The sequence below is a fragment of the Cellulosimicrobium cellulans genome (genome assembly GCF_016921195.1).
Lineage (GTDB): Bacteria > Actinomycetota > Actinomycetes > Actinomycetales > Cellulomonadaceae > Cellulosimicrobium > Cellulosimicrobium cellulans_F.
Genome location: NZ_JAFGYF010000005.1, coordinates 1 through 56783 on the forward strand (window position 1 = coordinate 1; position 56783 = coordinate 56783).

The window sequence follows — 56783 nt, forward strand, 5'->3', positions numbered from 1 at the left end:
GTCCTTGGGCTGGGGCGGCTTGTTCGGTTGGGTCCGGTCCGCGATGAACTGGTCCACCTGCTCCGGGTTCGTCAGCTCCGCGTCGGACTCCTCGCCCTCGGCCTCCTCCGGCATCTGCACGTCCCAGTCGTCGACCTTCTGGTACTCGTCCGCCGCCATCCACAACGTCCCCGCCGACAGGTCGTTCAGCACGATCACCTGCCGGTTCACCCGGTACTCGAGCCGGGTCTGGGGGTCCAGGCCCTCGAGCCGCTCATCGACGTCCCGTCCCGTCCCGTCGCAGTCACGGATCACCTGGCCGGTCGAGGCCCACGCCCCGTACGTGCACGCACCGAGCTGCACGGGCGCCGCCGGGACCCCCTGGGCGGCACGGCGCTGCGCGTCGCCGCCCTTGAGCGGCTGGGACACGAGGGCGTCCGTGGTGGCGACCGCGACGACGTCCGAGGGCTGCGACGGCTGCTGGAGACGGGCGTCGCCACCACCCTCGATCGCGACGCTCTTCCCGCCGGGCAGGATCAGGTGCGAGGCAGAACGGTCGAGCACCACGGGCTCGTCGCCCACCGCGGTCACCTCGACCTCGGCACCCTTGCTCACCGGGAGCGCGGTGGACGACGCCTCGCCGTCCGCCGTGCCCTTCGACGTGGTCGCGACCGTCCACAACGTCCCCGTCGACGGGATCGCCGCGAACACCGTGCCGTCCTGCGACACGGTCAACGCGCCCTCGCCGCCGACCTCGACCACCGGGTCCAGCTTCTCCGCGTCGAACGACGTCGCGCCGTCGAACGGCAGCACCCACAGCAGGCCCTCCTCACCGTCGAGGATCGCCGTCGTCGCACCACCGGTCACCACCTGCGCCCCTGCCGGAAGACGGATCTGCCCGTCCAGCTTCAGGTGCGCCACGCTCACCGGCGACGCGGTGCTCGTCCCGGCGTCGTCCAGCAGCACCCGGCCCGCGTCCTGCTGCACGTCGAACGACCCGCTGCCCGCGTTCAACGTCCCGTCCAACGCCTGCGACTCGTAGTTGAACCGACCCAGCAACCCGGCCGACGACTTCGTCACCCACACGCCCGAGTCGTTCAGGTCCACGTCCGCCGTGGCCTCGCCCTCGTAGAGGAACGCCATGCCCACCAACGCCGTCGAGAACACCGCCACGGTGCTCACCGACGCGACGGTCCGACGATGCTCGCGGATGCTCGAGAGAAGGCCCACCGATGCTCCCTAGATTCCTGGTCGGGGCACACCGGACCACGTCATCCTGTCGAGCCGGGATGGCGAGAGAGGGGGAGACGCGCGTCTGTGCCCACAGAACGCCCCGTCGAGGGTAACCGAGCAGCCCCGGACCTCGACATGGGGAGGAGTCCCCACGCGGGTGGAATCTCCGGGTGATCAGGGCAGAAGGGACGCGCGCGACACCGCGACACGGTCGCGGGTGAGCTCCGTGGCCGTGTGGAGCGGGTCGGCCGAGGGCGCCGACGCCGTCCCGGGGGCCACGGCGGTCCGGTCGCGCCGCGGCTGCCCGCGCGCCGCGGCACGACGGCGGCCGAGGTCGCTCAGCGCCGAGCCCACGACGACGAGCAGGCGGTCGGCGCCGCGCGGCTCGACGGCGCGGGGGAGGGTGGGGGAGTACGCGCTCATGAGGGGTTCTCCTTGCCGTCGATCGTGGGGAAGATGTTGAAGTGGATCTGCACGGGCCGCGCCCCGGGCGTCTGCTCCTGGCCCTGGAACCGGTGCAGCGTCGCGTCGAGCGCGTCCCAGGCCTCAGCGACCTCGACCATCTGCTCGGCCGTGAGCCACATGCTGGCGGTGGTGAGCCGCGCGCCGTCGAGCCACCGCTTCGGGAGCTCGCCGGAGCGCTCCAGGAACGCCTGGATCTTGCGGGCGCGGGCGGTCTCGAACTCCCGGCTCACCATCGCGCCGGCGAGCGAGGCCGCGGTGTCCTCGGTCTCGTCGTCGGGCATGCTCACGGTGAACCCGCCCGGTGGCCGCTCCCACCACCGCTCCCGGGCCGTGCCGCGGCCGGCGACCTCGCGGACGAAGCCGTGCCGGGCGAGCTGGCGCAGGTGGTAGCTCGTCGAGCCGCTGGACTCGCCGACGAGGTCCGCGAGGCGGCTCGCCGTGAGCGCGCCGTGGGTGGAGAGCAGGTCGAGGATCCGTACCCGCAACGGGTGCGCGAGCGCCTTGAGCTGGGCCGGGCCGAGTGCCGGGTGGCGCTCGGCGCTCGGGGGTGGGGTGTCGCTGTCGGTGCTCACAGGACGAGGCTACCGATGCAAAGAGGAATTTGCAACAGGTTCTTTGCAGCAGGTTCTTTGGACCGATGCCGACGCTCCGTCGAGGGCGCGCGAGGTGACGGACGGGGTGCGAGCATCGACGCCATGACGCACGTGGTGGAGCGGGCACGCGGCGCTGCGGAGCATGCGATCTTCCTCCGGGTCGCCGGCCCGGACGCGACCGCCACGAGGGCGCGCATCCATGAGACACCGGGGCCGCGCTGGTTCGAGCGCGGATCTCCGGTCCAGCGGGTGCACGGCGACGCGTCGATGTTCGTCGGTGGGCTCCGCGCCCTGCTCCTCCAGAGCCTGCACCCGCTGGCCATGGCCGGCGTCGCCGCGCACTCGGGCTACCGGGGTGACCCCTGGGGCCGGCTCCAGCGCACCTCGACCTTCATCGCCGTCACGACCTTCGGCACGGCCGACGACGCGGAGCGGGCGGTGGCGGCAGTCCGCGCGGTCCACGAGCGCGTCCGAGGCCGGGCTGCGGACGGCCGCCCCTACCGCGCGAGCGACCCGGAGCTGCTGCGCTGGGTGCACGTCGCCGAGACCCAGAGCTTCCTCGTCGCGCACCAGTCGTTCGGCCGGGACCCGCTCGACGCGCAGGGGTGCGACGAGTACGTCGCCCAGGCCGCCGTCGTCGGACGCGCGCTGGGGGCGGTGGACGTGCCCCTGACCCTCCGTGAGCTGGACGCGGCGGTCGAGGAGTACCGGCCGGCGCTCGCGCTCACGCCGGCCGCGCTCGACGCCGCGCGGTTCCTGCTGGTCGAGCCCCTGCTCCCGTGGCCTGCGCGCCCGGCCTATGCCGGTCTGGCAGTGGCCGCGCGCGAGTCGCTGCCCGCGTGGGCCCGTGCCGGGATGCCTCGCGTGCGCGGCCTGCCGGCGCGGTGGGCGCGGCCCGCGGGAGCCACGGTCACGCGGCTGATCCGGTGGGCGCTCCCCGCGCCGTGAGCTCGCGCTCCGCGCGAGCCTCGCAGGCGTTGGTCACGGCGCGTCGCGTCGCCGTCGGTAGGCGTCGAGGTCGCCGTTGAGGCGGCCCAGCAGCTCGGCGAGCAGCGCGCGGTCGAGGCGGGACCAGTCGCCGAGCACGTCGGCGTAGAGCTCGGTCCGTGCGATGCGGTGGGCGGCGAGCTCGTCGAGGCCCGTGCTCGTCGGCTCGACGACGACCGCCCGGCCGTCGCGGGGGTCGCGCGCCCGGCGGACGTGCCCGGCCCGTTCCAGCGCGACGACCTGGCGCGTGACCGTCGACGCGTCGAGGCCGAGCCGCTCCGCGAGCGCGTTCACGTGCAGGGGGCCGTGCGTCCCGAGCGTGTGGAGCAGGAGGTAGCCGGAGCGGTCGAGCGTCCCGCCGCGGCGCGAGGTGCCCGGTGTGCCCGAGGCCCGGGTGCGCTCGGCGCGACGCAGGAGCTGCGCGACCTCCAGCTCGATCGCCCCGAGCACCTCGTGCGCGGCGGCGTCGTCGCGGGCGTTCGCTCCGTCGGGTGTCGGCCGGAGCGCGCGATCGTTTCCCTCGGCAACCGTCATAGGTGTATTCTACAGATACTTACCTGTCAGATACAGATAAATGCGCTCGGCCGTGCAGGCCGACGACCTCTCCCCCGACCAGGAAGTGCGACGCAGTGGCATCCCCGCGCAACGAACCCAACCGCACCGCCATCTACGCGACCGCCCTCACGGCGTTCTTCGCGATCGCCGGCATCGCCGTCGTCGACCCGATCCTGCCGGTCATCGGCGAGGAGATCGGGGCCTCGACGTGGCAGATCGAGCTCCTCTTCACGGCGTACATCGCCGTGATGGCGCTCGGCATGATCCCCGCCGTCATGGCCACCGGGCGCTTCGGCTACAAGAAGATCCTCGCGACGGGCGTGAGCCTCGTCGCCGTCGCCGCGGTGCTCGCGGCCCTGAGCACGAGCATCGGCCAGCTCGCCGCGCTGCGCGGCCTGTGGGGGCTCGGCAACGCGATGTTCTTCGCGACCGCGATGGTCCTGCTCGTCTCGCTCGCGAACGACCGCGAGTGGGTCGTCGAGCTCTTCGAGACGTGCGTCGGTCTCGGGTTCGCCGTCGGGCCGCTGCTGGGCGGTCTGCTGGGCGGCATCTCGTGGCGCGTCCCGTTCTTCGTGTGCGGCGTGTTCATGCTCGTCGCGCTGCTCGTGTCCGTGACCCGCCTCAAGGACCCGGCCGAGAAGCCCGCGCCGCTGCGGCTCGGTCAGGTGTTCCGCCTGTTCCGCAAGCCCGGCTTCCTCGCGCTCGCCGCGGTCACCGCCGCGTACAACTTCTGCTTCTTCGTCGTGCTGGGGTACACGCCCGTGTTCCTCGGGCTCGACGTCGTGCCGCTCGGCCTCGTCTTCACCGCGTGGGGCGTGGGGCTCGCGGTCGGGATCCTCGTCGTCGGGCACCGCCTCGCCCACCGCGTGGGCGCGGTCCAGACGCTCGGCATCGCGATCGTGGGCGTGCTGGTCGCGCTGGTCCTGCTGGCGCTGGACCTTGGGACCGCGTGGTCCGTCGTCGTGCTCGTGGGTGCCGGCGTCTTCATGGGCATCGCGAACGCGAACCTCACCGACCTGTCGCTCGCGCTCGGCGACCCGGACCGGCGTGTGACGACCGGCGCCTTCAACCTCGTGCGCTGGGGCTTCGCCGCTCCCGCGCCCGTCATCGCCGGCCTCTTGCACCCGGTCTCCGCGACGGCCCCGTTCTGGCTGGGGGCGGGGATCCTCGTGCTCGGCGTCGTCGTCTTCGTGGCGTCCGGGCACCGTATGGCGGGCGAGCTCGGCGAGCGCGTGCTGTGGTCGCGCTGGAACCGCCGGGCGCGCGCCGTGGAGGGGACGCCCGAGGAGGCGCTCGGCGAGGTCTGAGCCGACGGCGCCGCCGAGGGTGGAGAAGGTCCCGGGCCGCGTGGCTCGGGACCCTCAGCCCTCCGGGGCCGAGGCGTCGGTCCCGGTGTCGGTCGCGGACGCCTCCGCGGCCCGGGTGAGGGCCTCGATCCCGACGGTGAGGGCACGCAGGTCCGCGACGTCGAGCCGGCCGAGCAGGTCGGTGAGCGGCTCGTCCTCCTGCGCGGCGATCCGGCGTACCGCCGCGGCGCCGCGCGGCGTCGCGGCCACGAGGCGCACGCGGCCGTCCTGCGGGTCCGGGCGCCGCGTCGCCATCCCCGCCGCCTCGAGCCGGTCCACGATCCCCGAGAGCGTCGCGGGGGAGATCCCGAGCACCTCGGCGAGCCGGTGCGAGCTCGTCTCGCCGTCGAGCTGGAGGACGGCGAGCGCGCGGAGCTGGGGAACCGTGAGGGTCGTGCGCAGCAAGGGTTCGAGCCGCTGGGCGAGGAGCACGTCGGCGAGGCGCCGCTGCGCGTCCTCGAGGCGCCGCGCGAGCGCCGCACGCTCGTCGTCGGCGGGGTGGGTCACGGCGCAGACTCTATCGGGGGGAGCGGGAACCATCCCCAGATGCTTCGCGTTACGCTAACGAAATCGCGACGCCGACGTCGTTCCCACCCGACCTGGAACCCCTGGAGGCTCCGTGTCCCGTCTCGCCCGGCTGTCGCTGGCCAACCGCGCTCTCGTCGCGCTCGCCACGGTCGCGATCGCGATCTTCGGCGTCATCAGCATGGGGTCGCTCAAGCAGGAGCTCATCCCGAGCCTGCAGATCCCGACCGCCGCCGTCGTCGGCGTCTACCCGGGCTCCGCCCCGGCGATCGTCGAGCAGCAGGTGACCGTGCCCGTCGAGACGGCCGCGCGCGCCGTCAAGGGCGTCGAGGACGTCACGTCGACGTCGTCGACCGGCATGTCCGTGACGACCGTGCAGTTCGCGTACGGCACCGACATGGACGCCGCGTCCTCCCAGCTCCAGACGGCGATCACACGGCTGCAGTCCCAGCTCCCCGAGGACGTCGAGCCCCAGGTCGTCACGGGGTCGGTCGACGACCTGCCCGTGATCCAGCTCGCCGTGTCCGGAGGGTCGGACGACGCGGCGCTCGCCGACACGGTCGAGTCGAGCGTCGTGCCCGCGCTCGAGGACGTCGAGGGGGTGCGCAGCGTCGCGGTGAGCGGCATCGCCGACCAGCAGGTCACGATCGACCTCGACCCGGCCGCGCTCGCCGCTGCCGGGCTCAGCCCGCAGCAGGTCTCCTCGGTCCTCCAGGACAACGGCGTCGTGATGCCGGCAGGCACGGTCTCGGACGGCGACCGGACCCTCAGCGTGCAGGTGGGCACCGCGGTCACGACCGTCGACGAGCTCGCCGCCCTGCCGCTCGTGCCCCCGACCGCTGCGCCCGGCACCGCGCCCGTCGCGCTCGACGACGTCGCGACCGTGACCGCGGGCCCCGAGCCCGCGACGTCGTTCTCGCGCCTCGACGGCGAGCCCGCGCTCGCCGTCGCCATCACCAAGACGCCCGCCGGCAACACGGTCGAGGTCTCGCACGCGGTCCAGGACGCCGTCGACGACCTCGCCGGCGTGCTGGAGGCCCAGGACGTGCGGGTCGAGGTCGTCTTCGACCAGGCGCCCTTCATCGAGGAGTCCATCGAGGGCCTCGCGACCGAGGGGCTCCTCGGCCTCCTCTTCGCGGTCGTCGTGATCCTGCTCTTCCTCGCGTCGCTGCGCTCGACGCTCGTCTCGGCCGTGTCGATCCCGCTGTCGCTGCTCGTGACGTTCATCGTCATGAACGCCACGGGCTACACGCTCAACATCCTCACGCTCGGCGCCATGACGGTCGCGATCGGCCGCGTGGTCGACGACTCGATCGTCGTCATCGAGAACATCAAGCGGCACCTGTCGTACGGCGAGGAGAAGGTGGGCGCCATCATCGGCGCCGTCAAGGAGGTCGCCGGCGCGATCACCGCCTCGACCGTGGCGACCGTCGCCGTCTTCCTGCCGATCGCCCTCGTGGGCGGCATGGTCGGCGAGCTCTTCCGGCCCTTCGCGCTCACCGTCGCCATCGCGATGCTCGCGTCGCTCTTCGTCGCGCTGACGATCGTCCCGGTCCTCGCGTACTGGTTCATCACGTCCCCGCCGGTCCCCGCCGACCCGGAGGCGGCGCGCCTCGCGGGCGAGCGGGCGCGCGCCGCGGCGGAGGCGAAGGAGCGCCGCGGGCTGTGGCAGCGCGGGTACGTCCCGACCCTCCGCGCGGCGCTGCGCCACCCGGCCATCACGCTCGGCGTGTCCGTCGCGATCCTCGCCGGGACGCTCGCGCTCGTGCCGCGCCTGGAGACCAACTTCCTCGGGGACACGGGGCAGGACACGCTCACCGTCACCGAGTCGTTCGCGCCCGGCACGTCGCTCGAGACGCAGGACGCCGCCGCGCGCGACGTCGAGCAGGCCCTCCTCGACGTCGACGGCGTCGCGACCGTGCAGACGACGGTCGGGACCGCGGGCGGCCCCGAGGCCGCGTTCTTCGGCGGCGGCGGGTCCCCGACGGCAACGTTCGCCGTCACGCTCGACGCGGACGCCGACGCCGTCGCTGCCCAGGAGGACGTGCGCGACGCCGTCTCCGGCCTGGGCGGTGAGGCGAGCGAGGGCATCGAGGTCGCCGGCGCGGACGCCGCGTTCGGCAGCTCGACGGTCGACCTCGTCGTCCGGGCCCCCGACACCGACACGCTCGCCGCGGCGGCGGCCGACGTCCAGGAGCTCGCCGAGGGCACGGACGGCGCGGCGCAGGTCACCAACAACCTCGCCTCGGCGCAGTCGACGGTCCAGGTGACGGTCGACCGCGACGCCGCGGCCGCCGTCGGGCTCACCGAGACGCAGGTGGCCGGGACCGTCGCGGGGACGATGTCGCCCGCGCCGATCGGCACGGTGAACCTCGGCGACGGCCCGGTCCAGGTCCGCGTCCTCGCGGGCGAAGCCCCGGCGACGGTGGCGGAGCTCGAACAGGTCGTGCTGCCCACAGCGGCCGGTCCTGTCCCGCTCACGCAGGTCGCCGAGGTCACCGAGGTCGAGGTCCCCACCTCGATCACGCGCGTGGACGGCGAGCGCAGCGCGACCATCTCCGTCACGCCCGCGGGCCAGGACCTGGGCGCGCTCACCGCCGAGCTCACGACCGCGATCGACGGTCTCGAGCTCGAGGGCGGGGCGACGGTCGAGATCGGCGGCGTCGCGTCCGACCAGGCCGACGCGTTCGCCGACCTCGGGCTCGCGCTGCTCGTCGCGATCCTCATCGTCTACCTCGTCATGGTCGCCACGTTCCGCAGCCTCCTGCAGCCGTTCATCCTGCTCGTGTCGATCCCGTTCGCCGCGACGGGTGCGCTGCTCCTGCTGCTCGCCACCGCGACGCCGCTCGGCGTGCCGGCCCTCATCGGCCTGCTCATGCTCGTCGGGATCGTGGTGTCGAACGCGATCGTGCTCATCGACCTCATCAACCAGTACCGCGAGCGCGGCCGGTCGCTCGACGACGCCGTGCTGGAGGGGTCGCGCAAGCGCCTGCGCCCCATCGTCATGACGGCCGCGGCGACGATCTTCGCGCTCACCCCGATGGCGATCGGCATTACCGGCGGCGGGGCGTTCATCTCCCAGCCGCTCGCGCTCGTCGTCATCGGCGGCCTGCTCAGCTCGACGCTGCTGACCCTGGTCGTCGTGCCGGTGCTGTACACGCTCGCGGAGCGCCGGGGCGAGAAGCGCGCGGCGAGGAAGGCCGCCAAGGAGGAGGCCGCCGCCCAGGCCGAGGCCGACAAGGCCGCCGCCGCGGAGGCCGCCACGGCGAAGGGGTAAGCCTGAGGGCGAATCGCCCCTGGTGAGGTAGAACCGTGGTCTGCCGAGGCAGAACCCTGGTCACGCGAGGTAGAACGGTGGTTGCGCGAGGTAGAACCGTGGTTGCGCGAGGTAGAACCGTGGTTGTGCTCGACGGCGTCCGGACCGTGCGTGCGCGGTCGGTCGCCCACCGTCGGCTGGGTCGGGCGCCCATGGCGGGGCGGTCGCCCTCCGCGAGCCGTGGTCGTCCGTCGGAGCGGGAGTGCCCGACGTCGGTGGGTCGCCGGTGTTCTCGGGTCGGGTGCCACGGTCGAGTCCGGGCCGCGATCGTGTCGCCCGGGGCACGTACGCCGCCAGGCCGGCCAGCGGCCCAGACAGGTCGGCCACGCGATGTGGGCGCGTGCGACGACCACGACGCGCCATGACCACCTGCTCGATCGACCGACCCGTCGCCCCACGCGGGAAGCGGCACCGGGAAGCGACGACGCGACCGAGCGGGACAGCGCGGTATGGGCGGACGCACCCGCAGGCTGTTGCCCGGGTGAGCGCAGACCGGGGTAGGACGACGCCGGGCGGGGTGGGTGGTGGTGCCGCGTCGTGGATGGGCCTGGCGGGAGCCGCGAGGAACGAGCGGCGGATGGTAGACGCGGCACCACCCACCCCGACCACCCAGGCCGACCACGCGCCGTCGAGCACAAGAACCACGGTTCTACCTCGCGGGACCAGGGTTCTACCTCGCGGGACCAGGGTTCTATCTCGGCTGACCAGGGTTCTATCTCGCGTGACCACGGTTCTATCTCGCGCCACCACGGTTCTCCCTCGGCAGGCGCAGGGGCTCGGCCGGTGGAGAAGGGGTCAGGAGGGGCGGGCGACGCCCGTCTCGTAGGCCAGGACGACGGCCTGGACGCGGTCGCGCAGGCCGAGCTTGCCGAGGACGCGGCCGACGTGGGTCTTGACCGTCGCCTCCGAGAGCACGAAGCGCTCGGCGATCTCGGCGTTCGTCAGCCCCTCGCCGAGGGCCTCGAACACCTCGAGCTCGCGCGCCGTGAGCTCGGCGAGGCGGGGGTCGTCCCGGCCGGTCTGCGCCTGTGCGGGGGCCGCGGCGCCGTCCTGCGGAAGCTGGCCCGCGAACATCTCGAGCATGCGGCGCGTGATGCGCGGGGAGACCGCGGCGTCCCCGCTCGCGACGGCGCGGATCGCCCCGACGAGCTCGCCGGGCTTGGCGTCCTTGAGCAGGAACCCGCTGGCGCCGGCGCGCAGCGCGGCGAACGCGTACTCGTCGAGGTCGAACGTCGTGAGGATGATGACGCGCGACTCCGGCTGCGCGGCCACGATGCGCTCGGTGGCCTCGATGCCGTTCGTCCCGGGCATGCGGACGTCCATGAGCACGACGTCGGGCCGCAGCGCGGCGGCCTGCGCGATCCCGGTCTCTCCGTCCCCGGCCTCCCCGACCACCTCGATGTCGTCCTCGGCGGCGAGGATCATGCGGAAGCCCATGCGCAGCAGGGCCTGGTCGTCGACGAGCAGCACCCGGGTCGGTGCGCCGCTGTCCGTCATGTGCGTTCCCGTCGGTCGTCGCGTCCGCCGGTCTCCCGGCCGGGGTCGAGGTCGAGGCGCAGGCTCGCCCGCACCTCCCAGCCGGTCCCGCTCGGCCCCGCGGACACCGTACCGCCGTACACGGCCGCCCTCTCGCGCATCCCGATGATGCCGCGGCCCGTCCCGACCGGGACGCCGGGCGGGTGCTGCTCCGCGACCGACGGCGGCAGGCTCCGCTCGTCGGCGCTCGCGCCCTCGCCCGGGCGGCGCCCTGCCTGGTTGACGACCCGCAGCTCGAGCCAGTCGGCGCCGGGCTCGGCGCGGCGCGAGACCTCGACCAGGACCATCGGGGACAGGGGTGCGTAGCGCAGCACGTTCGTCAGGGACTCCTGGACGATGCGGTGCGCGGTCTGGCGCAGCGCCGGCCCGGGCGTCGGCTGCGGGCCCGAGCGCACGAGCCGGACGGGCAGCCCGGCGGTCCGGAAGCGCTCGACGATCTCCTCGAGCTCGGGCGCCTCGTGCGCCGGGGCGAGCGGCACGGTCTGCTCGCCGCCGGGCTCGCGCAGGACGCCGAGCACGCGCCGCATGTCGGCGAGAGCCGCGCGGCCGGTCGCGGTGAGCTCGTCGAGCGCATGGCCCGCCAGCTCGGGGTTCTTGGCGCCCGACGCCTTGGCGCCGTCCGCGAGCGCGACCATGACCGTGAGGGAGTGCGCGACGACGTCGTGCATCTCGCGGGCGATGCGGGTGCGCTCGGCGGCGGCGGCGAGCTGCGCCTGCTGGTCGCGGTCGCGCGCGATGGAGTTGGCCCGCTCGACGAGGTCGGACACGTGCTGGCGCCGGGCGCGCACGTTGGTGCCGATCGCGAGGGCGACCAGGCAGAGGATGGTCGTGACGAGGATGCCGACGACGCGGTCGACGGTCGCGCGGCCGGGCTCGACGCTCTGGCGCAGGATCTCGCCGTCGGCGGTCGTGACGACGTCGTACCAGAGGAGCGTCGCGCCGGACAGGGCCAGGACGACGATGGCGAGGATCGGCCAGGCGATCCGCGACGGACGCGCCGCCGCGACGGCGTAGACCGCGAACATCGCCGCGACCTCGAACCCGGCCGTGTCGCCCGTGGCGGCGATCGCCAGGACACCGAGGGCCGTCAGCCCCAGCGCGACGGTCACGGGCCGGCGGCGGCGCCAGTACAGGAGCGCGCCGCCGAGGAGGAAGAAGACGAGCGAGAGCGGGGTGGATCCACGGGGCTGCTCCACGAGGAGCGCGTAGAGCACGCCCGGCACCGCGAACACCGCGACGACGACCCAGTCCATGACCACCGGGTGGCGGGCGAAGTAGCGACGCACGGGCCCGAGGCGCCGGGCGTCGAGCTCGGTGAACGGCTCGGGCGCGGCCCGCATCGGCAGCGGGCCGTTCGCCGGTGCGCCCGTCTCCGGGCGCGTCACGGCCGACGCCGGACGAGCGGGCTGCTCGTCCGGCGTCGACGGGGTGGTGGGCCGGGAGGTCACGCGTCCCGGCGCTTGAGCACGACGGCGGCCGCGGCCGTGAGCGCGGCGGTCCACCCGACGAGCACGGCGTAGCCGGGCCACGGTTCGATCGCGTCCGGGGACGACATGCCGCCGCCGAGCACGACCTGCTCGCCCGCGGACGCGGGGAGCGAGTTCATGACCGTCTGGACCCAGTCGGCACCCGTGACGCCCTGGACGATGCCCAGGACCATGGACAGGACGAAGAACACCGCGACGAGCGTGAAGATGGCGCCGGCCGAGCTGCGCAGGAGCACGCCGATCGCGACGGAGAAGAGCGCGACGGTCGTGAGGTACAGCACGACGCCGATGAGCGCGCGCTGGTCGTCCGCGGACGAGAAGTCGGCCGTCATGTCCTTGCCGGACAGGATGGGGTAGGTCACGAGGTAGGACAGGCCGACCGCGACGGCGGTCGTGATCGCGGTGACGACCCCGACGACGATCATCTTCGCCGCGAGCGCCGGCAGCCGGCGCGGGACGGCGGAGAGCGTCGAGCGGATCATGCCGGTCGAGTACTCGCCCGTGACGGTGAGCGCGCCGAGCACGGCGACCGCGAGCTGCGCGAACGAGTAGCCCACGGTGATGACCATGACGCCGATGCCGTCGGTCGTGCCCATCCCCATGTCCTCGGGCGCGCCGCCCGCCGAGTCCACGGTCGACACGACGGCCGCGAACATGAGCGAGAAGCCCACCATGACGGCGACCGTGATGCCGAGAGTCCACCACGTGGAGCGCAGCGAGCGGAACTTGATCCACTCCGAGCGGAGCACGTGGCCGAAGCTGAGGCGGTAGGGGGACGTACGGGACGCCGTCGGGCTGGTGGCGCCCGAGGCGAGGGTCGTGGCGCTCATCGCTGCGCTCCTTCGAGGGAGTCGGTGGGGGCCGGCGCGTCCGCGGGCGAGCCCGCGGCGCCGTGGCCGACGTGGATCTGCGCGGACTCGGTCTGGTACTCGACGGAGTCCGCCGTGAGGGCCATGTAGGCGTCCTCGAGCGTCGAGGTGACGGGCGTGAGCTCGTGCAGCACGAAGCCCTTCGCGGCGGCGAGCTCGCCGATCCCGGGCGCGTCCGCTCCCGTGACGACGAGCAGGCTCGGCTCGTCGCTCGTGACCGTCGCGCCGTCGCTCGTGAGGAGCTCGGCGAGCTGCGTCGCGTGCGGGGTCCGCACGCGGACGGTGCGCTGCTGGGCCCCGTTGACGATGTCGCTCACCGGCGCGTCCGCGATGATGCGGCCCTTGCCGATGACGATGATGTGGTCGGCCGTGAGGGCGACCTCGCTCATGAGGTGGCTCGAGAGGAAGACCGTGCGGCCCTCGGACGCGAGGTAGCGGGCGAGGTTGCGCACCCACAGGACGCCCTCGGGGTCGAGGCCGTTGACGGGCTCGTCGAGGATGAGGGTCCTGGGGTCGCCCAGGAGCGCGGACGCGATGCCCAGGCGCTGGCCCATGCCGAGCGAGAAGCCGCCGACGCGCTTCTTCGCGACCGACTGGAGGCCGGTCATCTCGATGACCTCGTCGACGCGCTTGGTCGGGATGCCGTGCGTCGCGGCCATCGCGAGGAGGTGGTTGTAGGCGGTGCGCCCGGTGTGGACGGCCTTCGCGTCGAGCAGCGCGCCCACCTCGGTGAGCGGAGAGCGGTGCTGCGCGTACGGGCGCCCGTTGACGGTGACGGTCCCCGCGGTCGGGCGGTCCAGACCCATGATCATGCGCATGGTCGTGGACTTGCCGGCGCCGTTGGGGCCGAGGAATCCGGTGACGGTCCCGGGACGCACGGTGAACGAGACGCCGTCCACCGCGGTCTTGGGCCCGTACCGCTTGGTCAGGCCGCGTGCTTCGATCATGACTTCGCCCCTCCGAGGGTCGTTCGTCCGGGATGGTTCGGGTGCTCGCGGGCGGGGGCCGCACCGGCCGGGCCGGGGGCCTCACCGCGAGGTACGGCTCGAGCCTAGGGACGTGCACGACGCCGGGCAGCCACCGTGCGACGTATCTTGCCGCGGCCGTGGGCCGGGCGGCGTACGCCGCGCGGCGTACGCCGCGCGAGCCCGGATGGTCCGCTGGTCGGCACTTCGGCCCCCGAGAGGCGAAAAACCCGCGGGAACAGTGGCCAGGACTCGCACGTTCCCTAGGATGAACACAGGCCAGCGACACCCGACTCGAGGCGAGACGCCGATGACGAGGCCCGCTGAGAGGTAGTGGACGCCGCGACCAGGAGGAGCTCATGAGCAACCCCGTCTTCAACAACAGCGCGGTCTTCGGTGAGCCGAAGAACCAGCGCGGTGGGGCGGCCACGCAGGCCGGACCCGCCTACGGGAGCCCGCCGCCGCAGGGGCAGGGCCCCGCGTACGGGACCCCGCCCCAGCAGGGCGCGCAGTGGGGTGCCTACGGCGCCCAGACCGCCGACGCTGCCCAGCTGGACGCGATGTACAACGCGCCGTCGGCGACGACGGCGGACACCAAGCGGCTGACCTACGACGACGTCATCATGAAGACGGGCGGGCTGCTCGCCCTGCTCGTGGTCGTCGGGGCGGCGTCGTGGTACCTGACGCCGCAGATGCCGTTCCTGTACCTGTTCGGCGCGATCGCCGGCCTCGTGCTGGGCCTGGTCAACGCGTTCAAGCGCAACCCGAGCCCGGCGCTCATCGTCGCCTACACCGTCGCCCAGGGTCTGTTCCTCGGCGGTATCAGCCTCGCGTTCGGCTCGATGACCGTCGGCAACGGCGGCAGCGTGACCGACATCGTCTTCCAGGCGGTCCTCGCGACCGTCGCGACGTTCGCTGCGGCGCTGTTCCTCTTCCGGTCCGGCAAGGTCCGCGTCACGCCGAAGTTCACGCGCTGGCTGCTCATCGCGATGGTCGGCTACCTCGCGTTCTCGCTCGTCAACGTCGTGCTCGTGCTGTTCGGTGTGCTCGACGGCTGGGGCATGCGCGGCGGCACGATCGGCATCATCGTCGGGCTCGTCGCGGTCGGCCTCGCCGCCGCGTCGCTCATCGTCGACTTCGACTCGATCAAGCGCGGCGTCGAGGCGGGCGTCCCCGCCAAGTTCGCGTGGTCGGCGGCGTTCGGCCTCATGGTCACGCTGATCTGGCTCTACCTCGAGTTCCTGCGCCTCTTCGCGATCCTGCAGAGCAGCGACTGACGGTGGCGCGCAGCACCCGTGAACCGGCACCCGCGGCGGACCTTCCGCCGCGGGTGCCGGTCTTTCTCGCCGGTCTCGTCGTCGCCGCGGCCGCCATGCTGGGCGTCCAGGTCCTCTACATGGTCGTCTCCGGCGCGCCGCCCGCGTGGCTCGCGTTCGCGGCCCTCCTCATCGTGCTCAGCGTGCCGACCGCCGGCTCCGCGGTGGCCTGGCTGGGCACGCGCATCACGCGCGACGCGTCCGAGCGTCGCGCCGCGCTCGTCTTCGCCGGGCTCGGGCTCGTGGCCGGCGCGCTGTGGGGCTCTCTGCTCGCCGGCGGGATCGCGCGGCAGCTCGCCGACGCGGGCGCGAGCGGCGGGGGAGCGCTGGTCGCGGGCGCGGCCGTCGTCGTCGGGGTCACCGCCGCGGTCGGTGCCGGGCTGGGGCGCCTCACCGCGCGCGAGGCGTCCGACCGGCCGCTCCTCGTCGTCGTGCTCGGCGTCGTCGTGGTCCTCGTCGCGCTCCTGGGCTTCTTCGGCTGACCGCCTCGCCCGGCATCCCGTGGGTGCATGAGGCGGTCGCGGTCGGACGTCCTTGCCGCGACCGTCTCGTGCACGCAGCGGCGGGTCAGGCGGGGAGGCGGCCCGTCGTCGAGGCGAAGCCGAGCCACGTGTGGCGGTTGCCCGCCCAGCACCAGCCGACCTTCGGCGCACCGCGGCGCTCGCGTCCGTCGCGGCCCGTGCCGTTCGAGATCCACAGCGCCGGGGTGCGGGCGTCGAGGCGACCGTCGGGCTTGCGCAGGCGGGACCCGATGGTCATGTAGCAGAGGTTGCGCGTGAGGACGCTCGGCGCCTGGAGCGCCCAGTGGATGCCCTCGTGGAGCAGCATCGGCGTCCGGCCTCGGGCAGTGAGCTCGGGCAGCGCCTCGTCCGGCGACCAGTTCGCCAGGTCGTCGCCGCGGTCCGGGCCCGCGACGAGGTAGAGCGGTCCGTCGGGGACCTCGACGCCCTGGATCGGCGCGAAGCGGTCGACGTCCGTCATGTCGACGACGACGAAGCCCTCCTTCTCGCCGTCGCGCGCCGGGAGCCGGAGCAGGGGAGCGAGGGCCGACGGCGGCGCGAGCCGGGGGTCGACGACGAGCAGCGCGCCGGCGGGGGCGGTCGCGGCGAGCCCGGTCGCGGCGGCTCGGAGCGCGTCGGGCGTCAGGCCCGCGAGCTCGTGGACGCCGAGCGCGACGAGGCGCTCGGCCTGGGCCGTGACGTCGGGCAGGTCGGGGAGGGTCGGGGCGGTCGGACGCGGGGCGGCGGTGGTCGTCTCGGGCACGGGTCACCTCTCGGTCGGGGCGGTCGCGAGGCTCAACGTTCTACACCGTACGGAAATTCCCGCCGTCGCCTCGTGGGTCACCGCAGGGCGCACGCGCACCGCGCGCATCGGGGATGATCGGGGCATGAGATACGCAGAGCACGTCTCGGAGCTCGTCGGCGGTACCCCGCTCGTCCGGCTGTCCCGTGTCACCGAAGGCCTCAGCGCGACGATCCTCGCCAAGGTCGAGTACGTGAACCCCGGCGGCTCGGTCAAGGACCGCATCGCGCTGAAGATGGTCGAGGCCGCGGAGGCGTCGGGCGAGCTGGCGCCGGGCGGCACGATCGTCGAGCCGACGTCCGGCAACACGGGCGTCGGCCTCGCGCTCGTGGCGCAGCGCAAGGGGTACGACTGCGTGTTCGTGTGCCCCGACAAGGTGAGCCAGGACAAGCGCGACGTGCTGCGCGCGTACGGCGCGCGCGTCGTCGTGACGCCGACCGCCGTCGCGCCGGACCACCCGGACTCCTACTACTCCGTCTCGGACCGCCTCGTGCGCGAGATCCCGGGGGCGTGGAAGCCGAACCAGTACGCGAACCCGAACGGCCCGGCGTCGCACTACGAGTCCACGGGCCCGGAGGTCTGGGCGGACACCGACGGCCGCGTGACGCACTTCGTCGCCGGCGTCGGGACGGGCGGCACGATCACCGGCACCGGGCGCTACCTCAAGGAGGTCTCGGCGGACCGCGCCGAGTCCGAGGGCGGGCGCGTGCGCGTCGTCGGCGCCGACCCGGCGGGCTCGGTGTACTCCGGGGGCGACGGGCGCCCGTACCTCGTGGAGGGCGTGGGCGAGGACTTCTGGCCGGCCGCGTACGACCCGTCGGTCCCCGACGAGGTCATCCCCGTCAGCGACGCCGACTCGTTCGCGATGACGCGGCGCCTCGCGCGCGAGGAGGGTCTGCTCGTCGGCGGGTCGTGCGGCATGGCGGTCGAGGCGACCCTGCGGCTCGCGCGTCGGCTCGAGGAGGAGGACCCCCAGGCCGCTGCACGGGCCGTGATCGTCGTCCTGCTGCCCGACAGCGGGCGCGGCTACCTCTCGAAGATCTTCAACGACGCGTGGATGCGGTCCTACGGGTTCCTGCCCGACGAGGAGGGCGTGACCGCGGGCGACGTGCTGCGCGCCAAGGACGGGCGCCTGCCCGACCTCGTGCACACGCACCCGAGCGAGACGGTGCGCGACGCCATCGAGATCCTGCGCGAGTACGGCGTCTCTCAGATGCCCGTCGTGGGTGCCGAGCCGCCGGTCAAGAGCGGGGAGGTCGCGGGGTCGGTGAGCGAGCGTGCGCTGCTCGACGCCGTGTTCTCCGGCCGCGCGTCCCTCGCGGACCGCGTGGACCAGCACATGGAGCCCCGCTTCCCGCTCATCGGCGCGGGCGAGGGCGTGGAGGCGGTGCGGGCCGCGCTGCACGACGCCGACGCGCTGCTCGTCGTCGAGGACGGCGACCCGGTCGGCGTCCTCACCCGCCACGACCTCCTCGGCTTCGTCGCCGCCCGCTGACGCTCCCCGCACCCCGCCGAGCACGACATGGGTGCCGTTGTCCGCCGGACGACGGCACCCAGGTCGTGCTGGGGGCGATCAGGGTCGTGGTCGGCGGAGGGTGAGCGACTCTCCGGACCGGCGAGCAGTGCGCGTTCGGGGGAGACGTCACGGTCCGGCCGGGACGACACGCGTAGGGTGGGGAGACCCGCGTCCGCGCGGGTTTCCTGCACCCGACGAGAGGCAACCTCGTGACCGACCAGCCCACCCTTCCCACCGCCTCGGGATCCTTCGGCGACAAGCCGACGCTCACCTTCCCGGAGACGGACGCGCCCAGCGGTCTGCAGGTCGTCGTGCTCAGCGAGGGCGACGGCCCGGCCGTCACGTCGGGGCGCAACATCGTGGTGCACTACCTCGGGCAGACGTGGAACGGCCACGTCTTCGACAACTCGTATGACCGCGGCGACACCATCGCGTTCCCCATCGGCGTCGGCGCCGTCATCGGTGGCTGGGACAAGGGCCTCGTCGGCCAGAACGTCGGCTCGCGCGTGCTGCTCTCGATCCCGCCGGAGCACGGCTACGGCCAGCGCGGAGTGCCGCAGGCCGGCATCGCGGGCACGGACACGCTCGTCTTCGTGGTGGACGTCGTCGACGTCCAGTGACACCTCCCCCTTGAGTGCTGGGTGTTCGTCGCCGCGGAGCCGTCCTGACGACGGACACCCAGCACTCAGCGGCGCGTCGAGCGGGTCACCGTGAAGCGCGGGCCGCGGGCCACCTGCGTCGTCGGCCCGACGGCGCGCTCCAGCGCCGGCCGGTAGCGCAGGTGCGAGTTCCAGACGCACCACAGCTCCCCGCCCGGGCGCAGCACCCGCCCCGCCGTCGCGAACATGCGGTGCGCCGCGTCGGTGCGCAGGGCGGCGCCGTCGTGGAACGGCGGGTTGAGCAGCACGACGTCGGCGCTCGCGTCGGCCAGCGTCGCGCCCGCGTCGTCGCGCACCGTGCGCACGCGCTCGCCGACCCCGTTCTCCCGCGCCGTGAGCGCGGCCGACCGCACCGCCGCGTCGGAGCGGTCCACCGCGACGACGTGCGCCTCCGGCCAGCGCCTGGCCGCCCACGCCGCGAGCAGGCCCGTCCCGCAGCCGAGGTCGACCACGTCGCGCGGCCCCGGGCCCGTCCCGCCGGTGGTCCGCCCGTCCGGGCCCGCGGCATCGAGCCGCTCGATGAGGAACCGCGTCCCGAGGTCGAGGCCCGCCCCCGCGAAGGCCGACCCGAACGCCGCGACCCGCAGCCCGACGTCGGGCAGGTTAGCCGTGACGGGGTAGGTGAACCCGCCGCGTGCGCGGCGCGGCGACGACGCGACGAGCACGCGCGACTTCCCGCGCGCGAGGCTCGCGCGCACGTCCGCGAACGACTCGCCGAGGACGTCGTTCATGGCGCGGGTCATGTGCTTGACGCGCCCGCCCGCGAGGAGCACCACGTCCGGGTCGGCCTCGCGCGCGACGTGCTCCGCGACGTCGCGCAGCGCTGCCAGGCCGCGGGGGAGGCGCAGGAGCACCACGCTCGTCCCCGCGAGCAGCCCGGCCCCGAGGGCGTGGTGCGCGTACGCGCCGGTCAGGCCGAGCGCGGCCGCGTTCGCGTCGAGGGCCGCTGCCGCCGTGCACGCGTCCTGGTGGACGCGCACCCTCGCGTCGCCCGACGACGGTCCCTCCCCGGGCGTCGACGCGGCGGTGAGCAGCGCCGCGCCCAGAGTGAGGGCCCCGTACCGGTCGTCGACGACCGCCACGGACCCCGGGCCCGCGCCCGCGAGCCACGGCGCGGCCTCGTCGAGCAGCAGCCGGTCGGCCGGGTCCACCGCGACCGGGGCGTCCTCGCGGCCCGGGCCCGTGTCGTCGGTGCGCAGGCGCGCGAGCAGAGCGGCGAGGTCGGGCGGCGAGGTCGTCACGGGTCCAGTCTCCCCGACGGCGCGCGGCTCCCCGCCCCGCAGCACGTGCCGTCGTGCCGCCGAAGCCCCCGGCGTCGCCGTGCCGTGGGCCGCCCCGAGCGCTACTGTGCGGTTCCCGGACAGCGAGGAGGCACCCGTGGAGGTCCCGCGAACCCTGGCCGAGTCCCGCGCGGCGGGGCGCGCCCTGCGCGACCGGGTGCCGCGCCGCACCCAGGGGGTGCTGCTCCTGCCGGAGCGCGACCCGGTCGCGATCATCGAGGAGCAGAACCGGGACCGGCTCCAGGACCTCGTCCCGCTGCGGATCGGCCGGATGCTCGAGTCGCCGTTCGCGTTCTACCGCGGCACCGCGGCCACGATGGCCCACGACCTGCGCGACGGCCCGCGGACCGGGGTGCACGTCGTGGCGTGCGGGGACGCGCACGTCTCGAACTTCGGGCTGTTCGCGTCGCCCGAGCGGCGCGTCCTTTTCGACCTCAACGACTTCGACGAGGCGTCCGACGCGCCGTGGGAGTGGGACGTCAAGCGCCTCGCCGCGAGCATGTACGTCGGCGGTCGGGACAAGGGTCTGTCCGAGCCGGACTGCGCCGACGCGGCGCGCAGCGCCGTCCGGGGCTACCGCGAGACGCTGGCCGAGGCGTTCGAGCGCAGCGCGCTCGACCGGTACTCGTCCCAGATCGACACGGACGTCATCGAGCCGCTCCTGCGCAAGGAGGGGCGCCAGGAGCTCCGGCGGACCCTCGAGAAGGCCCGTCGACGCACCTCGGAGCAGGTGGTCCGGAAGATCACGGCGCGGACCGACGACGGGCGCACGCGCATCGTCGACCAGCCTCCGGTCACCCAGCACGTCGACACCGTGAACCTCGACGAGCTGACGGCGCTCTACGAGGCCTACCGCGAGCCGCTGCGCGCCGACACCCGCCTGCTCCTGAGCCAGTTCACGGTCGTGGACTTCGTGCTCCGCGTGGTCGGGGTGGGGAGCGTCGGGACCCGCTGCTACATCGTGCTGCTCGAGGGGCCCGCGGGGGAGCCGCTCGTGCTCCAGGTGAAGGAGGCGACGACGTCGGTCCTCGCCACGTACGGAGGGATGGTCGACGCGCTGCCCTCGGGCCTGGTGCCGGCGGGCAGGGTGCCGGCCCAGGGGCGGCGCGTCGTCGCCGCCCAGCGGATCCTCCAGGCGCAGTCCGACCCGTTCCTCGGGTGGATCACGGTCGTGGCGCCGGAGCGCACGGGGCGACCCCGCGTCGACTTCTTCTGGCGGCAGTTCCGCGACATGAAGGGCTCGGTCGAGCTCGAGCGGCTCTCCGCGCACCAGTTCGTCCGGTACGGAGAGCTGTGCGGGCGCGTGCTCGCCCGCGCGCACAGCCAGTCGCCGGGGACGCGCGTGGCCTCCGGGTACCTCGGCCGCTCCGACTCGTTCGACGAGGCCGTCGCGCGCTGGTCGCGCGCGTACGCGGACGTCGTCGAGCGCGACTACGCGGCCCTCGAGGCGGCCGTCGCGAACGGCCGCCTGCCCGCCGAGCGGGAGGCCTGAGCCGGCCGCGCGCCCGTAGGCTGGGCGCCATGACGGACGACGCCGGGACGCCCGGACCGGAGGCCCCCGCGCCCGCGGACCCGCCGCGCGGGACGGCGCGCGTCGCGGTCGAGTACTGCACGCAGTGCCGATGGCTCCTGCGCGCCGCGTGGGTCGCCCAGGAGCTCCTGCAGACGTTCCGCACGCGCCTGGGCGAGGTCGCCCTGGTGCCCGGGACGGGCGGGGTCTTCCGCGTCACGCTCGACGTCGGCGCGGGCCCCGTGCTCCTGTGGGACCGCGCGACCGACGGCGGGTTCCCCGAGATCCCGGACCTCAAGCGGCGCGTGCGGGACGCGGTCGCGCCGGACCTGTCGCTGGGCCACACCGACCGGGCCGCCGCGCGGTCCGCGGGGGGCGGCGCTGGGGCGCCGGAGGACTGAGCGCTCAGCGCTTCTTGGCGCGCGCGGCGGCGAGCCGTTCCTCCTCGGCGCGGACCTTCCTCTGGACCTCGCGCTCGGTCTCGAGCCACGCCGGCGGGTCCTGGCGCAGCGCGTCGATCTCCTGCGTCGTCAGCGGCTCCGTGAGGCCGCCGCGCGTGAGGCCGGAGATGGAGACGCCCAGGCGTCCCGCGACGACCGGGCGCGGGTGGGGGCCGTTGCGGCGCAGGTCGCTCAGCCACTCCGGCGGGTTCTTCTCCAGCTCCTCGAGCTGCGCCCGCGTGATCGTGCCCTCCTGGAACTCCGGCGGCGTGGCGGGCAGGTACACCCCGAGCTTCTTCGCCGCGGTGGCGGGCTTCATGGTCTGCGCGGACTGCTTGGGGGTCATGGGCTCCAGGGTAGTCGGCCGGTCGGGCGACGGCGGCCCGCCCCGGGGCCGGCGGGAGCGCGACCGGCGGCCCCCCTAGGCTGGTCGGGTGGACGACGACGCGGGCACGGCCCCCGAGGTGACGAACGGCGCGACCGACGACGGCGGTGCGGTGCGGCGGTTCCGGCTCGCGTTCGTGCCGGGCGCGACGCCGGCCAAGTGGGTGCGCACGTGGCGCGAACGCCTCCCCGACGTGCCGCTGGACCTCGTGGCCGTCGCGGCGGCCGACGCCGAGCGTGCGCTGCGGGACGACGAGGCGGACGCCGCGGTCCTCCGCCTGCCGGTCGACCGCGACGTCCTCAGCGCGATCCGGCTCTACGAGGAGACGCCGGTCGTGCTCGTCTCGCGCGACCACCTGCTCGCGGCGCTCGAGCCCGAGGAGCCGGTCGCGCTCGCCGACCTGGCGGACGACGTGCTGCTGCGACCGCTCGACGACGTCGTGCCCTGGGCCGGTGAGCCCGGTGCCGCGGACGACGCGCCGGCGCCTCCGGGCCGGCCGGCCGTCGAGCGCCCGGCGACGACGGGTGACGCCGTCGTGCTCGTCGCGGCGAACGTCGGGGTCGCGGTCGTGCCGCAGTCGCTCGCACGCCTGCACCACCGCAAGGACGTGACGTACCGGCGCCTCGACGACGCGCCGACCGCCCCGGTGGCGCTCGCGTGGCTGGCCGACCGTGACGACGAGCTGGTCGAGGAGATGGTCGGCATCGTGCGGGGCCGCACGGTCAACAGCTCGCGCGGCCGGCGCGCCGGGGGCCCGCCCGAGGAGGCCGCGACGCCCCGCGCGCAGGACCGCCGCGGCGGCTCCGGGGCGCAGGGCGGGCGCGGCGGGTCCGGACGCGGGGGAGCGGCCGGCGGACGTGGCGGCGGCGCGAAGCAGGTGCGTGGCGGCTCCCCGAAGGGCCGGGCCGCCCGGGGCCGCGGCGGGAAGCGGCGGTGACGGCGTCGCTGCTCCCTGGTTCGTCCTGGCGCGCGCTAGATAGGTATTGACTTATATAAGGTGACGCTGAAGCATGGGGGTCATGGAAGCGTTCGACGTCCTCGGCGACCCGGTGCGCCGCCGGATCCTCGAGCACCTCGCCCGGGGCGAGCGCCCGGCGGGCGAGCTCGCCGCGCTCGTGGGCGAGGAGTTCGGGATCAGTCAGCCGGCGGTCTCGCAGCACCTCAAGGTGCTGCGGACCAGCGGCTTCGCGACCGTGCGGCCCGAGGGGACCCGGCGCCTCTACGCGCTCGACCCCGCCGCGCTCGACGAGGTCGAGGACTGGGCCGCGGGCCTGCGGCGGTTCTGGGAGCAGCGTCTCGACGCCCTCGGGACCGAGCTCTCCCGGGGCGCGCGCGAGCGCCGCCGCGCCGCGGCCGCCGACGAGGACGCCCCACGCCCGACCGACACCACCAGGAGGACAGCATGAAGGACTTCATCGCCGAGCTCGAGGCCGCGCGACGCTCCGTCGGGACGGGATCGCTCCCCGCGGGCGAGGCCCGTGTCCTGACGATCGAGCGGACCTACCCCGCCGAGGTGGAGGACGTGTGGGACGCCGTCACCGACCCGGAGCGCATCCCGCGCTGGTTCCTGCCGGTCACGGGCGACTTCCGGGTCGGCGGCACCTTTCAGGTCGAGGGCAACGCGGGCGGCGAGATCCGCGCGTGCGACGCGCCGAGCCTCCTGCGGCTCACCTGGGTCATGGGCCCCCCGACGCCGGAGGACTCGTCGGTCGTCGAGGTCCGCCTCGCGCCCGCGCCCGACGGCGGCACGACGCTGACGCTCGAGCACACCGCCGTCGTGCCGCCGGAGATGTGGGACGTGTACGGCCCGGGTGCCGTCGGCGTCGGCTGGGACGGCGCGCTGCTGGGCCTCGGCCTGCACCTCGACGGCGCCGGACCGCTCGACCCCGAGGAGGTCCTCGCGAGCCCCGAGCTCCGCGCGTTCAACGTCGCGAGCAGCGAGGCGTGGGGAGCGGCGCTGGCGGAGGCGGACGGCCTGGGCGCGGACGAGGTCGCGGCACGCGTCGCCGCCACCACCGCGTTCTACGTCCCCGCCGACGACGCCCCCGACGCGAGGTAGGTCCGGCCCCAGGGGGACGGACGGGGTCGGACATCCCCCGTGGGGCGGATGTTCACCTGCCGTTCACCCGGCTTACCCTCGTGCGATGACTCCGCCCGATTCGTCCCGTCACTCGACCCTGCTCGACCGCCCCGCCGCCTCCGCCGCGACCCGTCCGGCCTCGCGCCTGCCCGCGCTGCCGGAGCGGTCGGCCGAGGTGTCGCCCCGGGTCGCGGGCCAGGTCCTCGTCGCGGTGTCGTGGCTGGTCGGGGCAGCGCTCGTCGTGCTGGCCGCGCGGCTCCTGCGCGGTCCGAGCGAGACGCTCTACCTCGCGATCACGGCGCGGACGGCGGAGCTCCCGGGGTCGGGCCTCGTCGCGGAGGGCGGGGTGCTCGCGCTCCTCGGGCTGTGCGCGGTCGTCGCGTGGCGGTCCCGGCGCGCGGGCCCGTCCGCCGTCGCGACGACGCTCGTCGCCGGGGTGGGCGCCGTCGTCGCCTACGCCGCGAGCGAGGCCGTCAAGTCGCTCGTCCGGCAGCCGCGGGGGTGCTGGGAGCTCGTCGAGGTCGCGCACTGCCCGGCCGCGGGGGACTGGTCGTTCCCGAGCAACCACACGGCCATCGCGTTCGCCCTCGCCGCGGCCGTCGTCCTGGCCGGCGCGCCCGCCGTGCGCGTCCCCGGGGCGGTGCCCGCGCGGCACGCCCACCGGTTGCCGCTGCGCGACGTCGCGCTGTGGGTCGTGCTCCCCGCGGCGCTCGCGGTCGCGGTCGCCACGGCGCGGGTCGCCGAGGGCGTGCACTTCCCGCACGACGTCGTCGCGGGCGCGGCCGTCGGCGTGGCGGTCGTCGTCGCGGCGCTGACGGTCCTCACCGGCCCGGCCACCGCCGTGGTCGTCGCGGCCTGCCGCGTGGACGGCGTCCGCCGGGTCCTGCTGGCGCGGCCGTCCTGACGGCGGCCGGCGCCGTCAGCGCGGCGCGGTGACGAAGACGTCGAACAGCTCCGGGTGGTGGGCGTGCACGAGCACCGCGAACACCACGACGTCGAAGAGCAGGTGCACCGCGACGACGTACGTGAGCGACTTGCTCCACGAGAAGATCCAGCCCTGGACGAGCGCGAACGGGACCGTGAGGAGCGGGCCCCACTCGCGGTACCCGAGCTCCCACAGGAACGACACGAACACCGCCGCCTGCAGCAGGTTCGCCGTCCACAGGCCGAAGTGCTCGCGGTACAGCGCGAACACGACGCACACGAAGAACAGCTCGTCCCAGATGCCCACGGCGTTGACGCCCACGAACAGGCGCGCGATCTCCTGCCCGCCCGTGATCTGGGGCCAGTTGAGGTAGGCGCCCGACCCGATGAAGTAGAACGGCAGGATCAGGTACCCCGCGACGACGACCACGACGAGGTACGCGATCTGCCCCCGGGTCCAGCGCCGCCCGGTGGCGACGGGGAACCGGACCACGTCCTCGTGGAACGCGAACCGCGAGAGCACCCACGGGACGAGCACGGCGAGGGACAGCACGACGGCGAAGCGCACCATCCCGGCGTCCGACAGGTCCGCCTCGAGCGAGATCGTCGAGATGATCGCCATGCCCGTGCCGACGAGCGCGAGGTCGCGCCCGAGGCGACGGTCCACGGCGAGCCCCAGCGCCACCCCGAGCACGAGCGGCACGTACCCGAGCGGGCGCACGTGCACCGCGAACAGGAGCACGGCCGAGCCGGACACGAGGATCGCGGCGAGCAGCCTCAGGGGCGAACCGGCCGCCCAGGGCGGTCGGACGGCGTCGGGCACGGGGGTGAGGGCGGGTGACGTCACCCGCACACGGTGCCATGATGCGAGGCGTGGAGCGAGGGCCCGAGCGGCAGCCGGACCGGCGCCGCGAGCTCGACGCGGTGCGCGCCCTCGTCGTCGTGGGGCTCGTGCTGTTCCACGCGGCGCTCGTGTTCGACGCGCGCGACGACTTCTACGTGAAGAACGCCGAGACCACGGAGCTGACGACGTTCGTCGCCGCGCCCGCCGTCGTGTGCGCGATGCCGCTGCTGTTCGCGATCGCGGGGATCGGCGCGTGGCACTCGGTCCGGTCGCGCGGACCCGGTGGGTTCGTCCGGGAGCGCCTGCTCCGCATCGGGGTCCCGCTGCTCGTCGCGCTCGTCCTGCTCCTGCCCCTGCCGCAGTTCCTGCGCGCCCGCGTCGAGGGCACGTGGACGGGGTCGTACCTCGCCTTCTGGCCGCGGTTCTTCGACGTGCGGCTCGAGCCGGGGGACGTCCCGTTCGTCCTCGACGGCGAGCACTTCGAGACGGGACACCTGTGGTTCCTCGTGCTGCTGCTCACCTGGGCGCTCGTGCTCGCCGCGCTCGTGCGCCTCGTGCCGGACGACGTCGCGCGCCGTACGCGGGAGCGGCTCGCGCGGCGGGCGGGCGCGCGAGGGGCCGTGCTCGCGCCCGCGGTGGTCGTGGGCGCCGTGTGCGCGGCGCACGAGCTCGAGGAGGGTCTCGCCGCGTGGAGCCGCTGGGGATACCTGCTGTTCTTCCTCGCCGGCTTCGTGCTGGCGTCCGACGCGCGGTTCCGGGCGGCGGTGCGCCGCGACGCGGTGCTCGCCGGGACGGTCGGGCTGGGGGCGTTCGCGGCCGGGATGCTGCTGTTCGTCGGTCCGGCGGGCGAGGTCGGCGCGTTCACCGGTCGCGGGCCCGCGGCGGTGTCGTTCCGGTTCCTCTACGGCGTCGCGGGGTGGTGCTGGGTGCTCGCGCTGCTCGGGCTCCTGGACCGGTGGGGCGCGCGCCGGAGCGCCCACCGAGGAGACGGCGTCGCGGTCGGTCCGCGGTGGCGACGGGCCGGGGCCTACCTCGGTGCGGCGGTGCTGCCGCTGTACGTGCTGCACCAGCCCGTCGTGGTGGCGGTCGCGTACCCGGTCGTGACGTGGGACCTGCCCGCCGCGGCGAAGTATGCGGTGATCGTCGTGGTGTCGCTCGGCGTGCTGCTCGCGGTCTACGACGTGCTCGTCCGGCGTACGCGCGTCGCGCGCGTGCTGTTCGGCATGCGCGCCTGAGCCGTGCGGGCTCCTCGTCCACCGCGTCCGCGGCGCGGCGGCGGGACCCGGGTCCTCCGGGCGCGGGACGCGAGAGCGGCCCCCGGTCCGCAGGGACCGGGGGCCGCTCTCCCGCGCTCGGCGGGGGCTACGCGGCGCTCGGGAACGGGACGCCCGTGGTCGCGTGGCAGCGGTAGCCGTTCGGGTTCTTGTCGAGGTACTGCTGGTGGTAGTCCTCGGCGTAGTAGAACGGGCCGGCCTCGGCCGCGGGGCGCATCTCGGTCGTGATGGGGTCGTAGCCCTTGGCCTCGAGCACCGCCGAGTAGCGCGCCGCGGTGTCGCGGACCGCCCGCTCCTGCTCCGGCGTCGTCCAGTACACCGCGGACCGGTACTGGGTGCCGACGTCGTTGCCCTGGCGGTAGCCCTGCGTCGGGTCGTGACGCTCCCAGAAGATCTTGAGGAGCTCCTCCTCGGAGACCCTCGTGGGGTCGTACGCGACGAGCGCCGTCTCGGTGTGGCCGGTGCGTGCGGTGCACGCCTCCTCGTAGGTGGGGTTCGGCGTCGTGCCGCCCATGTACCCGACGGCGGTGCTCACCACCCCGGGGACCTGCCAGAAGATCTCCTCGGCGCCCCAGAAGCAGCCCATCGCGAGGTAGAGCACGCGCGTGCCCTCGGGCCACGGCCCGGTGATGGACGTGCCGAGCACGGTGTGGGGACGCGGGGTCTGCAGCACGGGCGACTGGCGCCCGGGCAGCGCGTCCTCGGGGGCGATCATCGTCGTCTTGCCGGACGAGCCGAAGATCGCGTCGAAGATCGAGTTCATCGCTTACCTCCTGAAGTACCCGGACGACCGGGGCGCTGGCCCACGACGCATCGTCCTGGCACGGGGTAGAACGCCGCGGGGGCGGCGGGTGTTCCGGGACGCCGGCTCGCGACGAGCGCGCACGGGCGCACCGCCCGAGCCTCTCACGGGACGATCGAGTCGATGTAGCCGCCGTCGACGCGCACCGCCGCGCCCGTCGTCGCCGACGCCAGCGGTGAGGCGAGGTAGGCGACCAGGTGCGCGATCTCCTCGGGCTCGATGAGCCGTTGGAGCAGCGACTGCGGGCGGTGCTCGCGCATGAACACGCGCTGCGCCTCGTCCCACGGCAGGTCGTCGCCGACGAGCTCGCGCGCGAACGCCTCGACCCCGCCCGTGTGCGTGGGGCCGGCGAGCACGCTGTTCACCGTGACGCCCGTTCCGGCCGCGGCCTTGGCGAACCCGCGCGAGACGCCCAGCAGCGCGGTCTTCATCACGCCGTAGTGGATCATCTCGGCCGGGATCACGACCGCCGAGTCGCTGCCCACGAACTGCACGCGGCCCCAACCGCGCTCGATCATCCCCGGGAGGTACGCGCGCGTGAGACGCACGCCCGCGAGGACGTTCACCTCGAAGTAGCGACGCCACGTGGCGTCGTCGATCGCGAGCGGGTCCGCGCTCGAGAAGATGCCGAGGTTGTTCACGAGGACGTCGACGTGCGGCACGGCGTCGAGCACGGCCGCCGTGCCGTCGTCGGTCGCGAGGTCCGCCGCCACGCCGAGCACGTCGGCCCCGGGCACGTGCTCGCGCACGTCGGCTGCAGCCCGCTGCGACGTCTCCTCGGAACGCCCGTTGACCACGACGGCCGCCCCGCACTCCGCGAGGGCGCGGGCGATCGCGAGGCCGATGCCCTGCGCCGAGCCGGTGACGAGCACCCTCCTGCCGTCCAGGTCGATCCTCATCCAGGGCTCCTTCCGCGTCACCGGACGACGTTCGCCGCCCGCCTCCTACGGTGCCGCGCGGCGCCGACTGCCGCCACCGCCGCCGACCATGCGGTCCTGGCAGGCCGAGCATGCGGTTACCGCTCGTCCGGGGCCCGGGACGGGGTGCAACCGCATGCTCGGCGGAGGGGGCGCGCCGTAGGGTGGTCGAGTGACCACCTCGAGCGAGCACCCCGACTGGACCACCACCGGCTTCTCCACGCGGGCGATCCACGCGGGCCAGGACCCGGACGCGACGACCGGCGCCGTCGTGCCGCCGATCCACCAGGTCTCGACGTACAAGCAGGACGGCGTCGGCGGGCTGCGCGGCGGGTACGAGTACTCGCGGTCCGCGAACCCGACGCGCACCGCCCTGGAGGAGGCGCTCGCGGCCGCGGAGTCCGGCGGCCTGCGCCCGACGGCGGACGGGTCGCCCGCCGCGCGGGGGTTCGCCTTCGCGTCGGGCCTCGCCGCCGAGGACACGCTGCTGCGCGCCGTCGTGCGGCCCGGCGACCACATGATCGTGCCCGACGACGCGTACGGCGGCACGTACCGGCTCATCGCCCGGGTGTTCGGGCCGTGGGGGGTCGAGCACACGCCCGTCGACCTCACGGACGTCGAGGCAGTCCGCGCCGCGGTCCGTCCCGAGACGCGCGTCGTCTGGGTCGAGACGCCGACCAACCCGCTGCTCGGAGTGAGCGACATCGCGGCGCTCGCGGGCGTCGCGCACGACGCCGGCGCGCTGCTCGTCGTCGACAACACGTTCGCGACGCCGTACCTCCAGCAGCCGCTCGCGCTCGGGGCGGACGTCGTCGTGCACTCGACGACGAAGTACGTCGGGGGGCACAGCGACGTCGTCGGCGGAGCGCTCGTCGTCGCGACGGGCGCGCAGCTCCCGGGCGGGCTCGCGTCGCCCGCGGGCGGCACCGACGTCGCGGGCGCGGTCGGCTTCCACCAGAACGCGTCGGGCGCCGTCGCCGGGCCGTTCGACGCGTGGCTCACGCTGCGCGGCCTCAAGACGCTCGCGGTGCGCATGGACCGCCACCAGGCGAACGCCGCGGCCGTCGCCGACTTCCTCGCCTCCCACCCCGCGGTCACCGAGGTGATCTACCCGGGCCTCGCGTCCCACCCCGGGCACGAGCTCGCGGCGCGGCAGATGAGCGGGTTCGGCGGCATGGTCTCGTTCCGTGCGGGCAGCGAGGCGAAGGCGCTCGACGTGTGCGCCCGCACGCGGGTCTTCACCCTCGCCGAGTCGCTGGGCGGCGTGGAGTCGCTCATCGAGCACCCCGGCCGCATGACGCACGGCTCCGTCGCCGGGACGGCGCTCGAGGTGCCCGACGACCTCGTCCGGCTCTCCGTCGGCATCGAGGACGTCGAGGACCTCGTCGCGGACCTCACGCAGGCGCTCGCCTAGCCCGGAGCGCTCGCGGACCGTGGGGAGATCCTGCGCACAGCGGGCGCGTCGCGGGCGCTCGTCGACGCGCGGGGCGGGCCGCTCGCCTAGGGTTGCGCTGTGAGCGCGCAGGCCGACCAGCACAGGAACCCCGACCCGCTTCCTCCCGGGCGCCCCGGCGCGACGGCGGTGCCCGACTCGGTGCGCTCGGCCGCCGCCTGGTCGTGGCGGCTGCTGCTCATCGGGCTGACGATCGCGGCGGGCCTGTGGCTCGTCACGCAGCTCAAGGTGATCGTCGTCCCCATCGCGGTGGCGCTCCTGCTCACCGTGCTGCTCACGCCCGTCCAGCGGTTCTTCCGGCGCCACCTGCGGATGTCGCGCGGTCTCGCGTCCGGCGCGGCGCTCATCGCGCTCGTCGTCGTCGTCGCGGGGCTCGTGGCGATCGCGGGCCAGCAGATCGTCAGCGGCTTCCAGGACCTGCGCGACCAGGCCGTCGAGGGCTTCGAGCAGTTCACCCAGTGGCTCGCCGACGGCCCGCTCGGCCTCGACTCGACGACGATCTCGCACTGGCTCGACCAGGCCGGGACCGCGGTGTCGGAGAACCAGGACTCGATCGTCTCCGGTGCGCTCGGTGCGGCCACCACGATCGGCCACGTGGTCGCCGGCGCCCTCATCGCGCTGTTCTGCACGTTCTTCTTCCTGCTCGACGGGCGCACGATCTGGTCGTGGGTCGTCGGGCTGCTGCCGCTGCGCGCGCGCGACAACGTCCACCAGGCCGGCCGCCGCGGCATCGTCACGCTCGCCGCGTACACGCGCACGCAGATCCTCGTCGCCGCGGTCGACGCCGTCGGCATCGGGATCGGTGCGGCGTTCTTCGTCCCGTCGCTCGCGCTGCCGCTGGGCATCCTCGTGTTCGTCGGGTCGTTCATCCCGATCGTCGGTGCCATCGTCACCGGGTCCATCGCGGTGCTCGTCGTGCTCGTGGCCCAGGGGTGGGTCCAGGCGCTGGTCATGCTCGGCATCGTGCTGCTCGTGCAGCAGATCGAGGGCCACATCCTCCAGCCCTTCCTCATGGGCCACGCCGTCTCGCTGCACCCGGTCGCCGTGCTGCTCGTCGTCGCGGCGGGCAGCTTCGCCGCGGGGATCGTCGGGGCGCTGTTCGCCGTCCCCATCGCCGCGGTCCTCAACACCGTCGTCCTGTATCTGCACGGGCACGACAAGTTCCCCGAGCTGGGGACGGACGACCGCGTGGTGGTGCGGGGCAGCCCGCAACCGCCGGTCATCGCGCGCGCGGAGGCGGACCTCGAGGACGGTGGCGCGCGCCGTGAGGGCGCCGGTGAGGACTCCGCCGTCGTCGGCCCGCAGGACGCCGGCCCGGTGCAGGACGCGCCCGGGGACGCGCGGTGACGTCGGGACCGGTACCGGTCACGCTCGACGACGTCCGCGACGCCGCGCGCCTGCTCGACGGCGTCGCGTACCGCACCCCGGTCCAGACGACGCGCGCCATCAGCGAGGCCGCGGGGGTCCGCGTGCTGCTCAAGTGCGAGAACCTCCAGCGCGCAGGGTCGTTCAAGGTGCGCGGCGCGTACGTGCGCATGGCACGCCTGAGCGACGACGAGAAGGCGCGCGGCGTCGTCGCGGCGAGCGCCGGCAACCACGCGCAGGGCGTCGCGTTCGCCGCCGGGCTGCTCGGCATCCGCGCGGTCGTGTACATGCCCGTCGACGCCGCGCTGCCCAAGGTGGCGGCGACGCGCCAGTACGGCGCCGAGGTCCGGCTCGTCGGCGCGGACGTGGACGAGACGCTCACCGCCGCGCGCGCCGAGGCCGAGCGCACGGGTGCCGTCTTCATCCACCCGTTCGACCACCCCGACGTCGTCGCCGGGCAGGCGACGATCGCGCTGGAGATCCTCGAGCAGGTGCCCGACGTCCGGACCGTGGTCGCGCCGCTCGGCGGCGGCGGGCTCGTCGCAGGTCTCGCCGGGGCGTTCGCGCGGACGGCGCCGCACGTGCGCGTGATCGGGGTGCAGGCCGAGCGCGCCGCCGCCTACCCGGGCTCGCTCGCCGCAGGGGAGCCGACGACGGCGCGGCTCGCCGCGACGATGGCCGACGGCATCGCGGTCGGCACGCCCGGCGTGGTGCCGTTCGGGATCCTGGCGCAGCACGGCGTCGAGGTCCGCACGGTGACGGAGGAGGAGATCTCCCGGTCGCTGCTCATGGTCGCCGAGCGCGCGAAGCTGCTCGTCGAGCCCGCCGGCGCCACCGGCGTCGCGGCGCTCCTCTCCGGGGCGGCCGCCGTCGACGCGGGCGCGGCGGACCCGGTCGAGGGACCCGTCGTCGTCGTCCTGTCCGGGGGGAACATCGACCCGCTCGTGCTGCTGCGGGTCGTGCGGCACGGCCTCGCGGCGGCCGGCCGGTACATCCAGCTCCAGGTGCTGCTCGACGACCGTCCCGGTGCCCTCGCGCGCATGCTCGAGGTCATCGCGACCAAGCGCGGCAACATCATGCACATCGACCACGACCGCACGGACGTGGGCCTCGCGATCGGCGAGGCGTGGGTCCGCATGCAGGTGGAGACCAAGGGGCCCGAGCACTGCGACGAGCTCGTCGCGCACCTGCGCTCCGAGGGCTACCGCGTCGAGCGCAGCGACGGCGGCGCGCCCCGCCTCTGACGGCGACGGCCCGGCGCCTCCGCAGAGGGCCGGGCCGTCGGAGCGTCCGTGGGGTGGCGCGTCAGCCCTCGAAGGGCTTCGCGGCGACGATCTTCACGGCGATCTCGTTGCCGTTGGGCGCGGTGTAGCTCGTCTCGTCGCCGACGGTCTTGCCGTCGATCGCGGCGCCGAGCGGCGACGTCGGCGAGTAGACGTCGAGGTCGGTCGTGCCGGCGATCTCGCGCGAGCCGAGCAGGAACGTCATCTCGTCGCCCGCGACGACCGCGGTGACGACCATGCCGGCCTCGACCATGCCGTCGTCGGGCGGGGTCCCGACCTGCACGTTGCGCAGCTTCTCGGTGAGCTCGCGGATGCGGGCCTCGTTCTTGGCCTGCTCCTCACGCGCGGCGTGGTAGCCGCCGTTCTCCTTGAGGTCGCCCTCGTCGCGCGCGGCGGCGATGCGCTCCGCGATCTGGGTACGGCCCTCGCCGGACAGGTGGGCGAGCTCGGCCTGCAGCCTGTCGTACGCCTCCTGGGTCAGCCAGGTGACGGTGGTGTCGGTCACGGTTCGCTCCTTCCTTTCCATGGTCGACGGCCGGGTCGGTCGCACGGCCGTGCGGGTACGGGCAGCCGGGGCGCGTGCGTTCGCGGTGCGCCTGCCTGCCCGGGTCGGTGACGCTGGCCGGGTGGCAGCGCGTAGGACTGGTCTCCCGCCTGCCCTCCGGGGGCGCCCGGTGGACGCATGCCTGTCACGGGCACCCGTCTCGGGCTCCACACGATCGGGTGCGGGAATCCCTCAGGATAGCAAAGCACGGGGCGCTGACAGCGGCGTCACAGGTCGCCCGGTGCGTGCGGGCGACGTTCCGGGCGGGTCAGGGGGCGACGCGGCACGACTGGACGATGCCCGTCGTGGCGAGCTCGGAGGTCGCCACGCTCACCGTGTACCGGGACTCCGTGACCTCGACCGGGCCGACCGTCACGTCGACCGTCCCGACCTGGGCGAAGCTCTCGGCGAGGGCGTCGAGCGTGCACGTCGCCGTCGTGCCCGGGTCCATGTAGACCTCGAACGTCACGTCCACGCGCTCGGGGCTCACCACCGTGTAGCCGAAGTCCTTGAACCGCACCGGCTCGTTCGCGTACCGCAGCCCGATGACGAGCGTGATCGCGAGCCCGACGATCGCGGCGAGCACGATCCCGACGACGGCCAGGCGTCGGCGCCGCTCGGTCGGCTCGGGTCCGTAGCGGCCTGCCGGCGGTCGCAGGGGTGCGCCCGGGCTCGGCTGCGGGGCGGTGGTCTCGTTCGTCATGGTGCGGTCCCGTGGTCGGTGCCGCCGCGTCCGGTCGCAGGACCCGGCGTCCTGCCGGTGGTTCCCGGCGGTTCGTCAGGTGTGGGCGCGGTGGGGGATCATGTCCTCGACCCATCTTCGCAGAGCCCGGGCGCTCGTCGTGCACCCACGACAGGTCCGGCCGTGCGAGGAGACGTACGACGCACCCGGGAGGACCAGTGGCCGAACCCGCGGCCGGATCGACCACCCACCGCGAGCAGCCGGAGACGCTCCGTCTCCTGGCCGTGCACGCCCACCCCGACGACGAGTCGAGCAAGGGCGCCGCGACGGCTGCCCGCTACGCGGCCGAGGGCGTCGACGTTCTCGTCGCGACGTGCACGGGCGGTGAGCGCGGCGACATCCTCAATCCCGGCTTCGGCGAGGGACCCGACGGCATCGAGGGCATGCGCGCCCTGCGCCGCGTCGAGATGGCGGCCGCGGCGCGCGCCCTCGGGGTGCGTCAGCAGTGGCTCGGGTTCGTCGACTCGGGGCTCCCGGAGGGCGACCCGCTGCCGCCGCTGCCCGAGGGCTCGTTCGGCCTGGTCCCGCTCGAGGAGGCCGCCGCGCCCCTGGTCGAGCTCGTGCGCGAGTTCCGCCCTCACGTCATGACGACGTACGACCCGTCGGGGGGCTACCCGCACCCCGACCACGTCATGTGCCACCGCGTCGCGTTCGAGGCCTTCCACGCCGCGGGCGACCCGGACCGTTACCGCCGCGAGGGCGGCGCGCCTCCGTGGGCGCCGCTCAAGCTGTACTACAACCACGACTTCTCGATGAACCGGATCCGGACGCTGCACGAGGCGATGCAGGGCGCCGGCCTGGAGTCGCCGTTCGGCGACTGGGTGGAGTCCCGGTCCGCGCGCGAGATCCCCGAGCGCGAGGTCACGACGCGGATCCACGTCGCGCGCTACTACGCGCAGCGCGACGCGGCGCTCATCGCCCACGCGTCGCAGATCGACCCCGAGGGCTTCTTCTTCGCGATCCCGCGCGACCTCGAGGTCGACGTGTGGCCGTTCGAGGAGTTCGAGCTCGCCGAGTCGCGTGTGCCCACGCAGCTCCCGGAGGACGACCTCTTCGCGGGTGTCCGCGAGCGCGTCTCGACCGAGGAGGCGGCCCGGTGAGCACGACGACGTCCCTCCTGGACTCCCTCGCGACGACCGGGGCGGGCGGCCCGGGCTGGGCGGCCGACGTCGTCGCCGAGACCGCGACGCCGAGCCCCTCGGAGGACCCCCTGCGGGAGAACCTCGACCCGAACGACGTGTCCCCGGGCCTCGTCGGCTTCCTCGCGATCTTCGCGGTGGCCCTCGCGACCGTCGGCCTGTTCTTCGGGCTGTCCCGCCAGCTCCGGCGCATGCGGCACAACGCCGAGGCGCAGGGCATCGGCGCGGACGGTCCGTCGGCGCCGGGTGACGGCGACGACGGCGCGACCTCCTACGGCGCTCCTGACGGGGCGCCCGGCAGCGGTCCCGCGCGGAAGGACTGACCGTGACCACCGGGGCGCGGGTCACGATCGGCCAGCTCGAGGTCTCGGCCGACCGCGCGGCCAACCTCGTCACGGTGGGCGCCGCGTTCCGGGAGGCGGCGCGCGTGCGTGCGGACCTGCTCGTGCTGCCCGAGTACGCGGCGGCCTTCGACCCCCGAGGCACCGGGGTGGAGCACGCCGAGCCGCTCGACGGGCGGTTCGTGACGACCCTGCGCCGGCTCGCGCGCGAGCACGGCGTCGCCGCGATCGCCGGCACGCTCGTGCCCGGCACGGCGGGACGCGCGGTCAACGTGGTGGTCGCCGTCGACGCGTGCGGGGAGCTCGTGGGCACCTACCGCAAGGTGCACCTCTACGACGCGTTCGGGCACCGCGAGTCCGACCGGCTCGACGCCGGCGACCCGGCGGCGCCCCCGCTGGTGCTGCACGTCGGCGACCTGACGTTCGGCGTCATGACGTGCTACGACCTGCGCTTCCCGGAGAGCGCGCGCCGTCTCGTCGACGCGGGCGCGGACGTGCTCGTGGTGCCCGCGGCGTGGGCGGCGGGCGACCTCAAGGCCGACCAGTGGCGCACCCTCGCCCGGGCCCGGGCGATCGAGAACACCGCCGTCGTGCTCGCGGTCGGCCAGGCGGGCAGGGGCGTGACCGGGCGCTCGCTCCTCGTCGGGCCCGACGGCCAGGTGGGTGTCGAGCTGGGGGAGCGTGCCGAGCTCCGCAGCGCCGACCTCGACCCCGCGGCCCTGGCGAGCGTGCGCGAGCGCAACCCGTCCCTCGCCAACCGCCGCTACGCCGTCGTCCCGCGGGTGGCGGCGTCCTCGGAGGGCTCGGGCACCGGGCGGTGACTCCCGGGCAGCGGCTCAGCGCGCAGCGACCGCCGCCAGCATGATCGCGACGAAGTGGCACGTGAAGCCGACCACGGTGAGCACGTGGAAGATCTCGTGGAAGCCGAACCAGCGGGGGCTCGGGTTGGGCTTCTTGATGCCGTAGACGACGGCGCCGAGCGTGTAGGCGAGACCGCCCGCCGCGACGAGCCAGACGATCGCCGGCCCGTTCGTCGTGGTCCAGAACTGCGGCATGTAGCCGACGGCGACCCAGCCGAGAGCGACGTAGATCGGCACGTACACCCAGCGTGGGGCGTCGAGCCACAGGATCCGGGCGAGGAGGCCGAGGACGGCTCCGCCCCACACGATCGCGAGCAGGACCGTCGCGGTGCGCTGGGGGAGCAGGAGCACCGCGAGCGGCGTGTAGGTGCCGGCGATGATGAGGAAGATGTTCGAGTGGTCGGCGCGGCGGAGGACCCCCGCGACGCGTGGCGACCACGTGCCGCGGTGGTAGACCGCGCTCGTGCCGAAGAGCAGGCACGCGCTGAGCCCGAAGATCGCGCACGACACCTTGCCGGCGACCGGTGGCGCGACGACGAGCAGGACGATGCTCGCGGCGAGGACGAACGGGAACGTCCCGGCATGGATCCACCCGCGCAGGCGCGGCTTGACCGCCTCGGCGACCTTCTCGACGGCGTCGCCCACGCTCTCGCGAGCGCTCTCCAGAGCGCCGGCGTCGCGTGCGCTCGGGGTGCGGTCGCTGTCGGTCGGTCGGTCCACGGCGTCTCCTCGGGGTCGGGCCGGATCGGGCGCGGTCAGGATCGTGCTCGGTCGAGCAGGGGCGGCGCGCGGCGCCGTCCGCGGTCAACCTACGCCATCGTAGGTTACGGCAGCGTAGGTAGACGACCGCGGGCGACGCCGCGGTGTGAAGATCCTGGGCAGGGCCGTGCACGGCCGCCCCCGCCCTGCCGTCCCGGCGACGCGGAGCGGTAGCGTGTGCGGGTTCGGCCCGCGCGTCCCGCCAGGGACCAGCCCGCCGGGCGACACCCGTCCTTCCACCGTCGAGGAACCGTCGTGCGCCTGCCCCGCCCCGTCTACGGACTCTACGAGCGTCGTCTCGCCACGACCCTCTCGCACGAGAGCGTGCCTCGCCACGTGGGCGTCATCCTCGACGGCAACCGGCGCTGGGCGCGCTCGTTCGGCGAGTCGACGGCGACGGGTCACCGCCGGGGCGCCGACAAGATCGCGGAGTTCCTCGGCTGGAGCGAGGACCTCGGCGTCGAGGTCGTCACGCTGTGGATGCTCTCGACCGACAACTTGTCCCGTTCGCAGGAGGAGCTCTCCGCGCTGCTCGACATCATCGAGGACGCGGTGCGCGACCTCGCCGACTCGGGCCGCTGGCGCCTGCGGGTCATGGGCCGGCTCGACCTGCTCCCCGAGCGCCTCGCGGGCGCGCTGCGCGAGGCGCAGCAGCGCACCGCCTCGGTCGACGGCCTCCAGGTGAACGTGGCCATCGGGTACGGGGGCCGGCACGAGATCGCCGACGCCGTGCGGTCCTACCTCCGCGAGCAGGCGGCCGCGGGCGCGCGCCTGCAGGACCTCGCGGAGAACCTCGACGTCGAGCACATCGAGGAGCACCTGTACACCAAGGGGCAGCCGGACCCGGAGCTCGTCATCCGCACGTCGGGCGAGCAGCGCCTCGGCGGGTTCCTGCTCTGGCAGAGCGCGCACTCCGAGTTCTACTTCTGCGAGGCCTACTGGCCGGACTTCCGGCGCGTGGACTACCTGCGCGCCCTGCGTGCCTACTCCCAGCGCGAGCGCCGGCTCGGACGCTGATCCCGCCGCCCAGCCGGTAAGGTCGATGCGAACGCATCGATCGAGCCGTCCGGGGGTGTCATGGTCGAGCAGGGCTACCGCGACGACGGGCCCGTGACCGCACACGCGAGCCCGCGGCTGGCGGTCGAGACGTGGGAGTCGCTCTTCCGGGCGCAGGTCACGATCATGCGGCGGCTCCAGTCGGACCCCGTCTGGGACGGGCTGAGCCTGCGCGAGTACGACGTGCTCTTCTCGCTCACCAAGGGCCCCGACGAGGGGATGCGCCTGCGCGACCTCAACGTCTACATCCTGCTCAGCCAGCCCTCGTTGAGCCGCATGGTGGACCGGCTCGCGACGCGCGGCCTCGTCGAGCGGACGTCCGCGCCCGACGACGCGCGCGGCACGCTCGTCCGGCTCACCCCGGCGGGCCGGGACCTCCAGCGGGCGACCGGGCGCGCGCACGCCCGGGCTATCGCGACCTACGTGGGCGGGGCGCTCGACGACGACGAGCTCGCGACGCTCGGCGAGCTCCTCGAGCGGCTGCGCGCGGCGCAGTCCACGATCCCGGACGCGGTGCCGGTCCCGCGGGCGGCCGAGCGGCGACCCTGACCGCTGTGGCGGGGAACACGTCCGGTCCGCCCCTTCCCGGGCGGACCAGGGCGCGTCCGGCTGCCTAGGATGCGACCGTGTCCTCAACGCCGAGCACCACCCCGACCGGGCCCGACCAGCCGCGCCCCGACGGCCCGCTGCGCGTCGTCGTCGCGCCCGACTCGTTCAAGGGCAGCCTGAGCGCCGCGGACGTCGCGCACGCCGTCGCCGCCGGGGTCCGCAGCGTCGTCCCCGACGCCGAGGTCGTCGAGCTCCCCATGGCCGACGGCGGCGAGGGGACGCTCGAGGCGCTCCTCACGGTGTGGGGCGTGCCGGCGCGCGAGGTCGCGACCGTCGACGCGATCGGCCGCGCGCGCACCGCGCGGTACGGGGTCTCGGCCGACGGGCGCCTGGGCGTCGTCGAGCTCGCGGAGGCGAGCGGCCTGCCGCAGGTGAGCGACGTCGCGCTCCAGCCGCTGCACGCGCACACCCTCGGCACCGGGGCGGCCGCCGCGGCCGTGCTCGACGCGGGCGTGGACGAGGTGATCGTGTGCCTCGGCGGCTCGGCGTCGACCGACGGCGGCGCCGGGATCCTCACGGGTCTGGGCGCACGTCTCCTGGACGCTGCCGGGGAGCAGGTGCCCGACGGCGGCGAGGGGCTCGCACGCGTCGCGCGCCTCGACCTGTCCGGGCTGCACCCGCGCGCCCGCGACGTGCGCTGGCGCCTCGCGGTCGACGTGACCAACCCTCTGCACGGCGAACGGGGCGCCGCCCACGTGTTCGGCCCGCAGAAGGGCGCCCAGGAGGCCGACGTCGCGTTCCTCGACGAGGCGCTGCGCCGGTGGGCGGGCGTGCTCGTCGAGGAGTCCGGGTTCGACGTGTCCGAGCTCCCGGGCGCGGGTGCGGCGGGCGGCGTGCCCGCGGCGATGGTCGGCGTCCTCGGTGCCGAGCTGGAGCCCGGCGCGCGCCTCGTCGCCGAGGCGGTCGGGCTGCCGGCCGCGATCCGCCGCGCGGACCTGGTCGTCACGGGCGAGGGGTCGTTCGACTCGCAGTCGGTCAACGGGAAGGTCGCCGACGCGATGGGTGCGCTCGCGGCCGAGGCGCCGCACCGGCCGCCGGTCGTCGTGCTCGCGGGCCGTGTCCTGCTGCCGGCGCACCAGGCGCGCGACGCCGGGATCGCAGCCGCGTTCAGCATCGCCCCCGGCCCCATCGCGCTCGACGAGCTGCTCGACCGCACGGCGTCCCGGCTGACCGACCTCGCCGCGACGGTCACGAGCCTGCACGTCGCCTCCCGCCGCTGAGCGCGCGCCCCCCGGTGCCGGTCCCTCGTCAGCGCCGGGGCCAGCTCCACGCGGGCTGGTCGAGCCGACCTTCGCGCCCCGCGACGGTCGTGTCGCCGGACGGCGAGCGGACGAGCTCGACCTCCTGGAGGTCGTCGGGTCCGGGCAGGTCTGCCGTGCCCGACGCCGTCGCGTCCCGCAACGCCTCGACGAGGGGTCGCGCGTGGGTCACCACGACGACCTGTGTCTCGCGCGCCGCGGCGTGAACGAGCGCGCCGAGGGCGGGCAGCAGGTCGGGGTGCAGGCTCGTCTCGGGCTCGTTGAGCACGAGGAGCCGGGGCGGACGCGGCGAGAGCAGCGCGGCGACGAGGAACAGGTACCGCAGCGTGCCGTCGCTCAGCTCGGCGCCGGTGAGCGGTCGCAGGAGGCCGCGCTCGTGCAGGGACAGCTCGAAGCGCCCGTCGTCGGCCTGCACCGCGAGGCGGCTCCCGGGGAACGCGCGCGCGACGGCCTCGTCGAGCTCGTCGCCGCGACCGAGGTCACGCACGGTCTCGAGCGCCGCGGCGAGGTCCGCACCGTCGTGGGCGAGGACCGGCGTGCGGGTGCCGACCTGCGGCGCGCGTGCCGGCGCGCCGGCGTCCGTGCGCAGCTGGTCGTAGAAGCGCCACGAGCGCAGGGCCTCCCGCACCGCGACGACCTCCGGTGCGCCCAGGGGGTCGACGAGCTCGGTGAGCACGCTGTCGAACGGTCGGAGCCGGGCGGGCGAGGACACCCAGCCACCGGCGTCGTCCCGCGCGCGGACGGCTGGTCCGCGCCGCTCGACCTGGAGCGTCGCGGGGCGCGGGGTCGGTCCTGACCAGATCGTCTCGACCTTGATCTCCGGGTCGAGGCCGAAGGCGGATCCCGGGTGCTGCGGCAGCCCGAGGTCGACGGCGTAGCCGAGGTCGCCCGGAGCGGCGCCCGCGAACCCCAGCCGCAGCGCGACGGGCGCGGTCCGCCGGGTGCCCTGCACCGGGCCGCCGTCGCGCACGGCACGACCCACGTGCTCCGGCCCGGCCCACAGCGTGGACCGCAGCCCGCCCTCGCGCGCGACGGCGCCCAGCGCGCCACCGAGCGCGCACTCGGCGAGCAGGCGCAGCGCACGGTACAGGCTCGACTTGCCCGTCCCGTTGGCCCCGGTCACGACCGTGAGCCGGCCGAGCGGCAGGACCAGGCTGCGCAGGGACCGGTACCCCTCGACGGCGATCGTCGCGAGCATCGTCACCTCCGCCCGGCAGGCTACGCGCCGCGTCCCACGCGGAGCGCAGCGAGGTGGGCGGGCCGTACCCGAGAGTGCGGACGTCCGGATCCAGGAATGGGGGAGAACGCGTCCAGGAATGTCGCCCACCGCGTCCCGAAATGCCGAGATCAGCGTCACCGCGACGCACCTGGACGCCTTCCTGTGGCGCTTTTTAGGCTGCTTTCCCGTGGGAATTCTCGAGCTCGTGGTGGTCGCGTTCGCGCTCGCGACGGACGCGTTCGCCGTGGCGCTCGCGCAGGGCACCCGGATGCGGCGCCCGACGTGGCGGGAGACCGCGCGCGTCGCGGTCCTCTTCGGCCTCTTCCAGGCCCTCATGCCGCTCGCCGGCTGGGCGCTGTCGACGTGGTTCGCCGACGCGGTCGCCGGCGTGGCGCCGTGGATCGCGTGCGGGATGCTCGCGTTCGTGGGCGCGCACATGGTCAAGGAGGGCCTCCAGGACGAGGCCGGGCACGCCGTCGAGCACGTGGAGGGACGCGCGGGGGAGCGCGCTGCGGGCACCGACGGCGGTGCCCTCGGTGCGCAGACCGCCGTCGCGACGCTCGCGCCGCCCGTGACCCGGCGCCCGCGCGTGGCCTACCGCGTGCTGCTCCCGCTGGCGATCGCGACGTCGATCGACGCGGCCGCCTCGGGCGTCACGTTCGCGGTGCTCGGCGTCCCGATCCTCCCCGCCGTCGCGCTCGTGGGCGTCGTGACGCTCGTGCTGTCCGGGCTCGGGGTGCGGGCCGGCGCGCGGGTGGGCGAGCGCCTCGGCCGCTGGGCGACCGTGGCCGGCGGCGTCGTGCTCGTCCTGCTCGGACTGCGCATCCTGCTCGCGCACCTGCTCTGACCCGCCGACCGGCTGTGGACGGAAAAGGGCCCGGTTCTCGACCGAGAACCGGGCCCTTTCGTGCGCACCGCGCGGGGCGGGATCAGCCGGTGATGGCGAAGGCGTCGATCTCGACGAGCATCTCCTCGCGCGGCAGGCCCGTGAACACCGTGGTGCGGCTCGGGAGCACGCCGTTCGTGGTGTGCTGTGCGACGAACGCCCCGTAGGCGTCGTTCATGATCGGGAAGTCCTCGCGCTGGGTGAGGTAGACGCGCAGCATGACGACGTCGTCGAACGTCGCGCCGGACGCCTCGACGACGGCCTTGACGTTCTCGAGCGTGCGCGTGGTCTGCGCGGCGACGTCGCCGGGGTACAGGTACTCGTTCGTCGCAGGGTCGACGGGGCCCTGGCCCGAGACCTGGACGAACGGGCCCTTGCGCACGCCCTGGTGGAACGTGTGCGCGGGCGCCGGGGCGTCGGGGGTCGAGATCGCGGTCTTCTCGCTGGTCATGGTGTCCTCTCGGTTGTTCGGGGTCGCTGGGTGGACGCGGTCACGGGCGGTGGTCAGAGGTCGATGGTCGCGAGGTCCACGACGTCGTCGCCGCGCACGACGGCGGCCACGCGCCAGCGGTCGAAGGTCGTGCAGGGGTGGGAGATGCCGAACCCGACGACGTCGCCCGGGCGGACATGGGCGGTCGCGGGGCCGGTGACCTGGCTGGCACCTGCCTCGCCCGCGTCGAGGGCGAGGTAGAGGTGCTGGTCGTTGAGGGCGGTGACACGCGTCCCGGCGAGCTCGCGCGCGGGCAGCCAGCCGTCGTCGGACTGCGAGCGCAGCCACAGCGCGACGGGCAGGTCGATGTCGAACGACACGTCGCGGCGCCCGATGCCGCAGATCGCGAGACCCGGCTCCGGGACCGAGAGCACCTGGCCCCAGACGGTCGCGGCGCCCCGCAGCGGCTGGGCACCGGGGATCCGGCTCCACGGGTCGGTGCGGGTGTAGAAGCCGTGGTCGTGCGTCACGTACGCGCCCGAGCGCACGACGACGCGGACCTCGACCTCGCTCCCGTCGCCGCCCGGGACCGGTCCGGGCAGCTCGGCGAGCACGACGTCGAGGAACGAGCTGCCGCCGGCCGACAGCACGAGCGGCTCGTCGACGCCCGCGAGGCCCTCGCGGACGAACGCGGTGCCGAGGTCGCGCAGCCCGTCGCACCATGCGGCCACGGCGGCGAGCTCGTCGTCGGTCGTGCCGCCCGCGACGGAGCCCTCGTACCCCGTGGCGCCGAGCAGCCGCAGGCCGGACGCCCGGACGGCGCGCGCGAGGTCGAGCGCCGCGGCGGTGCTGCGCACGCCGGTGCGCCCGCCCGGGACGCCGAGCTCGACGAGCACGCCGAGGCGCGCCCGGACGACGGCGGGCGCGTCGGCCAAACCGCGCGCGAGCAGGTCGACGCCGTGCGGCGAGTCCACGCACAGCCACACCTCGTCAGGGGCCCCGTCGAGGACGCCCGACAGGTCGTCCCGCAGCCACGCGATCTCGCGCGGGTCGAGCAGCTCGTTCGCGAGCAGGACGCGCGGCACGCCCCAGTCGCGCACCGTCCGGAGCTGCGCGGGCGTCGCGACGGTCGCGCCCCACGCGCCCGCGGCGGCCTGCCGCGCGTAGAGGGCGCGCGACATCGTCGTCTTCACGTGCGGTGCGTGCTCGACGCCGCGCTCCGCGCACACACGCGCGACCACGCCGACGTTGTGGTCGAGCGTCGCGTCGTCGAGCGTGAGCAGCGGCCAGGAGAACGCGTCGTCGGTGACGCGCGGGGAGCCCGCGAGCACGTCCGCGACGGTGGTCTCCGCCCGGAGCCGCAGGCCCTTGGTCCGGGGCCCGACGACGTCGCGCGCCCAGGGGCGATCGGGGTCCGTCGCGCCGTGCGTGGTGCCGGTCATGGGGTCCTCCTCGGGAGTGGGGCTCTCGTGCTGGACGGGGACGGGTCGCGGCTCACGCCGGCGGTCCGCCCGTACCGGGGGCGCAGCGGCCGCCCCGGGAGGGCGTCGGTGAGCGAGCCGTCGCGCAGGACGGGCACGCCCGCCACCAGCACGTCGTCCACGCCCGACGCCGGGCGGCGCGGGTCCTCGTACGTCGCCTCGTCGCGCACCCGGTCGGGGTCGACGAGCGCGAGGTCCGCGACCGCCCCGGGCGCGACCACGCCGCGCCGGGCGAGCGTGAACCGCGCGGCGGGCCGCGCGGACAGGTGCGTGACGGCGTCGTGCCACGTCCAGTCCCCGAGCGTACGCACGTGCTCGGCGAGGAAGCGCGCGAAGGCACCCCACCCGCGCGGGTGGGGGCGGCCACCCCCTCCGACCGGCGCGTAGATCGCGTCGGACCCGCCGACGTGCGCCCGGTGGCGCAGGAGGGCGCGCACGGACTCGGGCGAGTTGGTCGGGGGCTGGGCGAACACGCACGAGGCGCGAAGGCGCGTCGCGACGAGCAGGTGCACCGCGGCCTCGGCGGGGGTCAGACCCAGGCGCGCGGCGACGTCGGGCAGGGTCATGCCCTCGGCCCAGGAGAGGTCGACGGCGGGCTCGCCCGCCGGCGCGCCTGCCGACGACCCCGTGGGGACCGCGGCCAGCGTCACCCGGGGCCACAGGTCGGTCAGGGCGGGAAAGTGCTCGCGGTGCAGGCGGTCGAGGACGGCCGGATCGGTCAGCGCGGCCACGGTCGCGTCGACGTCGGCGATGGGCAGCCAGGTCGGCAGGGACACCATCGACAGGATCGAGCAGCCGCGCAGGTAGGGATAGGAGTCGAACGTGACGTCCAGCCTCTGGGCGTGGGCGTCGTCGACGTACCCCAGCAGCTCCGCCGCCGGGCCGTGGTAGTGCGAGACGTGCGTCGCGACCCCGGACGCGCGCGCCACGCGCACGAGCTCCGCGAACGCCGGGCCGGCCTTGTCCTCGTAGCCGCGCATGTGCGACACGTGCGGGAGGCCGCGCGCCGCGAGGACGCGGGCGAGAGCGACGAGCTCGGCCTCGTCGGCGTACGTCGCCGGGACGTACTCGAGCCCTGTGGACATCCCCAGCGCGCCGTCGTCGAGCGCGGCGGTGAGCAGCGCGCGCATGCGGTCCGTCTCGGCGGGCGTCGCGGCGCGGGCCGCCGGGCCCAGGACCGCGTAGCGGATCGTGCCGTGCGGGGCGAGGTACCCCACGTTGACGCGCGTCGTGCGGTCGTAGGTCGCGAGGAGGTCCGCGACGGACCCGCCGCGGAACGTGGGGTGATCGCCGTTGATCGCGGCGAAGTACCCGGTCGCCCAGGCCGCGGCGTCGTGCAGGCTCGACGGCGGGGCGTCGCCGGCGGCGTGCTGCTCTCCCGGGGTGGGCGAGGGCGCGTAGGACACCCCGTCCTGCCCGACGACGACGCTCGTCACGCCCTGGCGCAGCATCGCGAGCTGGACGTCCTCGTCGAGCACCGCGGCCTCGCCGTGCACATGCGCATCCACGAACCCCGGCAGCAGCAGCCGACCGTCCGCGTCGAGGACGTCGACGCCCTCGGGCGCGGCGGACCCGGCGGGGATGACGCTCTCGACCCGGCCCTCGCGGACGGTGACGTCGACGGGGGAGAAAGCAGCGCCGTCGGGCTCGACGAGCCGGGCGCCGCGGACCACGAGCGCGCTCACGCGGGGCCTCCCTCGTCCTCGTCGCGCCCCTCGACCCAGCCGCCCACGCCGCGCAGACCGCCCGCGGCGAGCTCGACCGCGCGGTCCCGCGGCCAGCCCGCGACGCCCGGCCGGGTCTGCCACGGGTGCGGGCCGTCGAGCGGCCGGTACTCGACCCCGTACGCGTCGAGGCGCGGCAGGTGGTGCGTCACCAGGCGCTCGCGGAACGCGCGCGACGCGGGCGAGCCGGGGGAGCGGTCCGCCTCGGGCGACCACATGACCTCGGCGAACGCCGCGAGGCGCGGGAACGCCGCGTAGTCGACGCGGCGCGCGGAGTCGAGGTGCTCGGACCACAGCTCGGCCTGACCGCCGAGGAGGGCGCCGGTGCGGCCCTCACCGGCGCGGTCCGGGTCCGTGCTCGCGACCGCGAGCCCGGCCGGCAACGGCTCGAACGCGTAGACGTCCTCGAGCGTGGTGAGGAAGCCGACGGGGATCGGCTCGTCGGGGGCGTCGCCGCCACGGTGGTCGAGGTACACGACCTGCTCGGGGGCCATGACGACGTCGTGGCCCGCCGCGAGCGCGTCCGCCCCCACGGCCCAGCCGCGCCACGACGTCACGACGACGTCGCGGGGGAGGCTGGGGCCGAACGCCTCGTCCCACACGACCGCGCGGCGCCCGCGCGACGCGACGTGCTCCGCGAGCCGGGCGAGGAACCAGCCGTGCAGACCGCCGACGTCGTCGAGGCCGAGCGCCTCCGCGCGCGCGACGATCGCGGGGTCCTCGCGCCACAGCGTCGTCGGCACCTCGTCGCCGCCGATCGCCACGAACGGCGCGTCGAAGACCTCCAGCACCTCGTCGAGCACGTGCCGGAAGAACGTCAGCGACTCCTCGGACGGGTCGAGCACCTCGGTGCTCACGCCCCAGGTCGTGCGGACCTCGTGCGGACGCTTGCGCGTGCCGAGCTCGGGGTACGCCGCCACGGCGGCCTCGACGTGCCCCGGCGCGTCGATCTCCGGCACGACCGTCACGCCGCGCTCGCGCGCGTAGGCAACGATCTCGCGCAGGTCGTCCTGGGTGTAGTAGCCGCCGTGGGGGCGGCCGTCGAGCACGCCGGCGCGCCACGTGCCGACGCCCGACTCGCGCCGCCACGCCCCGACCTCCGTGAGGCGCGGGTAGCGCGCGATCTCCATGCGCCACCCCTGGTCGTCGGTGAGGTGCAGCTGCAGCATGTTGAGCCGGTGCGCCGCGGCGAGGTCGACGAACCGCAGCACGTCGGCCTTGGGCAGGAAGTGGCGCGCGACGTCGAGCAGCACGCCGCGCCACGCGAACCGGGGCTGATCGGTGATCGTGACGTGCGGGAGGACGAGCGTCGGTGGGGCGGCGGAGTCGGCCGGCGCGCGGCGGAACGCGTCCGGGCCGGCGAGCTGGCGGAGCGTCTGCGCGGCGGCGTGGGCACCGTCGAGGGCGCCGGCGTCCACGCGGACCCCGGTCGCGTCGATCGTGAGGCGGTAGCCCGAGGGCTGGAGGTCGCCGTCTCGCACGAACGTCACCGTGGTGCGGGGGTCGGAGGCGCCGGCGGGCGCCGAGGGCGTCGGGTCCGGCGGCCCGGTGGGCGAGAGGTCCGCCGGCACGAGGTCGAGGCCGAAGGCGTCCTCGGTCGCGCGGCGCCACCAGCGCGCGGCGGTGCGCAGCGCCGGGTCGGCGACGACCCGCGTCCCGTCGACGACGGCGGTCGTGCCCCCGCCGGGCGTCAGCGCCGCAGGAGCAGGGACGAGCCCGAACGGGTCCGTCGTGGACGCGAGGCGTGGCGCGGGCACCTTTTGGAAGGACACCGAACGAGCCTAGCCGCAACAACCGTCGTCCCCCCACCCCGGGATCCGCGTCCGGCTTCTCCTGCGCCGCGCTGTCGATACGCCGCCTCCCGCGCCGGGACGACATCGCGATCGGACCGGGCGCCATGACGGCTCCCACGGCGTGTTCGTCCGTGCCGGGAAGGGGTGCGCGGTCGACCAGAAACCGAGGGCATGCCGACGCAAGCGTGCGTTCGGTCGCCCCGGATTCACGCAAGCGGCTTGCAACGGCGCGTATAGTCGACGGCATGTCGAGACGTCTGGCGGAGGTCGCCACCAAGGTCGGTGTCAGCGAGGCCACCGTGAGCCGCGTGCTCAACGGGAAGCCCGGGGTGTCGCAGGCGACGCGCGACGCGGTGCTCACCGCGCTCGACGTCCTCGGCTACGAGCGGCCGACCAAGCTGCGCGGCGAGCGCGGGCGCCTCGTCGGGCTCGTCCTCCCCGAGCTCGTCAACCCGATCTTCCCGGCGTTCGCCGAGGTCATCGGGGGTGCGCTCGCGCAGCAGGGCTTCACCCCGGTGCTGTGCACGCGCACCGCGGGCGGAGTCACGGAGGCCGAGTACATCGACCTGCTCCTGGGCCAGCACGTGTCGGGCGTGATCTTCGCGGGCGGCTTCTACGCCGAGCGCCAGGCCGACCACGCGCACTTCCGCCGCCTCGAGAAGCTCGGCCTGCCGGTCGTGCTCATGAACGCCTCGATCGAGGACCTGGACTTCCCGCGCGTCTCGTGCGACGACCTCGTCGCGATGAACCAGGCGCTCGGCCACGTGCTCTCGCTCGGCCACGAGAGGGTCGGGCTGCTGCTCGGCCCGGCCGACCACGTGCCGTCGGAGCGCAAGCTCGCCGCGGCGCAGGCGTTCGCCGAGCGGCAGGGCCACGTGCTCGACCCGGCGCTCGTCGTGCACTCCCAGTACTCGCTGGAGAGCGGCCAGGCCGCGGCGAACCGGCTGCTCGAGGCCGGGGCGACCGCGATCGTGTGCGCGAGCGACCCGCTCGCCCTCGGTGCCGTGCGTGCGGTGCGGCGCGCGGGGCTCGACGTCCCGGCCGACGTCTCCGTCGTCGGCTACGACGACTCGAACCTCATGAACTCCACCGACCCGGCGCTGACCACCGTCCGCCAGCCGATCGAGCCCATGGGCCGCGCCGCCGTCGACCTGCTCGCGAGCATGATCGCGGGCGCGGACGTCTCGCGCGACGAGCTCCTGTTCGAGCCAGAGCTCGTCGTGCGCGGCTCGACCGCCGCGGCGCACACCGCCGGCCGCGAGGCGACCGCCTCCTAGCCCACACACCCCACTCCCGCAGGGCCCCGGCCCGGCCGCTAGCGCGCCGGACCGGGGCCCTCGTCGTCGTGCCCGCCCGCGGTCGCCGAACCGGGGGTCGTCGGCGCCGCGGAGGTCGAGCCCGTCGATATCCCCGGGTTCGGCGCGCTCCGTAAGGAGCCGTAGGTCTCTCGGCGTCGAGAGATAGCGTTTCGATAACGGTGCTGTCGGGTTCTTGCGCGCATCTTGTCGGCTAGTTACAGTCGTCCACGACGGCGCGGTCGGCACCCGGTGCACGACGACCGTCCCGGGGCCCACCCGGTCGGATCGGACGCAGTGCGCAGCAGGCGAGGCACGGCCCCCGGGCACGTGCAGCCCACGAACTCACGGAAGAGGACGCGGTGAGCAACGATCACCCCCGAGTCGCCGACGGCGAACCCACCCCCGACGCGACCCTCGCGCAGGCGGTGCGGGAGCCGGCGGCGGCGTCGCCCGACTGGTGGCGCAGCGCCGTGATCTACCAGGTGTACGTGCGCAGCTTCGCGGACGGGAACGGCGACGGCACCGGCGACCTCGCAGGCGTGCGCCAGCGCCTCGCCTACCTGCGCGACCTCGGGGTCGACGCGATCTGGTTCACCCCCTGGTACGTGTCCCCGCTCGCGGACGGCGGTTACGACGTCGCGGACTACCGCGCGATCGACCCCCAGTTCGGCACGCTGGCCGAGGCGGAGCAGCTCATCGCGGAGGCGCGCGAGCTCGGGATCCGCACGATCATCGACATCGTCCCCAACCACGTCTCGTCCGAGCACGAGTGGTTCCGGGCGGCCCTCGCGGCCGGTCCCGGGTCGCCGGAGCGCGAGCGCTTCTGGTTCCACCCGGGCAAGGGCGAGGACGGGTCCCAGATCCCGACGCACTGGGTCTCGGAGTTCCAGGGCAGCACGTGGACGCGCACGACCAACCCCGACGGCACGCCCGGCGAGTGGTACCTGCACGTGTTCGCGCCCGAGCAGCCGGACCTCAACTGGAACCACCCCGACGTGCGCCGCGAGCACGAGGACATCCTGCGGTTCTGGTTCGACCGCGGCGCCGCGGGCATCCGCATCGACTCCGCGGCCCAGCTCGTCAAGGACCCGGCGCTGCCCGAGGTCCCCGCGCACCCCGGACCGGGCGAGCACCCGCACGTCGACCGCGACGAGCTGCACGACATCTACCGAGGCTGGCGTGCCGTCGCCGACTCCTACGAGGAGCCGCGCGTGCTCGTGGGCGAGGTGTGGCTCGCGGACCGGGCGCGGTTCGCGCAGTACCTGCGCCCGGACGAGATGCACACGGCGTTCAACTTCGACTTCATGGCGCGCCCGTGGGACGCGAAGGCGCTGCGCGAGTCGGTCCAGACGACGCTCGACGCGCACGCCCCGGTCGCGGCGCCCGCGACGTGGGTGCTGTCGAACCACGACGTGACGCGCCCGGTGACGCGCTACGGGCGCGAGGACAGCTCGTTCGCGTTCGCGACCAAGCGCTTCGGGACGCCGACGGACCTCGAGACCGGGCGCCGTCGGGCCCGCGCCGCGGCGCTGCTCTCGGCGGCGCTGCCGGGTTCGCTGTACCTCTACCAGGGCGACGAGCTCGGCCTGCCCGAGGTCGAGGACCTGCCACTCGACGCGATCCAGGACCCCATGCACTTCCGCTCCGACGGCGTCGACCCCGGTCGTGACGGCTGCCGCGTCCCCCTCCCGTGGACGCGCGGCGGCACGAGCCACGGGTTCGGGCCCGACGGCGGTGCTCGGCCCTGGCTGCCGCAGCCCGCGGGCTGGGGCGAGCTGTCCGTCGAGGCGCAGTCCGACGACGAGACGTCGATGCTCGCGCTCTACCGCCGCGTCCTCGCGACGCGGCGCGCGGAGCCCGCGCTGCACGGCGAGGCGTTCCGCTGGCTCGACTCCCTCGGCGGGGTCGCGCTCGGCGACGACGTGCTCGCGTTCACCCGCGGCGACGACGACCGCGCGGTCACGTGCGTCGTCAACCTCGGGGCCGAGGACGTCCCGCTGCCCGCGGACGCCGAGGTCCTCCTGCACAGCGGTACCCCGCACGGGACGGACGCGCCGGAGCCGCCGACGCGCCTCGCCCCCGACACCGCGGTCTGGCTGCGCGCATGACGGCGCGCACGAGCCGAGACGCCTGACCGCCACAGACCCCGGGCCGCGAGCCGGTCGGCCCGGTCACCCAGCACCCACCCAGCACACCCAGCACACCCAGCACACCCAGCACCACCGGAACACAGGAGTGACGATGAAGTCCACACGTCAGGCGATCGCCCTCACCCTCGCGGGGGCGCTCGCGATCAGCACGCTCGCCGCGTGCTCGAGCAGCGGCTCGGGCGAGGACGACGGCGGCAGCACCGACGGCGACGGGAAGGTCACCCTCAAGGTGGTCTCCCTGCTCCCCGGCTCCACCGAGGAGGCCGTCGCCGCGTTCGAGGCCCAGGTCGAGGAGTTCGAGGCGGCGAACCCCGACATCGACGTGGTGCCCGAGGAGTACGAGTGGAAGGCGACGACCTTCGCCGCCCAGCTCGCCGGCGGCACCCTGCCCGACGTCTTCGAGATCCCGTTCACCGACGCGAAGGGTCTGGTCGAGAACGGCCAGCTCGCGGACATGGACGAGCAGTTCCGCGCACTGCCCTACGCGGACAAGTTCAACCCGACGATCCTCGAGGCCGGCACCGGGGCGGACGGCAACGTCTACGCCATCCCCGCGAAGAACGCCTACCCGGTCGCCCTGCACTACAACCGGGCGCTCTTCGAGTCCGCCGGCCTGGACCCGGACCAGCCGCCGACCACGTGGGACGAGGTCCGCGAGTACGCGAAGAGGATCGCCGACGCGAACCCCGGTGTCGCGGGCTACGCGACGATGACGCAGAACAACACGGGTGGCTGGCAGCTCACCGCCCAGACCGTCTCGCGCGGCGGGCGCACCGTCGAGGTCGACGCCGATCAGAAGGCGACCGCGACGCTCGACAACGACGGCACCAAGGAGACGCTCGAGTTCCTCAAGGCGCTGCGCTGGGACGACAACTCGATGGGCGCCAACTTCCTCCTCGACTGGGGCAGCATCAACCAGGAGTTCGCGGCGGGCCAGGTCGGCATGTTCACGTCCGGCTCGGACATCTACACCTCGCTCGTGCAGACGAACGCGATCGACCCGGCGATCTACGGGCTCGCCCCGATCCCGCTCGACGACGACCCCGACGCTGCGACGCTCACGGGCGGCACCCTCGCGGGGGTCCCGGCGAACGTGGACGACGAGGTGAAGGACGCGGCGATCAAGTGGATCGACTTCTTCTACCTCGCCAAGCTGGTCGACGAGGACCGGGCGGTGGCCGACGCGGAGACCCTCGCGGCGAACGACCAGCCCGTGGGCACCCCGGTCCTGCCGATGTTCTCCCAGGAGCAGTACGAGCTGAACCAGCAGTGGATCGCGGACTACGTCAACGTCCCGCTCGACCAGATGTCCGCGTTCACCGACAACATGTTCGACCTGCCGCTCGTGGGCGAGCCGTCGCAGAAGACCCAGGAGGTCTATGCGCTGCTCGACCCGATCGTCCAGGCGGTCCTGACCGACGAGAACGCCGACGTGGACGCGCTGCTCGAGCAGGCGAACACCGAGGCGCAGGCCCTGCTCGACCAGGGCTGACAGCCGGGCCGCGCGGACCGCACCGTCCGCGCGACCCGGTCGCAGACCCGGGTCGGCCGGCAGCGCCCCCTGCCGGCCGACCCGTACCCCGCCGGTGCCCGACGGCGCGACGCACCTCGCGTCGTCGGGCACCTCCCATCGCACCGAAGGACGTCCGCTTGTGACCGCCACCACCGCCCCGCCGCGACGGGGACCCGCCTCCCACGCGCGGGCCGACCGCGACGGCCGACGCCGCAGCCCCGTGACGTGGTTCCGTGGCGGCGGCCTGAGCAACCTCGTCTTCCTGCTCCCGCTCATCCTGATCTTCGGCGTCTTCTCGTGGTTCCCGATCGTCCGCGCGGTGATCATGAGCTTCCAGGAGACCAACCTCGTCACCGACCCGACGTTCGTCGGGCTCGACAACTTCCGCCAGGTGCTGGACGACCCGCTCCTGTGGAAGGCCGTGAAGAACACGCTGTACTTCGCGTTCCTCGCGCTGCTGTTCGGGTACCCGATCCCGCTGGTCGCGGCCGTGCTCATGCGCGAGGTGCGCCGCGCGAAGGGGCTCTACTCGGCGCTGGCCTACCTGCCGGTCGTCGTGCCGCCGGTCGTCGCCGTGCTGCTGTGGAAGTTCTTCTACAAGGGCAGCCCGACGGGCGTGTTCAACACGATCCTCGGTTGGGTCGGCCTCGGTCCCTACCCCTGGCTGCAGGACGCCTCGTGGGCCATGCCCTCGCTCGTCCTCGCCGCCACGTGGGCCGGCGCGGGCGGGACGATCATCATCTACCTCGCCGCCCTGACGAGCGTGCCGCCCGAGCTCTACGACGCCGCCGAGGTCGACGGCGCGGGCCTGTGGCGCAAGATCTGGCACGTGACGCTGCCGGCACTGCGCGGCGTGCTGTTCATCACGCTCATCCTGCAGGTCATCGGCACCGCGCAGGTCTTCCTCGAGCCGTACCTGTTCACCGGCGGCGGACCGAACAACGCGACCGTGACGGTGCTGCTGCTCATCTACCGCTACGCCTTCCAGAACAGCCTCGGCGGCGACTACGGCGCCGCGACCGCGCTGTCGCTCATGCTCGCCGTCGTCCTCGCGATCTTCTCGCTGATCTACTTCCGGCTCACCCGGTCCTGGAGCACGTCATGACCCTCTCGTCCACCGACAACCCGAGCGAGGTCGGCGTCGTCGCCGAGGACGCCGCCGACACCGCGCAGCGCGCCTCGGCCGCTGCCCGCAGCCGCCGCGAGGCCGACCGTCGTCGGCTCCGCGCGCGGCGGCGCAAGGCGCTCGACGGCGTCGAGGACCGCGGCGCGCTCTCCGAGGCGGACTGGCGCCGGCCGAGCGTCCGCTGGGGCATGGGGACGACCCACGTGCTCCTCCTCGTGCTGCTCGTCGTCGTCGGCCTCGGCCCCATGCTGCTCCTCGCGAAGTTCGCCGTCACGCCCACCCAGGACATCCTGCGCACCCCGATGGCGGTCTTCCCGAACGGGATCGCGTGGGAGAACCTCGACAGGGCGTGGAACGACGTCCAGATCAGCAAGTACTTCCTCAACACGATCTGGCTCGCGGTCGGCTCGTGGGTCTCGCAGATCGTCGTCGCGACGACGGGCGGGTACGCCCTGTCGGTGCTGCGCCCGCGCTACGGCAAGATCGTCCAGGCGCTCGTGCTCTCGACGATGTTCGTGCCGGCCGTGGTGCTGCTCGTGCCGCTCTACCTGACGATCCTCGACCCGCCGTTGCTGGGGCAGTCGCTCATCAACAGCTTCTGGGCGGTGTGGCTCCCCGCGGGCGCGAGCGCGTTCAACGTGCTGCTCGTCCAGCGGTTCTTCGACAGCCTCCCGCGCGAGGTGTTCGAGGCCGCCCGCGTGGACGGTGCGGGGTCCTTCCGGCTGTTCTGGTCGATCGTCCTGCCGATGTCCAAGCCGATCATCGGCGTGGTCTCGGTGTTCGCGGTCATCGCCGCGTGGAAGGACTTCCTCTGGCCGTTGCTCGTGCTCAAGGACCCGAACATCCAGCCTCTGTCGGTGCGGCTGCCGTCCATCGAGGCGTCGACGGACCTCGGCGTGTTCCTGGCGTCTCTCGCCATCTCGACCCTCATCCCGGTCGCGCTGTTCCTGGTGTTCCAGCGGCTCTTCCTCCAGGGCGCGGGTCTCGGGGGAGCGGTCAAGGGCTGACCCGGTCCGTCTCCCAGACCGACGTCGGTGTCGTCATCCCTCGGACGACGACACCGACGTCGTGCTCGACCGCGACGAGCAGGGTGGTGCTCGACGGAGCCCGGCCCGGGCGCTCGGGGCGCGTCAGCCGCGGCCCCGGCCCTGCATCGCGCGCAGGACGGCGTCGTGGACGTCGGTGTTGCGCTGCGCGCCCGCGAGCCGTTCGGCGCCCGGCCCCTGCGCGGTGATCGGCGTGGCCTCGCCCGTGTGGCCGCCCGTGGTCCAGTCGACCGTGAACTGCAGGTCCGAGCCGGCGAGGTCGAACGGCCCGTCCTCGGTCGTCGCGCCCTCGCCGCCCTCGTCGTCGGGGTCGACGTTCTCGATCGCGAGCCCGCCCGTCGCGTGGTCGCCCACGACGAGCACGAGCGTGCCGCGGTTCCGCGCCGCGAAGTCGAGGGCGAGCGCGACGGTCTCGTCGAGCGCCTGGCCGGCCTGGATGGTGCGCGTCGCGTTGCTGCGGTGCGCGAACTCGTCCACCGCCTCCTCCTCGACGAGCAGGAAGAACCCGTCGCGGTCCCGCGACAGCACGTCGAGCGCCTTGGCCGTCATGTCGACGAGCGGCACCTCGGGCTCGTACAGGTCGCCCTCGCCCTCGTTGCGCTGCTCGAACATCTCCTCGTTCGCGAACAGGCCGAGCAGCTTGCGCCCGCGCGCGTCCGCGAGACCCTCGGCGTCGGTCACGTACGTGTAGCCGAGGTCCTGCGCGCGCTCGACGAGGTTCCCCTCGGTCCCCTTGCTCTGCTCGGTCGGGTCCTTCGCGGGGTTGTCCTGCCACGCGCCCGGGTCGCCCGCCGGGTACCACCAGTCCTCGCCGCCGCCGAGCACGACGTCGGGCCGCGAGCTCTCGAGGAACTGGCGCGCGATCTCGCTCTGGTCGCCCCGGTCGGGCACGTGCGCCCCGAAGGCCGCGGGGGTCGCGTCGGTGACCTGGGCCGTCGTGACGAGGCCGGTGGCCTTGCCCGCACCCCGGGCAGCGTCGAGGAGGGTGGGGACCGGGTTGCCGTCGACGTCGACGCCGACCGCCCCGTTGTACGTGCGGACCCCGGACGCGAACGCGGTCGCGCCCGCGGCGGAGTCGGTGACGGCCTCCTCCGCGTCGGCCGAGTCCGTGGTGGTCCAGCCGGCGTGCTCGAGCGAGTCCATCGCGAGCTGCCCGTCCTTGCCGACCGTCGCGAGCCGGATCAGCTCGCGGTGCGAGAGCCCGAGCCCGTCGCCCTGGATGAAGATGACGTTGCGGGCGCGGTCGTTCCCGTGGCCCTGGCCGCCGCGGTCGCCGCGGTCGTCGCCGCGCTCGCCGCCGCCGAACGGCAGGAGCATCACCAGCGCCGCGGCGGCCGCGACCCCCGTCGTCCCTGCGCTGAACCGTCCTCGTCGTGACTGCATGAGCTTCCCCTTCCCACCGGCGTCGCTGCCGGTGCCGGCACGGCCGCGGAGGGGACGGTGTCGCCGTCGCGCGCGGGCCGCGCCCGGCGGCGTCGGTGCCGCCGGATCGTCCCCACGCTAGGCACGCCGCGGGCACTGGCAAGCGGGGCGGGGGCGCGGCGCGCTCACCAGCGGTTGTGGACCTCCTCGGCCCAGCCGACGAGACCGTCGAACCGCACC

At 74.5% G+C, this 56783-nt stretch carries 53 protein-coding genes and 1 pseudogene (1 of these 54 running past the window's edge); 29 read left to right on the plus strand and 25 right to left on the minus strand.

All coding sequences use genetic code 11. The features are described 5' to 3' along the window. The 3 genes and pseudogenes from JN535_RS11865 to JN535_RS11875 form a co-directional block, all read right to left on the minus strand. Positions 1-1161, minus strand: a pseudogene (locus JN535_RS11865) (Ig-like domain-containing protein); the annotation flags it as partial. Positions 1162-1386: 225 nt separating this feature from the next. Then, positions 1387-1635, minus strand: a complete 249-nt coding sequence (locus JN535_RS11870; protein ID WP_205205777.1) for a hypothetical protein — start codon at positions 1633-1635, stop codon at positions 1387-1389. Further along, entirely contained in the window at positions 1632-2249 is a 618-nt protein-coding gene (locus JN535_RS11875; RefSeq protein WP_205205778.1) for an ArsR/SmtB family transcription factor, read from the minus strand. The genes JN535_RS11870 and JN535_RS11875 overlap by 4 nt, the downstream gene beginning before the upstream one ends. Positions 2250-2372: 123 nt before the next feature. Between JN535_RS11875 and JN535_RS11880 the strand changes: the two genes are divergently transcribed. Further along, complete coding sequence (locus JN535_RS11880) at positions 2373-3218, plus strand: oxygenase MpaB family protein (RefSeq protein ID WP_205205779.1); 846 nt, start codon at positions 2373-2375, stop codon at positions 3216-3218. A 33-nt stretch (positions 3219-3251) separates the two neighbouring features. Here the strand turns inward: JN535_RS11880 and JN535_RS11885 are convergent, their stop codons facing one another. After that, complete coding sequence (locus JN535_RS11885) at positions 3252-3791, minus strand: MarR family winged helix-turn-helix transcriptional regulator (RefSeq protein ID WP_205205780.1); 540 nt, start codon at positions 3789-3791, stop codon at positions 3252-3254. A 95-nt stretch (positions 3792-3886) separates the two neighbouring features. Between JN535_RS11885 and JN535_RS11890 the strand changes: the two genes are divergently transcribed. Next, a complete protein-coding gene (locus tag JN535_RS11890) occupies positions 3887-5119 on the plus strand; it encodes an MFS transporter (protein ID WP_205205781.1) in 1233 nt (410 codons plus the stop codon). Positions 5120-5173: 54 nt separating this feature from the next. Here JN535_RS11890 and JN535_RS11895 read toward each other — a convergent pair whose 3' ends face one another. Beyond that, entirely contained in the window at positions 5174-5665 is a 492-nt protein-coding gene (locus JN535_RS11895; protein WP_205205782.1) for a MarR family winged helix-turn-helix transcriptional regulator, read from the minus strand. A 112-nt stretch (positions 5666-5777) separates the two neighbouring features. Between JN535_RS11895 and JN535_RS11900 the strand changes: the two genes are divergently transcribed. Continuing rightward, positions 5778-8960 carry an efflux RND transporter permease subunit gene (locus JN535_RS11900; protein WP_205205783.1) on the plus strand — a complete coding sequence of 1061 codons (3183 nt, stop codon included), beginning with the start codon at positions 5778-5780 and terminating at the stop codon, positions 8958-8960. Between the two features lie 834 nt (positions 8961-9794). Here the strand turns inward: JN535_RS11900 and JN535_RS11905 are convergent. Genes JN535_RS11905 through JN535_RS11920 form a run of 4 tightly spaced genes read right to left on the minus strand, consistent with a single transcriptional unit; the run spans position 9795 to position 13838 of the window. Then, entirely contained in the window at positions 9795-10496 is a 702-nt protein-coding gene (locus JN535_RS11905; protein WP_205205784.1) for a response regulator, read from the minus strand. Next, complete coding sequence (locus JN535_RS21250; protein WP_205205785.1) at positions 10493-11983, minus strand: sensor histidine kinase; 1491 nt, start codon at positions 11981-11983, stop codon at positions 10493-10495. The genes JN535_RS11905 and JN535_RS21250 overlap by 4 nt, the downstream gene beginning before the upstream one ends. After that, positions 11980-12852 carry an ABC transporter permease subunit gene (locus tag JN535_RS11915; RefSeq protein WP_205205786.1) on the minus strand — a complete coding sequence of 291 codons (873 nt, stop codon included), beginning with the start codon at positions 12850-12852 and terminating at the stop codon, positions 11980-11982. The genes JN535_RS21250 and JN535_RS11915 overlap by 4 nt, the downstream gene beginning before the upstream one ends. Beyond that, entirely contained in the window at positions 12849-13838 is a 990-nt protein-coding gene (locus JN535_RS11920) for an ABC transporter ATP-binding protein (RefSeq protein ID WP_205205787.1), read from the minus strand. The genes JN535_RS11915 and JN535_RS11920 overlap by 4 nt, the downstream gene beginning before the upstream one ends. A 377-nt stretch (positions 13839-14215) precedes the next feature. Between JN535_RS11920 and JN535_RS11925 the strand changes: the two genes are divergently transcribed. Next, a complete protein-coding gene (locus tag JN535_RS11925) occupies positions 14216-15133 on the plus strand; it encodes a Bax inhibitor-1/YccA family protein (protein WP_205205788.1) in 918 nt (305 codons plus the stop codon). A gap of 53 nt (positions 15134-15186) precedes the next feature. Further along, a complete protein-coding gene (locus JN535_RS11930) occupies positions 15187-15654 on the plus strand; it encodes a hypothetical protein (RefSeq protein ID WP_205205789.1) in 468 nt (155 codons plus the stop codon). Between the two features lie 85 nt (positions 15655-15739). Here the strand turns inward: JN535_RS11930 and JN535_RS11935 are convergent, their stop codons facing one another. After that, positions 15740-16435 (minus strand): DUF5701 family protein, encoded by a 696-nt coding sequence (locus tag JN535_RS11935; protein WP_307868628.1) that lies wholly within the window; start codon positions 16433-16435, stop codon positions 15740-15742. Positions 16436-16559: 124 nt separating this feature from the next. Between JN535_RS11935 and JN535_RS11940 the strand changes: the two genes are divergently transcribed. Together JN535_RS11940 and JN535_RS11945 are read left to right on the plus strand one after the other, a co-directional pair. Next, positions 16560-17969: a cystathionine beta-synthase gene (locus JN535_RS11940; protein WP_205205790.1), complete on the plus strand. Its 1410-nt coding sequence runs from the start codon at positions 16560-16562 to the stop codon at positions 17967-17969. A 230-nt stretch (positions 17970-18199) separates the two neighbouring features. Next, entirely contained in the window at positions 18200-18610 is a 411-nt protein-coding gene (locus JN535_RS11945; protein WP_205205791.1) for an FKBP-type peptidyl-prolyl cis-trans isomerase, read from the plus strand. A 65-nt stretch (positions 18611-18675) separates the two neighbouring features. On the opposite strand, the gene JN535_RS11950 is transcribed toward JN535_RS11945, so the two are convergent. Continuing rightward, positions 18676-19890: a class I SAM-dependent methyltransferase gene (locus JN535_RS11950; RefSeq protein WP_307868631.1), complete on the minus strand. Its 1215-nt coding sequence runs from the start codon at positions 19888-19890 to the stop codon at positions 18676-18678. 136 nt (positions 19891-20026) lie between these two features. On the opposite strand from JN535_RS11950, the gene JN535_RS11955 reads away from it, so the two are divergent. Both JN535_RS11955 and JN535_RS11960 read left to right on the plus strand, forming a co-directional pair. Further along, positions 20027-21421, plus strand: coding sequence for a DUF2252 domain-containing protein (locus JN535_RS11955; RefSeq protein WP_307868632.1), 1395 nt, complete (start codon positions 20027-20029; stop codon positions 21419-21421). A gap of 29 nt (positions 21422-21450) precedes the next feature. Continuing rightward, a complete protein-coding gene (locus JN535_RS11960) occupies positions 21451-21840 on the plus strand; it encodes a SelT/SelW/SelH family protein (protein ID WP_205205794.1) in 390 nt (129 codons plus the stop codon). A 4-nt stretch (positions 21841-21844) separates the two neighbouring features. On the opposite strand, the gene JN535_RS11965 is transcribed toward JN535_RS11960, so the two are convergent. After that, positions 21845-22225, minus strand: a complete 381-nt coding sequence (locus JN535_RS11965) for a DUF5997 family protein (protein WP_205205795.1) — start codon at positions 22223-22225, stop codon at positions 21845-21847. Positions 22226-22313: 88 nt separating this feature from the next. On the opposite strand from JN535_RS11965, the gene JN535_RS11970 reads away from it, so the two are divergent. The 4 genes from JN535_RS11970 to JN535_RS11985 all read left to right on the plus strand — a co-directional run bounded on the left by JN535_RS11970 (position 22314) and on the right by JN535_RS11985 (position 25248). Further along, positions 22314-23201: a LysR substrate-binding domain-containing protein gene (locus JN535_RS11970; protein ID WP_307868633.1), complete on the plus strand. Its 888-nt coding sequence runs from the start codon at positions 22314-22316 to the stop codon at positions 23199-23201. An 82-nt stretch (positions 23202-23283) separates the two neighbouring features. Beyond that, positions 23284-23670 (plus strand): ArsR/SmtB family transcription factor, encoded by a 387-nt coding sequence (locus JN535_RS11975; protein WP_205205796.1) that lies wholly within the window; start codon positions 23284-23286, stop codon positions 23668-23670. Beyond that, the gene (locus JN535_RS11980; RefSeq protein WP_205205797.1) at positions 23667-24323 is read left to right on the plus strand and encodes an SRPBCC family protein; all 657 of its coding nucleotides are present in this window, start codon (positions 23667-23669) and stop codon (positions 24321-24323) included. The genes JN535_RS11975 and JN535_RS11980 overlap by 4 nt, the downstream gene beginning before the upstream one ends. Positions 24324-24408: 85 nt before the next feature. Beyond that, complete coding sequence (locus JN535_RS11985) at positions 24409-25248, plus strand: phosphatase PAP2 family protein (protein ID WP_205205798.1); 840 nt, start codon at positions 24409-24411, stop codon at positions 25246-25248. Between the two features lie 15 nt (positions 25249-25263). Here JN535_RS11985 and JN535_RS11990 read toward each other — a convergent pair whose 3' ends face one another. Then, positions 25264-26091, minus strand: coding sequence for a CPBP family glutamic-type intramembrane protease (locus tag JN535_RS11990; RefSeq protein WP_205205992.1), 828 nt, complete (start codon positions 26089-26091; stop codon positions 25264-25266). Positions 26092-26141: 50 nt separating this feature from the next. Between JN535_RS11990 and JN535_RS11995 the strand changes: the two genes are divergently transcribed. After that, positions 26142-27347, plus strand: a complete 1206-nt coding sequence (locus tag JN535_RS11995) for an acyltransferase family protein (RefSeq protein ID WP_205205799.1) — start codon at positions 26142-26144, stop codon at positions 27345-27347. A gap of 127 nt (positions 27348-27474) precedes the next feature. Here JN535_RS11995 and msrA read toward each other — a convergent pair whose 3' ends face one another. Both msrA and JN535_RS12005 read right to left on the minus strand, forming a co-directional pair. After that, complete coding sequence (msrA, locus tag JN535_RS12000) at positions 27475-28149, minus strand: peptide-methionine (S)-S-oxide reductase MsrA (protein ID WP_205205800.1); 675 nt, start codon at positions 28147-28149, stop codon at positions 27475-27477. Between the two features lie 143 nt (positions 28150-28292). Then, a complete protein-coding gene (locus JN535_RS12005; protein WP_205205801.1) occupies positions 28293-29087 on the minus strand; it encodes an SDR family NAD(P)-dependent oxidoreductase in 795 nt (264 codons plus the stop codon). A 190-nt stretch (positions 29088-29277) separates the two neighbouring features. On the opposite strand from JN535_RS12005, the gene JN535_RS12010 reads away from it, so the two are divergent. The 3 genes from JN535_RS12010 (at position 29278) to ilvA (ending at position 33167) form a co-directional block, all read left to right on the plus strand. Next, positions 29278-30519, plus strand: coding sequence for a cystathionine gamma-synthase (locus tag JN535_RS12010; protein ID WP_205205802.1), 1242 nt, complete (start codon positions 29278-29280; stop codon positions 30517-30519). A gap of 99 nt (positions 30520-30618) precedes the next feature. Continuing rightward, positions 30619-31905, plus strand: a complete 1287-nt coding sequence (locus tag JN535_RS12015) for an AI-2E family transporter (protein ID WP_205205803.1) — start codon at positions 30619-30621, stop codon at positions 31903-31905. After that, entirely contained in the window at positions 31902-33167 is a 1266-nt protein-coding gene (gene ilvA / locus JN535_RS12020) for a threonine ammonia-lyase (protein WP_205205804.1), read from the plus strand. Before JN535_RS12015 ends, ilvA begins: the two co-directional genes overlap by 4 nt. 61 nt (positions 33168-33228) lie before the next feature. Here ilvA and greA read toward each other — a convergent pair whose 3' ends face one another. Both greA and JN535_RS12030 read right to left on the minus strand, forming a co-directional pair. Then, the gene (greA, locus tag JN535_RS12025) at positions 33229-33711 is read right to left on the minus strand and encodes a transcription elongation factor GreA (protein WP_205205805.1); all 483 of its coding nucleotides are present in this window, start codon (positions 33709-33711) and stop codon (positions 33229-33231) included. A gap of 307 nt (positions 33712-34018) precedes the next feature. Further along, the gene (locus tag JN535_RS12030) at positions 34019-34453 is read right to left on the minus strand and encodes a DUF4307 domain-containing protein (protein ID WP_205205806.1); all 435 of its coding nucleotides are present in this window, start codon (positions 34451-34453) and stop codon (positions 34019-34021) included. Between the two features lie 197 nt (positions 34454-34650). Between JN535_RS12030 and mca the strand changes: the two genes are divergently transcribed. The 3 genes from mca to JN535_RS12045 are packed head-to-tail and all read left to right on the plus strand — an operon-like array spanning position 34651 to position 36793. Beyond that, a complete protein-coding gene (gene mca / locus JN535_RS12035) occupies positions 34651-35592 on the plus strand; it encodes a mycothiol conjugate amidase Mca (protein WP_307868635.1) in 942 nt (313 codons plus the stop codon). Then, positions 35589-35954, plus strand: coding sequence for a hypothetical protein (locus tag JN535_RS12040; RefSeq protein ID WP_205205807.1), 366 nt, complete (start codon positions 35589-35591; stop codon positions 35952-35954). Before mca ends, JN535_RS12040 begins: the two co-directional genes overlap by 4 nt. Before the next feature lie 2 nt (positions 35955-35956). Then, the gene (locus tag JN535_RS12045; protein WP_307868637.1) at positions 35957-36793 is read left to right on the plus strand and encodes a carbon-nitrogen hydrolase family protein; all 837 of its coding nucleotides are present in this window, start codon (positions 35957-35959) and stop codon (positions 36791-36793) included. 15 nt (positions 36794-36808) lie between these two features. Here the strand turns inward: JN535_RS12045 and trhA are convergent, their stop codons facing one another. Beyond that, positions 36809-37552, minus strand: a complete 744-nt coding sequence (gene trhA, locus JN535_RS12050) for a PAQR family membrane homeostasis protein TrhA (protein ID WP_205205808.1) — start codon at positions 37550-37552, stop codon at positions 36809-36811. A gap of 294 nt (positions 37553-37846) precedes the next feature. On the opposite strand from trhA, the gene JN535_RS12055 reads away from it, so the two are divergent. The 3 genes from JN535_RS12055 (at position 37847) to JN535_RS12065 (ending at position 40476) form a co-directional block, all read left to right on the plus strand. Then, positions 37847-38608, plus strand: a complete 762-nt coding sequence (locus JN535_RS12055) for an isoprenyl transferase (protein ID WP_205205809.1) — start codon at positions 37847-37849, stop codon at positions 38606-38608. A 93-nt stretch (positions 38609-38701) separates the two neighbouring features. Continuing rightward, entirely contained in the window at positions 38702-39196 is a 495-nt protein-coding gene (locus tag JN535_RS12060) for a MarR family winged helix-turn-helix transcriptional regulator (protein WP_307868638.1), read from the plus strand. Positions 39197-39273: 77 nt separating this feature from the next. Further along, on the plus strand, positions 39274-40476 hold the full coding sequence (locus JN535_RS12065; RefSeq protein WP_205205811.1) for a glycerate kinase: 1203 nt from the start codon (positions 39274-39276) through the stop codon (positions 40474-40476). A gap of 28 nt (positions 40477-40504) precedes the next feature. Here the strand turns inward: JN535_RS12065 and JN535_RS12070 are convergent, their stop codons facing one another. After that, positions 40505-41713, minus strand: coding sequence for an AAA family ATPase (locus JN535_RS12070; protein ID WP_205205812.1), 1209 nt, complete (start codon positions 41711-41713; stop codon positions 40505-40507). A gap of 208 nt (positions 41714-41921) precedes the next feature. Here JN535_RS12070 and JN535_RS12075 point away from each other — a divergent pair, with 208 nt between their 5' ends. Next, a complete protein-coding gene (locus JN535_RS12075) occupies positions 41922-42581 on the plus strand; it encodes a manganese efflux pump MntP (protein WP_307868639.1) in 660 nt (219 codons plus the stop codon). 82 nt (positions 42582-42663) lie between these two features. On the opposite strand, the gene JN535_RS12080 is transcribed toward JN535_RS12075, so the two are convergent. Genes JN535_RS12080 through JN535_RS12095 form a run of 4 tightly spaced genes read right to left on the minus strand, consistent with a single transcriptional unit; the run spans position 42664 to position 48027 of the window. Beyond that, entirely contained in the window at positions 42664-43071 is a 408-nt protein-coding gene (locus JN535_RS12080; protein WP_205205814.1) for a RidA family protein, read from the minus strand. A gap of 53 nt (positions 43072-43124) precedes the next feature. Then, positions 43125-44492, minus strand: a complete 1368-nt coding sequence (locus JN535_RS12085; RefSeq protein WP_205205815.1) for an alanine racemase — start codon at positions 44490-44492, stop codon at positions 43125-43127. Continuing rightward, on the minus strand, positions 44489-46216 hold the full coding sequence (locus JN535_RS12090; protein ID WP_205205816.1) for an N-acyl-D-amino-acid deacylase family protein: 1728 nt from the start codon (positions 46214-46216) through the stop codon (positions 44489-44491). The genes JN535_RS12085 and JN535_RS12090 overlap by 4 nt, the downstream gene beginning before the upstream one ends. After that, positions 46213-48027: a beta-N-acetylhexosaminidase gene (locus JN535_RS12095; protein WP_307868642.1), complete on the minus strand. Its 1815-nt coding sequence runs from the start codon at positions 48025-48027 to the stop codon at positions 46213-46215. The genes JN535_RS12090 and JN535_RS12095 overlap by 4 nt, the downstream gene beginning before the upstream one ends. A gap of 266 nt (positions 48028-48293) precedes the next feature. Here JN535_RS12095 and JN535_RS12100 point away from each other — a divergent pair, with 266 nt between their 5' ends. From JN535_RS12100 to JN535_RS12120, 5 genes are all read left to right on the plus strand, one after another. Next, a complete protein-coding gene (locus JN535_RS12100) occupies positions 48294-49325 on the plus strand; it encodes a LacI family DNA-binding transcriptional regulator (protein WP_205205817.1) in 1032 nt (343 codons plus the stop codon). Between the two features lie 446 nt (positions 49326-49771). Further along, positions 49772-51454 (plus strand): glycoside hydrolase family 13 protein, encoded by a 1683-nt coding sequence (locus JN535_RS12105; protein ID WP_205205996.1) that lies wholly within the window; start codon positions 49772-49774, stop codon positions 51452-51454. Between the two features lie 133 nt (positions 51455-51587). Further along, entirely contained in the window at positions 51588-52988 is a 1401-nt protein-coding gene (locus JN535_RS12110; RefSeq protein ID WP_205205818.1) for an extracellular solute-binding protein, read from the plus strand. Positions 52989-53148: 160 nt separating this feature from the next. Next, a complete protein-coding gene (locus JN535_RS12115; RefSeq protein WP_205205819.1) occupies positions 53149-54114 on the plus strand; it encodes a carbohydrate ABC transporter permease in 966 nt (321 codons plus the stop codon). Continuing rightward, entirely contained in the window at positions 54111-55142 is a 1032-nt protein-coding gene (locus JN535_RS12120) for a carbohydrate ABC transporter permease (protein ID WP_205205820.1), read from the plus strand. Before JN535_RS12115 ends, JN535_RS12120 begins: the two co-directional genes overlap by 4 nt. Positions 55143-55265: 123 nt before the next feature. On the opposite strand, the gene JN535_RS12125 is transcribed toward JN535_RS12120, so the two are convergent. Together JN535_RS12125 and JN535_RS12130 are read right to left on the minus strand one after the other, a co-directional pair. Next, on the minus strand, positions 55266-56564 hold the full coding sequence (locus JN535_RS12125) for an alkaline phosphatase (protein WP_240201060.1): 1299 nt from the start codon (positions 56562-56564) through the stop codon (positions 55266-55268). A gap of 164 nt (positions 56565-56728) precedes the next feature. Continuing rightward, positions 56729-56783, minus strand: the end of a protein-coding gene (locus tag JN535_RS12130; RefSeq protein WP_205205821.1) for a DUF2804 domain-containing protein. It continues 989 nt past the right edge of the window; the window shows 55 of its 1044 coding nt (coding positions 990-1044); its start codon lies off the right edge, out of view — the gene reads right to left on this strand; its stop codon occupies positions 56729-56731.

Bases quoted from the DNA above. Each gene is read 5' to 3' on its own strand.
- JN535_RS11870 (WP_205205777.1), bottom strand. From the start codon at position 1,635: ATGAGCGCGTACTCCCCCACCCTCCCCCGCGCCGTCGAGCCGCGCGGC.
- JN535_RS11880 (WP_205205779.1), top strand. From the start codon at position 2,373: ATGACGCACGTGGTGGAGCGGGCACGCGGCGCTGCGGAGCATGCGATC.
- JN535_RS11885 (WP_205205780.1), bottom strand. From the start codon at position 3,791: ATGACGGTTGCCGAGGGAAACGATCGCGCGCTCCGGCCGACACCCGAC.
- JN535_RS11905 (WP_205205784.1), bottom strand. From the start codon at position 10,496: ATGACGGACAGCGGCGCACCGACCCGGGTGCTGCTCGTCGACGACCAG.
- JN535_RS11915 (WP_205205786.1), bottom strand. From the start codon at position 12,852: ATGAGCGCCACGACCCTCGCCTCGGGCGCCACCAGCCCGACGGCGTCC.
- JN535_RS11920 (WP_205205787.1), bottom strand. From the start codon at position 13,838: ATGATCGAAGCACGCGGCCTGACCAAGCGGTACGGGCCCAAGACCGCG.
- JN535_RS11925 (WP_205205788.1), top strand. From the start codon at position 14,216: ATGAGCAACCCCGTCTTCAACAACAGCGCGGTCTTCGGTGAGCCGAAG.
- JN535_RS11940 (WP_205205790.1), top strand. From the start codon at position 16,560: ATGAGATACGCAGAGCACGTCTCGGAGCTCGTCGGCGGTACCCCGCTC.
- JN535_RS11960 (WP_205205794.1), top strand. From the start codon at position 21,451: ATGACGGACGACGCCGGGACGCCCGGACCGGAGGCCCCCGCGCCCGCG.
- JN535_RS11965 (WP_205205795.1), bottom strand. From the start codon at position 22,225: ATGACCCCCAAGCAGTCCGCGCAGACCATGAAGCCCGCCACCGCGGCG.
- JN535_RS11975 (WP_205205796.1), top strand. From the start codon at position 23,284: ATGGAAGCGTTCGACGTCCTCGGCGACCCGGTGCGCCGCCGGATCCTC.
- JN535_RS11980 (WP_205205797.1), top strand. From the start codon at position 23,667: ATGAAGGACTTCATCGCCGAGCTCGAGGCCGCGCGACGCTCCGTCGGG.
- JN535_RS11985 (WP_205205798.1), top strand. From the start codon at position 24,409: ATGACTCCGCCCGATTCGTCCCGTCACTCGACCCTGCTCGACCGCCCC.
- msrA (WP_205205800.1), bottom strand. From the start codon at position 28,149: ATGAACTCGATCTTCGACGCGATCTTCGGCTCGTCCGGCAAGACGACG.
- JN535_RS12005 (WP_205205801.1), bottom strand. From the start codon at position 29,087: ATGAGGATCGACCTGGACGGCAGGAGGGTGCTCGTCACCGGCTCGGCG.
- JN535_RS12030 (WP_205205806.1), bottom strand. From the start codon at position 34,453: ATGACGAACGAGACCACCGCCCCGCAGCCGAGCCCGGGCGCACCCCTG.
- JN535_RS12070 (WP_205205812.1), bottom strand. From the start codon at position 41,713: ATGCTCGCGACGATCGCCGTCGAGGGGTACCGGTCCCTGCGCAGCCTG.
- JN535_RS12080 (WP_205205814.1), bottom strand. From the start codon at position 43,071: ATGACCAGCGAGAAGACCGCGATCTCGACCCCCGACGCCCCGGCGCCC.
- JN535_RS12085 (WP_205205815.1), bottom strand. From the start codon at position 44,492: ATGACCGGCACCACGCACGGCGCGACGGACCCCGATCGCCCCTGGGCG.
- JN535_RS12100 (WP_205205817.1), top strand. From the start codon at position 48,294: ATGTCGAGACGTCTGGCGGAGGTCGCCACCAAGGTCGGTGTCAGCGAG.
- JN535_RS12110 (WP_205205818.1), top strand. From the start codon at position 51,588: ATGAAGTCCACACGTCAGGCGATCGCCCTCACCCTCGCGGGGGCGCTC.
- JN535_RS12120 (WP_205205820.1), top strand. From the start codon at position 54,111: ATGACCCTCTCGTCCACCGACAACCCGAGCGAGGTCGGCGTCGTCGCC.
- JN535_RS12125 (WP_240201060.1), bottom strand. From the start codon at position 56,564: ATGCAGTCACGACGAGGACGGTTCAGCGCAGGGACGACGGGGGTCGCG.